Origin of the sequence: Micromonospora sp. LHW51205, assembly GCF_003315815.1 — a bacterium.
Taxonomy (GTDB): Bacteria; Actinomycetota; Actinomycetes; order Mycobacteriales; family Micromonosporaceae; genus Micromonospora; species Micromonospora chalcea.
The window spans coordinates 447887-502962 of sequence record NZ_QMEZ01000005.1; the positions used below are offsets into that span (position 1 = coordinate 447887).

A 55076-nucleotide genomic window follows, 5' to 3' on the forward strand; every position below is an offset into this window, starting at 1 on the left:
CGCCGGTGTGCGCGGCGTACCGGCCGGCGCCGACGTCGTATCCGGCGGCGAGGCGTTCCACCTCGGCCGCGAACCGGGACTTGCCGATGCCCGCCTCGGCGGTCATCAGCAGCACCCGGGGCTCGCCCCGGTCGATCACCTCGGCGAGCCGGCCGGCGACCCGGCCGATTTCGGTCTCCCGGCCCACGAACGGCGCCTCGTCGCCGAGACCGGACCGGGTGCCGGGCGCGTCCAGCAGGCCCAGCAGCTCGTACGCCTCGACCGGCTCCCGCTTGCCCTTGAGCCGCAGCGGGCGCAGCGCCCGCCAGGAGGCGACGTGCCGAGTGGCGGCGGAGGTGCGCGCCCCGGCGTAGACCGCGCCGACCGCGGCGGCGTCGGCGAGCCGCGCGGCGGTGTTCACCGTGTCGCCGATGACCGTGTACTCGATCGCCGCCTGGATGCCCGCGATCACGTCCCCGGTGTTGAGGCCGACGCGCAGGCCCAGCGGCGCGCCGCCGCCCCGCTCGTCGTCGAGCACCCGCCGCACCGCGCGCTGCATGGACAGCGCCGCGCGGACCGCCCGCTCGGCGTCGTCCTCGTGGGCGACCGGCGCGCCGAAGACCGCCATGATCCCGTCGCCGGTGAGCTTGTCGACGTGGCCGCCGAACGTCTTGACCGCGCCCGCGAGGGCGGCGAGCACCCGGTCGGTGACCGCGCCGACCCGTTCCGGGTCCAGGTCCTCCGACCAGGAGGTGAAGTCGGACAGGTCACCGAAGAGCACTGTCACCACGCGGCGTTCGGCGGCGGGCAGCGTGGCGGCGGCCGGCAGCGCCGCGCCGCAGTTGTGACAGAACCGCGCCCCGGGTACCGCTACCGTCCCGCACACCGGGCAGGTCACGGCTGCTCCACTCCGAGGTGTTCGAGCTGGGCGCGGACGGACCACTCGGCGGCCCACCACAGCGACCTGTCGACGTCGGCGTAGACCACGGCGACCACCTCGGGCGCGGTGGTGGCGCCCGCGGCCACGGCGGCGCGCACCTGGTCCAGCCGGGCCCGCCGGTGGGCCAGGTAGAAGTCGGCCGCCGCGCCGCAGTCGGCGAGCGCCGGGCCGTGGCCCGGGAGCACCGGGACCTCCCGGTACGTGGAGAGCAGTTCCAGGCTCGACAAATAGTCGCCGAGGTGCCCGTCGGGGTGGGCCACCACGGTGGTGCCCCGCCCGAGGATCGTGTCGCCGGTCAGCACCACCCGATCGCCGTCGTGCTCGGCGAGGAGGCAGACCGAGTCGGCGGTGTGCCCGGGGGTGGGCAGCAGCCGCAGGTCGAGCCCCAGGTCGAGGCGCGTGTCGGCGGTGAGCGGGTCACCGCCGGCGGTGTGGGCCGGGTCGGCGGCGAGCACGGGTACGCCGTCGAGCAGCTCACGCAGCCGGGGCGCGCCCTCGGTGTGGTCCGGGTGCCCGTGCGTGATCAGCACCGCGCCGATCGGCCCCTGGGCCGCGATCGCGGCGAGGTGCCCCTCGTCGGCGGGGCCCGGGTCGACCACCAGGGCCGGCGCGTCCGGCCCGGCCCGCAGCACCCACGTGTTGGTCCCGTCGAGCGTCATCGGCCCCGGATTGGGCGCGCGCAACAGCGTCACCCACCCCGGCAGCCCATCTGCAAGCGCCCCAGCGGCCCCGGTCACACGCCCACCCATGGCAGCGATCGTACGACTCCCCCGGCCACTCCCCGCGATCTTGCAGTTCCCGCCGCTGGTTTGTCCCCGTCTGGGGCTTCTGCCAGGGCGGTAACCGCAAGATCGCGGGCACGGCGGGGCGGGTCAGACGACCTCGACGATGACCTCTACCTCTACCGGGGCGTCCAGGGGGAGTTCGGCCACGCCCACCGCGCTGCGGGCGTGGCGGCCGGCCTCGCCGAACACGGCGCCGAACAGATCCGAGGCACCGTTGATCACACCGGGCTGGCCGGTGAAACCGGGCGCGCTGGCCACGAAGCCGGTCAGCTTCACGACCTTCACCACGTTCTCCAGCCCGACCAGCGCGTCGATCGCGGCCAGCGCGTTCAGCGCGCACCGCTGCGCCAGGTCCTTCGCCTGCTCGGCGGAGACGCCGTTGCCGACCTTGCCGGTGGCGAGCAGCTTGCCCTCGGCCATCGGCAGCTGGCCGGAGACGTAGACGTGCTGCCCGGACTGGACGGCCGGCACGTAGCTGGCCACCGGCGGCACCACCTCGGGCAGCGCGAGGCCGAGTTCGGCGAGCTTCGCGTGGGGTCCGTTGCTCATGCCGGTCAGCCCTTCGGGCGCTTCAGGTACGCGACGAGCTGCTCCGGGTTCGGGCCGGGCACCACCGAGACCAGTTCCCAGCCGTCCTCGCCCCAGTTGTCGAGGATCTGCTTGGTCGCGTGGACCAGCAGCGGCACCGTGGCGTATTCCCACTTCTGCATCGGAGGAGGGCTCCCTTGCCTGACTTGGACTTCGGTCAGGCACAGCCTACGGTCCGCCGTCGTCAACGGGACGCGGGACGCGGCTCCGGCGCGGAGGGCGGCTCGCCGCACGGGCCCTCGTGCTCGAAGCGCTGCGGGCACCGGCTGCGGTCGGGCAGCAGCAGATCGCAGAAGACCCGGTGCCTGTTGTTCTGGTCGTCGGCGGTGGAGACGGTGGTCTCGCCCGCGTCCAGCTCCACCAGGAAGCTCAGCGAGGTGGCCACGGTGCCGGCGAGCGCGGTGGCCGCGGCGAGGTCGGCCACCCGTACCGGCAGGTGGATGACGTAGCCGGGCTCGTCCTCGTCCCGCCCCTTCGCGCCGGGGCGGGACGGCGTCCGGACCACCTCGACCGGAAGGCGGTACGACCGCTCGTTGAACGAGGCGGGCACGTCGGCCTCGCCGGGCCGGCCGGACCGGTCGCCGGGGAACTGGGCTCGGGGGGTGTTCTCCGCGTCGCGCATGCGTCGCCTCCGGGCGTCGTACCTGCTCACTGACACCGCCATCCGCCTCGGCACCGTCCGGCGGGTCCGGCTCTCCGTGTCGGGACGAACGTAGGACCTCCGGCCAGTCCCGGCAACGGGACGCGCATGCTTCGTCACAACCAGTCACATATGTGACACAAGCCTGGTCCGGAACGCGACCGCGAACTCGCCTCCCGCCGGTGCGTACGCGGGGCTGGCAAGCGCCCCGCCGACCGCTACCCTTCCGGACTGGGCACGCGCGGACGCGCGCCCGACCACCTCGACCCGTGCCCGTCGCCTGGGGCGGCGACGGGAGCCGCAACCCGGGGGAGACAGATGACCCAACCGCCCGCCGGTGGCGACACCGGCACGCCCGGCGACCCGCACCCACAATCACCGCCCGGCGGCGGCACACCGCCGGGCGCCGTTCCCGCCGCCGGGCCACCGGCGTATCCGCCCGGCCCGCCCGGTGGCCCGCCACGCAAGCGACCGGCGCTGCTCATCGCCTCGCTGGTGCTGGCCGCCGCGGTCCTGCTCTGCGGCGGTGGGGGCACTGCCGCGTTCCTGGTCCTGCGCGACGCCGAGAACGGCCAGGGAGCGAAGGAGCCGCAGATCGCGGTGGACGGCTTCCTCAAGGCCGTCTACCAGGAGCGGGACGCCGAGAAGGCGGCCACGTTCGTCTGCTCGGCGGCCCGGGACGACGAGAAGATCGCCGCCAAGGTCGCCGAGGTGCGCAAGTACGCCGAGCAGTACCAGAACCCCCGGTTCCGCTGGAGCAACCCGACCGTCGACAACGAGACCGGCGACCGGGCCACCGTCTCCGCCCGGGTGACCATGACCACCGCCGACGAGAAGGTCGCCGAGCAGTCCCTGCGCTTCACAGTGGTGCGGAAGACGGGTTGGTGGGTCTGCGAGGTCGGCTGATCCGGCCGGCTGGTTAGGCTCGACGGGTGGCAGCGAGTGAGCAGCCGGCCGAGTCCGCCGGCAGATGGCCGGCCCGCCTGCACGTGGTGACCGGCAAGGGCGGCACAGGCAAGACGAGCGTGGCCGCCGCGCTGGCCCTCGGCCTGGCCGCCGGGGGCCGGCGCACCCTGCTGGTCGAGGTGGAGGGCCGGCAGGGCATCGCCCAGCTCTTCGGCACCGACCCGCTGCCGTACGAGGAGCGGCACCTCGCCGACGCGCCCGGCGGCGGTGAGGTGCGGGCGCTGGCGGTCGACGCCGAGGCGGCGCTCCTGGAATACCTGGACATGTTCTACAAGCTCGGCGCGGCCGGCCGGGCGCTGCGCAAGCTCGGCGCGATCGACTTCGCCACCACGATCGCGCCGGGCCTGCGCGACGTGCTGCTCACCGGCAAGGTCAAGGAGGCGACCACCCGGACCAGCGGCTCGCGCCGGACGTACGACGCGGTCGTGCTGGACGCGCCGCCGACCGGGCGCATCGGCCGCTTTTTGAACGTGACAGCGGAGACCGCCCGGCTGGCCAAGGTCGGCCCGATCAAGACCCAGAGCGAGGGCGTCTCCGCGCTGCTCCGGTCGCCGATGACAGCCGTGCACGTGGTCACGCTGCTGGAGGAGATGCCGGTCCAGGAGACGCTGGACGCGGTCGCCGAGCTGACCCAGCTCGGCTTCCCGGTCGGCCGGGTGATCGTCAACGGCGTCCGCCCGCCGGTGCCGGCCGGCCGGGCCGTGACCGCGGCCGAGCTGGAGCGCGGGCTGGCCGCCGCCGGCCTGCCGACCGACGGCCCGACCGTGGCCGGGCTCGTCGAGGAGGCCCACGACCAGCAGGTACGCCGAGAGCTGGAGGACTCGCTCCGGGGCGACCTGGTGGAGCTGGGCCTGCCCATGATCGAACTGCCGCTGCTGCCCGGAGGAGTCGACCGGGCCGGGTTGGAGGCGCTCGCCGAGACCCTCGTCCGGGCGGATTGACTCACACCTGCGACCGGCACGGAGCAGAGTGCCCCTCGGGACCGATACGCTCGATTGGTGCCTTCCGAAGACGCGGCGCCTCCGCTTGACGTCGACCAGATCCTCGCCGACGACGGTGTACGGATCGTGGTCTGCTGCGGGGCGGGCGGCGTGGGCAAGACGACCACCGCCGCGGCGCTGGCGCTGCGCGCGGCCGAGCGGCACGGCCGCCGGACCGTGGTGCTCACCATCGACCCGGCCCGCCGGCTGGCGCAGTCGCTCGGCCTGACCGAGCTGGACAACACACCCCGCCAGGTCAAGGGCATCGACGTCGAGGCCAGCGGCGGCGAGCTGCACGCCATGATGCTGGACATGAAGCGCACGTTCGACGACGTGGTGCTCCAGCACACCGACCCGGCGAAGGCCGCGGAGATCTTCGCCAACCCGTTCTACCAGGCCATGAGTTCCACCTTCGCCGGTACGCAGGAGTACATGGCGATGGAGAAGCTGGGCCAGTTGCACGCCCGGGGCGAGTGGGACCTGATCGTGGTGGACACGCCGCCGTCTCGGTCCGCGCTCGACTTCCTGGACGCTCCGGCCCGCCTGTCCCGATTCCTCGACGGCCGCATGCTGCGGCTGCTGCTGGCCCCGGCGCGCACCGGCGGACGCAGCATGTTCAACCTGGTGACGGCGAGCTTCGGGATGTTCTCCAAGGTGGTGCAGAAGGTGCTCGGCGCCCAACTGCTCACCGACCTGTCCGGCTTCGTCGCCGCCCTCGACTCGATGTTCGGCGGGTTCCGGCAGCGGGCCGAGCAGACGTACCGGATCCTGCAGGCCCGGGAGACGGCGTTCCTGCTGGTCGCGGCCCCGGAGCCGGACGCGGTCCGGGAGGCCGCCTACTTCGCGGGTCGCCTGCGGGAAGAGCAGATGCCGCTGGCCGGGCTGGTGCTCAACCGGGTACACCGGCCGGCGGCGGACCTGTCCGCGGCGGAGAGCCTGGCCGCCGCGGAGCGGCTGGCCGCGGCGGGCGGGCACGAGGGCACCGTCGAGGTGCTGCGCGCGCATGCCGCGCTGGCCCAGCAGGCGGTACGCGAGGATCAGGTGGCGGCCCGGTTCACCGAGGCGTTCCCGGCGGTGCCGGCGGTGTCGGTGGCCGCGCAGCCCGCCGACGTGCACGACGTCGACGGGCTGCGGACGATCGGCGAGGCGATCAGCCGGAGCTGACCTGGCGGTCAGGTGGCAGTGGTCACCAGCACCTTGTCCTTGCCGGCCTTCTCCTTGGCGTTCTTCTTCATGGCCGCCTCGAACATCTTGCGCCAGCTGGTCACCTGCGGGTGACGGCGCAGCAACGCCCGGCGCTCGCGCTCGGTCATGCCACCCCACACACCGAACTCGATCCGGTTGTCGAGCGCGTCGGCCAGGCACTCGTACCGAACTGGGCAGCTCCGGCAGATCCTCTTCGCCACGTTCTGTTCGGCGCCCTGTACGAACAACGCGTCCGGGTCTCCGTTCTGACATGCCGCCAGTGACGGCCAGTCAGTGATCATGCCCATCTGTACACGTCCCCCCTTGCAGTACCTACCGACTTCGTGCGAGCAGCCCTCGAACTCCCCCCGGTCGTCCGCGCCGGCCTCCCCAGGGCGGCACGAACGACGCACGGCTGCCTTCGCCGCCACCATCATGCTGTGTAGTCGCCCGATTACGCAACGTTGTCGGCGAAATCCATCATTCCGGACACTCCCGGCTTCCCGGGCTTTCGCCCGGCGTCTACCCCGCCCGGGTACGTGAAAACGCTGCGCCCCTCCCGGGTTTCAGAGAGACTTCCGCCGGATCTCACGCAACCCAGGACCAGGGCTCGTGCGTTTAGCACAACGAGGCCGGCGCATGCAGGAAATGGGGAAAGTTCCCCGCGCGCCCGCCGATCCCTGCTCGCGTACCCTGTCGAGGTGACCTGGATGCGGAAACGTGACCACAACGTGCTGACCAACGCCGCATCGCTGCTGATCTGCGGCCTGTTGGCCGGAGTGGTGGTCGCTGCGGCGGCCTTCCCCGCGGTGGCGATGACCGGACTGGCCGCGAAGGCCGGCTCGGAGACATTCGGCGCGCTGCCCAAGGAGCTCACAGTCGCCCGGTCGCCGCAGATGACCAAGCTGCTCGCGTCCGACGGCAAGACCGTGCTGGCCACGATGTACGACGAGAACCGCAAGGACGTCAAGCTCAAGGACATCTCGCCGCACATGCAGAAGTCCATCATCGCGGCCGAGGACCACGACTTCTACAAGCACAACGGCGTGGACCTCAACGGTGTGGCACGGGCGTTCGTCAACAACCAGGCCGCCGGCTCCTCCCGGCAGGGCGCGTCGACGCTGACCATGCAGTACGTCCGGCTGGCCATCTCCTACTCGGCCACCCACCCGGCCGACGTGGTCGCCGCCACCGAGGACACCAGCGCCCGCAAGCTGCGCGAGATGAGCCTGGCGCTGCAGATCGACAAGGAGCTCTCCAAGGACGAGATCCTGGAGCGCTACCTGAACATCGCCGCGTTCGGCAACGGCGCGTACGGCATCTGGGCGGCCAGCCAGGTCTACTTCAACAAGCCGCCGAGCAAGCTGGACATCCAGGAGTCGGCCATGCTCGCCGGCATGGTGAAGGCGCCCACCGCGTTCGACCCGACCACCCCCGCGGGCTACCCCGAGGCGGTCGGCCGGCGCGACTACGTCATCGACAACATGGTGCAGATCGGGGCGATCACCCAGCAGGAGGCGGACGCCGCCAAGAAGATCAAGCTCGTCGTCAAGGGCAAGCGCACCCCGAACGGCTGCACCCAGACCACCACCCGCTCCTGGGGCTTCTTCTGCGACTACCTCTACCGCTGGTGGCTGCAGCAGGAGACGTTCGGCGCCACCTCGTACGACCGTGAGCGGCGGCTCAAGAGCGGCGGCTACACCATCATCTCCACGCTCGACGTGCAGGCGCAGAAGGCCGCTGACAAGGCCGTCCGCAAGAACCTGGGCGAGAGCAGCAAGGCGGCCCGGATGGTGGCCGCCGTCGAGCCCGGCACCGGCCGGGTACGCGCCGTCGCCGTCAACCGCAACTTCAAGCTCGACGACCCGGACGACCCGCAGAACAAGATCTCCAGCGACCCGGCGAAGGCCAAGAAGAAGATCCGGGGCAACTACCCCAACACGGTGAACCCGCTGATCACCGGTGGCCCCGGCATCGCCGGCTACCAGGCGGGCTCGACCTTCAAGATCTTCACGCTGGTCGCCGCGCTGGAGAAGGGCTACCCGCTCAGCTACCCGATCAACGCGCAGCCGGTGTTCAAGTCGAACTACCCGGTCGAGTTCAACTCGCCGGCCGCCTGCCCGGGCACCAACAAGTACTGCCCGAAGAACGCCAACGCCTCGATGGCCGGCATGCACAACATGTGGAGCGGCTTCGGGTTCTCGGTCAACACGTTCTTCATCGACCTGCAGCAGCGGGTCGGCGCGGAGAACGTGGTGAAGGCGGCGCAGAAGCTCGGCATCTCGTTCCGCTCGTCGAGCGACGCGCAACTTGCCGCCAACCCGCACCAGTGGGGCGCGTTCAGCCTCGGCGTCTCGCAGACCACCCCGCTGGAGCTGGCGAACGCGTACGCGACGCTCGGCGCCGACGGCAAGTACTGCGAGCCGATCCCGGTGCAGGAGATCCGCGGCCCGGAGGGCGAGAAGCTCGACGTCGCGAACCCGCGCTGCGAGCAGCGGGTCAGCACCGAGGTGGCCCGGGCCGCCGTGGACGCCGCCCGCTGCCCGGTGGGTGACCGCTCCTCGACCACGAAGTGCGGCACCCCCACCGCCGGCAACGTCCGCAACATCGTCGACGCGCCGGTGGCCGGCAAGTCCGGCACCACCGACTCGGAGAAGACCTCCTCGCTGGTCGCCATGACCAAGCAGTACGCGGTGGCCGGCATCATGGCCGACCCGGACTGGCCGCAGACCAACCAGAAGATGGGCCACGACGTGCCCACCGGCATCAACCCGGCGGTCTACGAGACGCTGCGGGACGCCATGAAGGGCAAGGACCGGAAGAACTTCACCCCGCCCAGCGGCAAGATCGTCCTGGGTGACCAGCGGTCCATCCCGGATGTAAAGTGCGCGTCCATCGAGAGCGCGAAGTCCCGGCTCAAGGGCGCCGGCTTCGAGCCGGTGGTCTCCAGCAACAAGGTGGCGTCGGACTGCCCGGCGGGCACCGCGGCCGGCACCAGCCCGAACGGGCGCACCATCAAGGGCGGCGTCGTCATGATCGAGGTCAGCTCCGGCAAGGGCGACTCGGACCAGGGCGGCACCGCGACGCCGGACCGACCAGGTGGCCCGGGCGGACCGGGTAACGGCCGACCAGGACGACCGGGGAACTGATCCCAGACGAAGCGACGGCCACCTCCGTGAAGGGGGTGGCCGTCGCTTCTTCTTGTGTCTACGGGACGGTCAGAGGCCCAGCTGGCGGCGTACCTCGGCGGCCACCCGGCCCCCCTCGGCGCGGCCGGCCACCGCGGCCTGGGCGGCCTTCATGGCCGGGCCCATCTGCGCCTTGCCGGTGAAGCCGCCCGCGGCGAGCGCCCCCGAGACCAGCTCGGCCAGTTCCTCGTCGGAGAGCTGCTTGGGCAGGTAGCGCTCCAGCACCTCACCCTCGGCGGTCTCCTTGCCGGCCTGCTCGGCGCGCCCGGCGTCGGCGAACGCCACTGCCGCCTCGCGGCGCTTCTTCGCCTCCTTGGCCAGCACCGCGAGCACCTCGTCGTCGCTGAGCTCGCGCTTTTCCCGGCCGGCCACCTCGGCGTTGCCCACGGCCGCGAGGGCCATGCGAAGCGTGGAGGTGGTCAGCTCGTCACGCGCCTTCAGGGCGGCGCGCATGTCGGCGGTGAGACGGTCCTTCAGCGTGCTCATGGACGGTGAAACTACCCTGAACGCCATGCGAAAGCGCACACTATTCCGTCTCGCGGCCGGAACCGTCGCCGCCGGGGCGGCCACCCTCGCGTACGCGTCGCTCATCGAGCGCAACATGTTCACCCTGCGCCGGTACGACGTGCCGGTGCTCCCGACCGACGCCGAACCGCTGCGGGTGCTGCACCTCTCGGACCTGCACATGATGCCCGCCCAGCGGCGCAAGCAGGACTGGGTGGCCTCGCTGGCCGCGCTCGACCCGGACCTGGTCGTGGTCACCGGCGACAACATGGCCCACCCGGAGTCGGTGCCGGGCGTGCTGCGCGCGCTGCAACCGCTGCTCGACCTGCCCGGCGCGTTCGTCTTCGGCTCCAACGACTACACCGGCCCGGTCCTGAAGAACCCCTTCACCTACTTCCTGCCGGACCGGGAGTACACCGAGGGCACGCCCCTGCCGTACGAGGAACTACGCGACATCCTCACCGGCGCCGGCTGGGTCGACATGAACAACGCGCGCACCTCGCTCAAGGCCGGCGGGCGGGAGATCGAGCTGGTCGGCGTGGACGACCCGCACATCGAGCGCGACGACTACGACGCCGTGGCCGGGCCGGTCAGCGGCGACGCGGCGCTGTCGATCGCGCTGTCCCACTCCCCCGAGCCCGCGGTGCTGGACCGGATGGCGGCCGACGGCTTCGGCCTGCTGCTCGCCGGGCACACCCACGGCGGCCAGGTGTGCGTGCCCGGGTACGGCGCGCTGGTGACCAACTGCGGGCTGCCCCGCTCGATGGCGCGCGGGTTGCACCGCTGGCCCGGCTCGGACTCGTGGCTGCACGTCTCCGCCGGCCTCGGCACCCACCCCACCGCCCCCATCCGCTTCGCCTGCCCCCCCGAGGCCAGCATCCTCACGCTGATCTCCCGCTGACCCCGCCGCCCGGCGTCCCCGCTTCCCGGCAGATCTTGGTACGCGCCCGCCCCTCCGAGGGCCGGTTCGTACCAAGATCTGCCGCCCGCGCGGGGCGGGGGGTACCGAGTTTGACCGTGCGGGCGGGTGGGCTACTATTTGTCGGCACGCCTCGGGGTGTGGCGCAGCTTGGTAGCGCGCTTCGTTCGGGACGAAGAGGTCGTCGGTTCGAATCCGGCCACCCCGACCAGAGGTAAGAGGGCACATCCGATCCATCGGATGTGCCCTCTGCGTTTCCCCAACCGTGATCACCCTCGCAGTAGGATCCCGGCATGCCACGGCCGGTCGTCTTCGACCTCTTCCACACCCTGGTCCACGGCGCCGACGACGAGCGGGACCGGGTGGTCGGCGAGATGGCGCTCCTGGTCGGGGTGGCTCCGGCGGCGCTCGTCGCCGCGTACCACGCGACGTGGCGGGACCGGCTCGTCCGGTGGAGCGCGGAGGAGACCGTCCGCATCCTCGCCGAACGCCTCGGCGGCTCGCCGACGGACGAGCAGGTAAGCCACGCCGCCGCGCATCGGCGTGCGCTGGCCCGCCGCGTGTTGGGCCGCGTCCCGGTCGGCACCCTGGACGTGCTCGACGCGCTGCGCGAGCGCGGCCACCGGCTGGCCCTGATCAGCAATGCCACTTCCGAGACCGCCGAGGCGTGGGCGGCCGGCCCACTCGCCCGGCGCTTCGACGTCGCGGTCTTCTCCAGCGCGGTCGGGCTGGCCAAGCCGGACCCGGCGATCTACCGCACCGCCGCGCAGCGCCTGGGCGTCGCGCCGGCGGAATGCGTCTACGTGGGCGACGGCGCGGACGGCGAACTGGCCGGCGCGGCGGCGGTCGGCATGACGGTGCTGCGGACCACCGAGCACCAGGACACCGATCCCGGCTGGATCGGACCGGTGATCGCGAACCTCCGTGACCTGCCCACCCATGTGGAGCAACCGGCCTCGACCGAATAGATCGACAGGACTGCCCGAAGCCACCCCGCCACGCGGCGTCGACCCTGCCGCCTGGCAAAGTTATGCGCATGCCGCCGATGATCCGATCCCGCCTGACCGATTGGACCACCGTCGCGCCCCTGGTCGCCGTGCTCGTGCTCGTGATGACCTGGGGACGGGAGCTGCCCGGCCCGCTCATCTTCGTGGTGGCGGCCCTGCTCGCGGCGGCTGTGCTGGCGGCCGTACACCACGCCGAGGTGGTGGCGCACAAGGTCGGTGAGCCGTACGGCTCGCTCGTGCTGGCGGTGGCGGTCACCGTGATCGAAGTCGGTCTGATCGTCACGCTGATGATCAGCGGTGGGGACAAGACGCAGGCGCTGGCGCGGGACACCGTCTTCGCCGCCGTCATGATCACCTGCAACGGCATCCTCGGCCTGTCGCTGCTGCTCGGCGCGCTGCGCCGGCAGGTGGCGGTGTTCAATCCGGAGGGCACCGGAGGGGCGCTGGCGACGGTTGCGACGCTCGCCACGCTCAGCATGGTGGTGCCGACGTTCACCACGAGCCGGCCGGGCCCGGAGTTCTCCCCCGCCCAGCTCGCCTTCGCGGCGGTCGCCTCGCTGGCCCTCTATCTGCTGTTCGTGATGGTGCAGACCGGCCGGCACCGCGACTACTTCCTCCCGGTCACCCAGGAGGGCAGCATCCTCGCCGAGGACAAGACCGGCGACGGCCACGCCGAGCCGCCGTCCACACGTACCGCCCTGGCCAGCCTGGCCCTGCTGGTGGTGGCGCTCGTCGCGGTGGTCGGCGACGCGAAGACGATCTCCCCGGCGATCGAGACCGCGGTCAGCGCGGCGAACCTGCCGCAGGCGTTCGTCGGCGTGGTCATCGCGCTGCTGGTGCTGCTGCCGGAGACGCTCGCCGCCGCCCGGGCGGCCCGGCGGGACCGCGTGCAGATCAGCCTCAACCTCGCGCTCGGCTCGGCCATGGCCAGCATCGGCCTGACCATCCCGGCCATCGCGATCGCCTCGATCTGGCTGGACGGGCCGCTGATGCTGGGCCTGGGCGGCACCCAGATGACGCTGCTGGCGCTGACCGCTGTGACAGCGGTGCTCACCGTGGTGCCGGGTCGGGCCACAGTGCTCCAGGGTGGCGTGCACCTGGTGCTGCTCGCCGCGTTCGTCTTCCTGGCCGCGAGCCCGTAGGCCGACGCGCCAGCCGCGGGCCCGTAAACCGACGCGCCAGCCGCCGGCCGGTGAGCCGCCGGCCAACGGGTCCGTCAGTCGTGCGTCTCCGTGCGCGCCACCTCGGCGAACGCGGCGGTCAGGTACTCGGCGAACGGTCGTCCGGTGACCGCCAGCAGGTCGGCCACGAGCAGCGGGGCGTGCCGGGCGACCGCCGCCGGGCCGGGCGGGTTCTCGTCGTCACCGGGGTCGTAGACGCCGAGCGCCCCGGCCAGCAGCACCAGCAGCACGTGCGGGTCGACGTCGGGCCACCAGGCCGCCGCCGACCGGACGCACTGTTCCAGCACCTGGCGTACGTCGTCGCCGTCCAGCCCGTCCGGATGCCCCTCCTCCAGCAGCAGCCGGACCACACCGCCGAGCACAAGCCCGGACCGGTCGGCGGTGGCCAGCCGCTCGACGGCCGGGGCGTACGTCTCGGCGTCGCGGGCCTGCGCGGCGCCCACCGCGTCGGTGGCCGTCTCGGCGATCTCGCGGGCCGGTGCGGGCAGGTGCCGCCAGGTCGTCGTCACCGGGTCAGCATGGCAGAGCACGTGTGTTCGCTCACCTTCCGGCCCAGCGACCGCGTGTGTAAGGGGTAAACGGGTCGCGAGAGTCGTACCCGAAGCACAGAATCCCTGCCATGCTGCGCCGCGCCCTGCCCGCCCGTCCCGAAGCCCGCCGGATCCTGCTCGGCACCCTGTTCTCCGCGGTCGGGCGCGGCCTCACCCTGCCGTTCCTGTTCATCTACCTCACCGACGTACGCGGCCTGACCGACACCCGGGCCGGGCTGGTGATCGGCTGGTTCGGCGCTGTCACGCTGGCGCTCTCGCCGCTGGCCGGCACGTTCATCGACCGCTTCGGCGCGCGCCGGGTCGTGTTGCCCTGCCTGGTGATCGAGGCGATCGGCGTCGGCTCACTGGCGCTCGTCGACTCGACCGCCTCGGCGTTCGGCGTGATGACGCTCATCGCCGTCGGCAGCTCGGCGATCTGGGCCGGGCAGAACACGATCCTCGCCTCGCTCACCGACGACGGCGAGCGGCAGCGCGTCTTCGGGCTCAACTTCGCGCTGCTCAACCTCGGTATCGGCACGGGCGGCCTGATCTCCGGCGCGGTGGTCGACGTGGCCCGTCCGGTCACGTTCGAGGTGATCTACCTGCTGGACGCGGTGAGCTACCTGACGCCGGCACTGATCCTGCTGACGCTGCCGCACGTGGGGCGCCGGCCGGTCGCGGCCACGGGGGCGACGGCCGCTGATCGGAGGACCGGCGGCTACCTCACGGTGCTGCGGGACCGGCCGTTCCGCCGCCTCGTCATCTTCGGCCTGGTGCTCACCACCTGCGGGTACGCGCAGATCGAGGTGGGCTTCGCGGCGTACTCGGTGCGGGTGGTCGAGGTGACGCCGCGCGTGGTGGCGTGGGCGCTCGCCGCGAACACCGTCATGATCGTGCTCTCCCAGCTGCTGGTGATCCGGCGGCTGGAGGGGCGCAGCCGTACCCGTGCCCTGGCCACCGTCGGCGCGGTGTTCGCCGGCGCGTGGCTGGTGCTCGGCGCGGCCGGCGTGGTGGGCAGCGGCAACGCGCTGCTCGCGGCGCTCGGCGTGGTGGCCTGCTCGGCGATCTTCGGGTTCGGCGAGACGATGCTGTCTCCGGTCATGCCCGCGCTCACGAACGCGCTCGCCACCGACGAGCTGCGTGGCCGGTACAACGCGATGAGCTCGATGATCTTCGGGATCAGCGGTGTGGTCGGCCCGGTCACCGCCGGGCCGCTGATCGGCGCGGCGAACGGCCGGGTCTGGGTGGCGGTCGTGGTGGGCGGCTGCCTGGCCGCCTCGCTGCTCGCGCTGTCGCTGCGTCCGCTGCTCACCGCCGCGCAGGACGGCCGCCTGACGGCCGCCGAGGCGCCGGAGCCCGAGCCCGCGCGGGCGACCTGACCCGGGACACGTCCCCGGCGGCCTGACACGCGAACGGGCCCCGCAGCATTCGCTCCGGGGCCCGTCTGCGGTGGGGTCGGCGGTCAGCCGGCGGCGACCTCGGTGGTGGTGCGGATCCGGTCCAGCGCCGGCGGGGAGACCGGCGACTTCTCGGTCAGGTACGCGGTGAAGGCGTCCAGGTCGATCTGGCCGGTCACCGCGTTGGTGCCGCCGGTCAGGACGCTGAAGCCGTCGCCGCCACCGGCGAGGAAGTTGTTCACGGTGACCCGGTAGGTGGCGGTGTCCGTCACCGGGGTGCCGTTGATGGTGAGGCTGCCCCGGACCACCCGGGTGCCGGCGCACGGCGTGCCGGCCGGCGCGGTGGTGCCGTCGACGTCCACGACGTAGTTGACGGTCGAGGACGCGTAGAGCACGCGCGCCACTGTGAACTGCTGCTCCAGCATGCAGTAGAGCTGCGCGCCGGTCAGGTCGAGCGTCACCAGGTTGTTGGCGAACGGCTGCACGGTGAACGCCTCGGCGTAGGTGACCGGGCCGGCGTCGAGGTCAGCGCGTACGCCACCGGGGTTCATGAACGCGGCGACCGCGTTCTGCTCGGTGTCGGTCGCGGCGAGCTGCGCGTCGGCGATCAGGTTGCCCAGTGGCGACTCACCGGTCTGGTACGTCGGCTTGCCGTTGGCGTCGACCCCGGTCTGGTACAGGTTCTCCTGGGTCTTGGTGATCGCCGCGGTGGTCTCGCCGACGACCCGGTCGGCCACCGGGCCGAGCGCGGTCTTGTACCGGTTGATCAGGTCGGTCGAGGGCTTGTCCGGCGCCACGTCCCGGGTGACCACCACGTTGTTCGCGGACGCGCTCACCACGTCGCGGGTACGCGGGTCGATCTTCAGGTCGATCTGGGTGACCAGGCGGCCGAACGAGCTGGCGCTGGTGACCAGCTTGCCGTTGATGTTGCAGTTGTACGCGGCGTGGGTGTGCCCGCTGACGATCACGTCGATGGACGGGTCCATCCGGTTGGCGATGTCGACGATCGGGCCGCTGAACCCGGTGCAGTCGTTGATGCCGCCGCCGTTCTGCACGCCGCCCTCGTGCAGCAGCACGACGATGCTCTTGACGCCGAGCAGGCGCAGGATCTTGGCGTACTTGTTGGCGGTGTCGGCCTCGTCGCTGAACCGCAGGCCGGCGACGCCCTGCTGGCTGACGATGTTCGGGGTGCCCTCCAGGGTCATCCCGATGAAGCCGATCGGCACACCCTTGACGATCTTGATGCCGAACGGCTGCATCAGGGGCAGGCCGGTGGAGGTCTTGAACGCGTTCGCCGAGAGGTACTTGAACTTGGCGCCGCCGAACGGGGTGCCGTCGGCGCAGCCGTCCACCGGGTGGCAGCCGCCGCGCTGCATGCGCAGCAGCTCGGCCGCGCCCTCGTCGAACTCGTGGTTGCCGACGCTCGCGAACTCCAGCCCGGCGAGGTTCATCTCCTCGATGGTCGGCTCGTCGTGGAACGCGGCGGACAGCAGCGGCGAGGCGCCGATCAGGTCACCGGCGGCGACAGTGACGGTGCCCTTGCCCTGCTTCTTGGCCTCGGCGCGCATCGACTTCAGGTGGCTGGCCAGGTATTCCGCGCCACCGGCCGGCTGGCCGTCGATGGTGCCGCTGGACCCGCTCGGCGGCTCCAGGTTGCCGTGGAAGTCGTTGATCGCGAGCAGCTGGACGTCGACCGGCTTCGGGCGCGCCTCGGCCTGGTCGGGGGTGACGGCGACAGCGGTGAACGCGGTCGCGGCGAGTGCGGCCAGGCCGACTACGGCCCGGCGTCGCATCCCGGTGACGGACATGGAACTCCTCGTGAGATACCGATGCTGGTGTCCGGACGATGGTTCGCCCGGTGGCCCTGGTCCGTGCCATGACAGGGGTCGATCGTGGAAGGCGGCAATCGGGGAACGCCACCCCCGCTCGGGGGTAGCTTCTCATCCACCGGGCCTCAGGTCGACCGGGGTGGCATTCGGAATCGTCGACGTGGTGGGAGACCCGTACCGGTCCGCCGGACGAGTCGGACATGACGGTCTGGTGAATTTCCGCGCGGCGCTCGCTGTCGATGCCCGCGTCGTGAAGGGCGCCGGCTCCCAGGGACAGGGAGCCGGCGCCGACGCTCATGTCACGCGCAATTCCTTGCGCTGGCAACCGTCCTCGCCGGAATCAGCGCCTGGCGGACACCCATCGCGAGCCGAACGGTCGTTCACGTCTGACGGATCGACATCCGCAACGGACTGTCCGAATTCGACCGAAGCCCCGGAGAGCCGGTTCGAAAGCCGGCTGTGGGTGGCGGCGACGAGCCCGCGCAACGCCCGCCGGTTCCACCGCCCGGCGACTCCCGGACGGCCCGCCAGGTAGCCGACGATCCGCGCGGTGTCCCAGCCGTGCGCCTCCCGCAGACCGCGCGCCAGCATCCCGAGATAGAGCGGAGCGGGCCGGGTCCACGGCACCTCCACCGCGCGGTGCGGCGCGGTGAACGTGAGCATCGGCAGCCCTTCGCGGACGCCGACCCGCAGCAGCGTCTCGTAGCGGCCCGGCCCGAGCCTCGCCCGCCCGGTCTCGACCGCCGCGCGGATACCGGCCAGGTCGGCGCCCGGCGGCCGGTACATCTCCTGCGCCGCGATGTCGGCGAACTGCTCGACGGTCACCAGGTAGCCGCGCGCCGCCGCCCGGCCGGGCAGCTGCGGGTCGTAGAACGCCATGCCGCCGGTCCAGGCCCGCGACTCGCCCGCGAAATAGACCCCGCCGGGGATCAGCGCCGGGACGGTCCGGCGCGGTGGCCGGCAGTCCCGGCAGCCGGGGTACGTGCGCAGCCCGCCGGGTGGGCGTCCACCACGCAGGTACCAGTCGAGCCGGGCGGCGTGCAGGTTCGAGCCGTACGCGACGTACCAGAGCATCGGCGTCGCCGTCAGAACCAGCAGGTGCGCCCGGCGGCGTGGCTGACCTGGACGGTGTGTGTCACGCAGCCGCCGTCGGCGACCAGGTGCAGCAGGAAGGCCGTCGGCTCGGCGACGAACCCCGGCTCCTCCTCGTCGGACATGCTCAGGCTCACCTGGATCCACGTGCTCGGCGCGACGGTCAGCACCGTACCGGCGAACGCGCTTGTCACCTGGCGGTGCAGGTGCCCCGCGGCGACGCGTACGACATGGGGGTGCCGGCCGACCACGGCGGCGAGCGCGTCGGCGTCCGCGAGGCCCATCGCGTCCATGCCCGGTACGCCGACCGCGACCGGCGGATGGTGCAGGCACACGACGGCGGGCGCGTCGGTACGCCCGCCGAGCACCCCGTCGAGCCAGGCGAGCTGCTCGTCGCCGAGCCGGCCGCCGGTGCTGCCCGGGGTGAGCGAGTCGAGCACCACGAGCGTCGCGTCCGGCAGGTCGACGTGGTAGTGCGCCGAGAAGCCGCCGGCCAGGTAGGGGGTGCCGCCGAACGTGTCGAGCAGCGACTCGCGGTCGTCGTGGTTGCCGGTGGCCAGGTGCACCGGCAGCGGGAACGCGCCGACGATCTCGCGCAGGGCGAGGTATTCGTCCGGCCGCCCGTTGGCGGTCAGGTCGCCGGTGATCACCACGCAGTCGGGCCGGGGACGCAGCGCGAGCACCGTGCCGAGCGCCCGGTGCAACCCGGACGCCGGGTCGGCCGCGAGCGGGCCGGTGGTCACGTGCGGGTCGCTGAGCTGGGCGATGAGCATCGGCCGCCTCCTCGGAGTGCCCGGGCCCTCACGCTATCGCCGCGCGCCCTCCCCGCGCAGGCCCGATCCCGCCCACAGGCTGCGTCCACAGCCTGTGGATAGCACATGTGTACGAAGGTCGGTGACGGTCGCGCTGAGTACGCTTGATCGCGACCTACCCCCTCCGAGCAGGAACGACGTGGATCACGAGCGAGTACTCCGCGACGTCACGGTGCGCCTCCCCACGGCGTCCACCGTCCCGGAGGCGTGCCAGTGGACGGTCGCCGCGCTCGCCCGGCACACCCCGGCGACCGCCGCCGTCCTGCTCCGGGTCCACGACCGTCTGCGCTGCGTCGCCGCCACCGGCGCGTGGCAGGTCTTCTCGCACGTCCCGGCGACCGCCGACGCGCCCGCCCGCCACCGACCCGAACCCTCGGTGGTGCGTCGGGTGTACGCCTCCGGGGTGACCGCCGTCGTGCCCGACGTGAGCGCCGACCCCGACTACCTGCCGGTCCGGCCGGACGTCACCGCCGAACTCTGCGTTCCGGTACGTGACCCGGACGGCCGGCCCATCGGCGTGCTCGACCTGCAGTGGTGCGAGCCCGTCCCGCTCGCGGCGTGGCGGGAGACCGCCGAACTGGTGGCCGACCGCCTCGGCGGGCGGATCGCCGCGCTCGGCGGGTCACCGGCCGAGAGCCGCAGCGAGAAGCTGCTCCGGCACGCCGCCGCGTTCACCGCCGCCCCGACCGACTGGGACCTGATGACCGCCGCGCTCGCCGCGGCCCGGGACGTGTCGGCGCTCTCCGCCGCCGTGCTGGTCCTCACCGGGCGGAGCGGCCCACGCCTCGGCGCGCCCACCGACACCCCCGGCGAGTTGGAGACACGCATCCGCGCCGAGCTGGCCGAGGCCGGCCCGGCCGCGCTGGACCGCATGATCGACCGGGCCCACCGGTACGGCTCGGCGTACACGCTGGGCGAGGCGGGGCACCCGCCCACCGAGGAGTACCTGCCGCTGACCCGGGCGGGCGCGCGCACACTGGTGGCGGTGCCGGTCGGCACGCCGGCTGCCGGCGGCGTGCTGCTGGTCGCCGACGAGCAGCGCCTGCGCCCCGACCCGACCACTGTCAACCTGATCGAACTGCTCGCCGGGCAGGCGTGGACCTGCCTGGACCGGCTGCGTACGCTCGCCCGGCTGCGCGAGCAGGCCAGCTCCGACCCGCTCACCGGGCTACGGCACACCGGCCCGTTCGGGCAGCGGATCGCCACCGCCACGCCGGGGCGTACCGCCCTGCTGGCGATCGACGTGGACGGGTTCAAGGACGTCAACGACACGTACGGCCACCAGGCCGGCGACCGGTTGCTGGTGGGGCTGGCCCGGGCACTGGAGGGCGCGCTGCGCCAGGGCGACGAGCTGTACCGGACCGGCGGGGACGAGTTCGTGGCGGTGATCGAGGTGAGCCGCCCGGAGGAGGCGGTCCGGATCGCCGAGCGGCTCACCGAGGCGGCCCGTCGCACCGGCCGGACGATCAGCGTCGGCATCGCGCTGCCGCGGCCCGGCGAGTCCCCCGAGCGCACCCTGCACCGAGCCGATCAGGCCCTCTACGCGGTCAAGCGCCACGGCCGAGACGGAGTCCACCTCTCCGCCGCCTGACCCCACCTTCTCCCCCGCGATCCCGCGATCTTGCACTTGCGGCCCGAAGCACGGGGCATTTGCCCCTTATGCCAGGGCGTGAAGTGCAAGATCGAGGGGCTAGGCGGTGAGTTCCCTGGCGAGGAGTTCGGCGATCTGGGCCGTGTTCAGGGCGGCGCCCTTGCGGAGGTTGTCGCCGGTCACGAAAAGGTCGAGGGCTCTCGGGTCGTCGACCGCGCGGCGGATGCGGCCCACCCAGGACGGGTCGGTGCCGACCGCGTCGATCGGCATCGGGAACTCCCCGGACGCCGGGTCGTCGACCAGGATCACGCCCGGCGCGTTGCGCAGCACCTCGCGGGCTTCCTCGGCGTCCACCTCGGTGGCGAAGACCGCGTGCACGGCGACCGAGTGACCGGTCACCACCGGCACCCGTACGCAGGTGGCGGAGACCTTGAGGTCGGGCAGCCCGAGGATCTTGCGGGACTCGTTGCGGAGCTTCAACTCCTCCGACGACCAGCCGTCGTCTGCGAGCGAGCCCGCCCACGGTACGACGTTGAGCGCCAGCGGCGCCGGGAACGGACCCAGCTCGTCGCCGACGGCCTGGCGCACGTCGCCGGCGCGGGAGCCGAGCGCCCGGTCCCCGGCGATCTTGCCGAGCTGCAGGTGCAGCGCGTCCACGCCGGCCTGCCCGGCCCCGGACACCGCCTGGTACGACGCGAGCACCAGCTCGCGCAGGCCGTACGCGCGGTGCAGCGGGGCGATCGCCACGATCATGGCCAGCGTGGTGCAGTTGGCGTTGGCGATGATGCCCCGGGGTCGGTTGCGTACCTGGTCGGGGTTGATCTCGGGGACGACGAGCGGCACGTCGCGGTCCATCCGGAACGCGCCGGAGTTGTCGACGACCACCGCGCCGCGCGAGACAGCGACCGGGGCCCACTGCGCCGAGACGTCGTCCGGCACGTCGAACATGGCCACGTCGACGCCGTCGAGAGCGTCCGCGGTGAGGGCCTGGACGGTCAACTCCTCGCCCCGGCACTGCACGCGCCGGCCGGCCGACCGCTCGGAGGCGAGCAGCCGGATCTCGCCCCACACGTTGCGCCGGGAGGAGAGGATCTGGCACATCACCGTACCGACGGCACCTGTCGCCCCGACCACGGCGAGGGTGGGCAGCGACGCCACGGCGCGTTACCGCCCGGTGCCGGCGTAGACGACGGCTTCGGTGTCACCACCCAGCTCGAAGGCGTCGTGGATGGCGCGGACCGCCTTGTCCAGGTCGGTGTCGCGGCAGACCACGGAGACCCGGATCTCCGAGGTGGAGATCATCTCGATGTTGACGCCGGCCGCGCCGAGGGCGGCGAAGAAGCCGGCGGCCACGCCCGGGTGCGAGCGCATGCCGGCGCCGATCAGGCTGACCTTGCCGACGTGGTCGTCGTAGAGCAGGCCCTTGAACTTGACCGTCTCCTGGATCTTGCTGAGCGCGGTCATCGCGGTCGGGCCGTCCGCCTTGGGCAGCGTGAACGAGATGTCGGTGCGGCCGGTGCCCTCGGTGGACACGTTCTGCACGATCATGTCGATGTTGATCTCCGCGCCGGCGACCGTGTCGAAGATGCGCGCGGCGGCGCCCGGCTCGTCGGGCACGCCGACGATCGTGATCTTCGCTTCGCTGCGGTCGTGGGCGACCCCGGTGATCAGTGCCTGTTCCACAGGAAGGTCCTCCATCGATCCGGTGACCATCGTGCCGGTGTTGGTCGAGTATGACGAACGGACGTGGATCGGCAAGCCCGCGCGCCGCGCGTACTCGACGCTGCGCAGATGCAGCACCTTCGCGCCGCAGGCGGCCAGCTCCAGCATCTCCTCGTAGGTGATCCGGGTGATGTGCCGGGCGTTCGGCACGATCCGCGGGTCGGCGGTGAAGATGCCGTCCACGTCGGTGTAGATCTCGCAGACGTCCGCCTCCAGCGCGGCGGCGAGCGCCACGGCGGTGGTGTCCGAGCCGCCCCGCCCGAGCGTGGTGACGTCCTTGGTGTCCTGCGAGACGCCCTGGAAGCCGGCGACGATGACCACCGCGCCCTCGTCCAGCGCGCCCTTGAGCCGCCCCGGGGTCACGTCGATGATCCGGGCCCGGCCGTGCACCGAGGTGGTGATCACGCCCGCCTGGGAACCGGTGAACGAGCGGGCCTCGTACCCCAGGTTGTGGATGGCCATGGCGAGCAGCGCCATGGAGATCCGCTCCCCGGCGGTGAGCAGCATGTCCAGCTCGCGGCCGGGCGGCAGCGGGCTGACCTGGTTGGCGAGGTCGAGCAGCTCGTCGGTGGTGTCGCCCATGGCGGACACCACCACGACCACGTCGTCGCCGGCCTTGCGCGCGGCCACGATGCGCTCGGCCACCCGCTTGATCCGCTCGGCGTTGGCGACGGAGGACCCGCCGTACTTCTGCACCACGAGTGCCACGACGGTGCACTCCCTCCCAGCGACGACCCTGAGCGTGCCGACGCCGCCGGGTTTCTCGGTCCGGCGGCGCGTGTCAGACCGCCTCAGCCTATCGGGCGGCCCGCGACGCCGGGTCGGGTGATCCCACCATCCGGCCCCGGCGTGGGGCGGCTCACCAGCCCGGGAGTACGCGACACGCCAAGCGGTACAGCCGTACGGTGGGCTGTCCGCGGCCGCCCGGACGACGCAGAATGAGCCGGTGCACGCTCATCGACGCGCGGCCCGCCGGGCGACCGGCGCGCTCGCGCTCATCCTGCCGACGCTGCTGGCCGCCTGTGTGAACGACCGGCCCGAGACGGCGCCCACCGGCTCCGCCGACCCGGTGCCGGTGCAGGTGGACGCCGCCCGCGACGAGCTGGCCGGGCTGGCCGCCGCCGCGCAGGACCGGCACCACACCGCCGCGTACTCCTTCACCCCGGCCGAAGGCGCTCCCCGCACGGTGGCGGTGACCAGCGCCAACGACGGCAGCTGGCGGGTCGACGTGCCCGGCTGGGGGCGGGACGGGACGGTGGACGTCTCGCTCGCCGCCACCTCCGACGGGCTGTTCCAGTGCGCGCTGCCCTCGGCCGGCTGGACGCAGGCGGCCAGCTGTGTCCGGCTCGGCGACGCCGACGACGCGGTACCCCGCCGGCTCGACCCCCGCGTGCAGCACCCGTTCACCGACTGGCTGGAGGTGCTGACCGACAGGCGCGCGCCGCTCGCTGTCTCCCCCGCCGCGCCGCTGCCCGGCGTCACCGGCCGGTGCTACTCGGTCGACACGACCTCCGCCTCGCTGAACGCGCCGCTGGACGTGGGCATCTACTGCTTCCGGGAGGACGGCACACCGGCGGCGGTCCGGGCCGGCTTCGGCACGCTGACGCTGACCGGCGAGCCCGGCGCCGCGCCGGGCACCGTCGAGCTGGCCGGCGCGGTGACCGACGGCGAGCCGGTGAGCCGGGACGCCCCGAGCCCGGGAGCGCCGTGACGCGTTCCGCTCAGCCGCCACGCGCGGCGCGGAGCAACGCGGCACCGACCTCGGTGTTGCGGTAGAGCACGTGCCGCCCGGCGCGGGACCGGGTGACGAGACCGGCGGCGTGCAGCGCGGAGAGGTGCTGGGACACGTTCCCGGCGGACAGCCCGGTGAGCCGGGCGAGGTCCGTGGTGGTCGTCGCCGCGTCGAGCAGGTTCAGCAGGGCGGCCCGACCGCCGCCGACCACCCGGGCGAGCGCGTCGCCGGCCGGTTCAGGTCCGCGTTCCCACAGCGTCCCGACCGCCCGAACCGGGTACGCCGCGGCCGGCAACGAGTCCTCCAGCAGGTTCCACAGCACCCGCTGGCGGCTGAACACGCTCGGGTTCAACGCCAGCCCTCGCCCCCGCAGGTCGAAGTCCCGCTCGAACGGGTCGTCGCTGACCACCCGGTCGCCGAGCCACCGCAGGCCAGGGTGGAGCCGCTCGAACAGATTCCCCGTCCCGCCCTCGGCGAGCTGGGCCGCCCGGTACGCGACGTCGGCGTCGAGCACCGCTCGCATCCGCGGCCAGTCCGGGGCGATCGCCTCGTCGTACCAGAACCGCATCGCCTCGACGAGCCGCGGCAACAGCTCGGCCGGGTCGGCGAGCAACGCCCGCCCGAACGGGCGCAGCGGCCCGCTCGGCGTGGTCGCCAGCAGGTCCCGGACCACCACGTCGGGCGGCGTCGCGGCGATCTGGTCGAGCTGGCCGTCCATCTCCACCCCCGGGCGGGCCGCCGGGGTGAGGAAGTCGGGCAGCCAGCGGCGCGGCAGGGTGAGATGCACCAGCGGAGCGACGCGCTCGGCCACCTCCGGGCGGCGCAGCGTCGCCCGGGCCCGGTCGATCCACGGCAGGTGCACCGGATAGCGGGCCGGAGCGGCAAGCGCCCACATGCTCATGACCGTCTCGTTGGCCGGCGACACACCGAACCGCACGCCCGCGACGTCGGCCAGCGTGAACCGCAACTCGGACATGCGCACCCCCCGATTCGGCTCAGCCTAAAAGGCTCGACCGGCACGTGGGGGGCACGATCTGCTCACCGGTCATGGGGGCCAGAGAGAGCATCCGCACCGCCGTCCGCGACGTCGTACCACCGGCCGGGCTGACCCGCGCCCTGGCCGTGCAGGCGATGGTCTACGCCGTCGGCACCGGACTGTTCCAGGCGGGCAGCGCCGTCTTCTTCACCCGGGCGCTCGGGCTGAGCCCGGCCCAGGTGGGTCTCGGCCTCTCCCTCGCCGCCGGGGCGTCCCTGCTCGGCACCGTGCCGCTGGGCGGGCTCACCGACCGGTACGGGCCGCAGCGGGTGTGGATCGTCTGCCTGCTGCTGGACGCGGCGCTGTTCGCCGCGTACCCGTTCGTCGGCGGCTTCGCCGGGTTCCTCGCGGTGGTGATCGCGCTGGCCGTGACGGGCGCGGCGACCGGCGTGGCCCGCCAGGTCTACTCGATCAACGTGCTGCGCCCGGAGGAACGGGTCACCGCCATGGCCTACCAGCGCTCCTCGCTGAACGTCGGCTTCGGGATCGGCGCGCTGATCAGCGGCCTGGTGCTGGCCGTCGACACGATCTGGGCGTACCGCCTGATGGTCTGGTTTATCGCCGTGGTCTTCCTGGTGACCGCCGGTTTCGTCCGCCGGCTGCCGCGACTGCCGGAGGTGACCCGCACGGCCGAGCCGATGAGCCGGCTGGCGGTGCTGCGGGACCGGCCGTTCATGACCGTCGCGCTGCTCTCCGGGCTGCTCACCGCGCACCAGACGCTCTACCTGACGGTGATGCCGCTGTGGATCCTCACCCACACCGACGCGCCGAAGACGATCATCGCCGGGCTGGTGCTGCTCAACACCGTGCTGATCGTGCTGTTCCAGGTACGCGCCAGCCGGGGCGCGGACGACGCGCCGGGCGCGGCCCGGGCGTCCCGTCGGGGCGCGGTTTTGATCGCCCTGTTCTGCCTGGTCCTGCCGATTTCCGGCGCGACCCGGGGAGCGCTCACCGTGGTCGCGCTGGTGGCCGCCGCGACGCTGCTCATCCTGGCGGAGCTGATCGAGTCGGCGGGCGCCTGGGGACTCACCGCCACGCTGCCACCCGCCGCTCAGCGCGGCGCGTATGTCGGCGCGTTCGGGCTCGGCTCCCAGTTGCAGTTCCTGATCGCTCCGGCCGGGCTGACCGCGCTCGGCGTGAGCACCGGCGGCTGGGGCTGGTACCCGGCCGCGGCGATCTTCATCCTCGTCGGACTGGCGATCGTGCCCGCGGTGACCCGGGCGGAACGGACACCTCGGCTACCGGACGTGGCGAAGCCCTCCGGCTCCGTGACTCTGGTCCCATAGTCCGGACCAGCCTTCCCACCGCACGTCCCACCACGTAGGGTGACCTTGTCATGTGGCGCGCGTACCTTCTCCTTGGCTGCCGCGACGAGGCCTGACCGGCCGGCACCTCGTCGCGGAGTCGCTACGCGCCGTCCAGCACATCCGATCTTCTTCTCGGCACCGCCGCGCACCGTCGCCCGGCATTCCGCCGACACCTTTCCGATCTGCTGACGCCACATGTTCCAGGGAGCACTCCGAGATGGCTCAACCTGTCACCGCCACCGATCCGTTCGCCAGCCAGCGCCCCAGCCGGATGCCGGTCCACCGCTACGTCCCGTACGACCGTGAGTTCGGCGTCGACCTGCCGGACCGCTCCTGGCCCACCCGCCGCGTCGAGGCCGCGCCCCGCTGGTGCGCAGTCGACCTCCGCGACGGCAACCAGGCGCTGATCGACCCGATGTCGCCCGAGCGCAAGCGGCGGATGTTCCAGCTCCTGGTGCAGATGGGCTACAAGGAGATCGAGGTCGGCTTCCCGTCGGCCAGCCAGACCGACTACGACTTCGTACGGCAGCTGATCGAGCAGGACCTGATCCCGGAGGACGTCACCATCCAGGTGCTGACCCAGTGCCGGGAGCACCTGATCGAGCGGACCTTCGAGTCGCTGCGCGGCGCCCGCCGGGCCATCGTGCACTTCTACAACTCCACCTCGACGCTGCAGCGCCGGGTGGTCTTCGGCCTGGACCGCGACGGCATCACCGACATCGCCACCCAGGGCGCGCGGCTGTGCCAGAAGTACGCGGAGATCCACACCCCGGACACCGACATCCACTACGAGTACTCGCCGGAGTCGTACACGGGCACCGAGCTGGAGTACGCGCTGGAGGTCTGCTCGGCGGTGATCGACGTGATCGACCCGACGCCGGACCGGAAGCTGATCATCAACCTGCCGGCCACGGTCGAGATGGCGATGCCGAACGTCTACGCCGACTCGATTGAGTGGATGCACCGGCGTCTGCCCCGGCGGGACAGCCTGGTGCTGAGCCTGCACCCGCACAACGACCGGGGCACCGGCGTGGCCGCCGCCGAGCTGGGCCTGCTGGCCGGCGCGGACCGGATCGAGGGCTGCCTGTTCGGCAACGGTGAGCGCACCGGCAACGTCGACCTGGTGACGCTGGGCCTGAACATGTTCTCCCAGGGCATCGACCCGATGATCGACTTCTCGAACATCGACGAGATCAAGCGCGCCGTCGAGTACTGCAACCAGCTGCCGGTGCACGAGCGCCACCCGTACGCGGGCGACCTGGTCTACACCGCGTTCTCCGGCTCCCACCAGGACGCGATCAACAAGGGCTTCGCCGCGCTGAACGCCGACGCGGCGGCGGCCGGGGTGCCGGTGGACGACTTCACCTGGGCGGTGCCCTACCTGCCGATCGACCCGAAGGACCTGGGCCGCACCTACGAGGCGGTCATCCGGGTCAACTCGCAGTCCGGCAAGGGCGGCGTCGCGTACATCATGAAGACCGAGCACCAGCTCGACCTGCCGCGCCGCCTCCAGATCGAGTTCTCCGGCGTGGTGCAGCAGGTCACCGACCACGACGGCGGCGAGGTCGAGCCGGGCGCGATGTGGGAGATCTTCGCCCGCAACTACCTGGTCGACCACCAGGTCGACCCGGCCGTGAAGCTGGCCGAGTACACCATCGGCACCGTCGACGGCAAGGTCGAGATCGACGCCCGCGTCGGCTTCGGCGGGGAGACCCGCGCGCTGACCTCCGTCGGTAACGGCCCGATCGACGCGTACGTCAACGCGCTGCAGTCCCTGGGCGTGGCGGTACGGGTGCTCGACTACCACGAGCACGCGCTGTCCTCCGGTGGGGACGCGCAGGCCGCCGCGTACGTGGAGTGCGAGGTGGACGGCCGTACGGTGTGGGGCGTCGGGGTGGACGCGAACATCGTGACCGCCTCGATCAAGGCGGTCACGAGCGCGGTGAACCGCACCCGCGCCTGAGGTGTAAGGAAGGGCCCCTTCTTAACGCATTCTGCATAGGAGGGGGCCCTTCTTAACGCTTCCGCCCGGGGCGGTGGATCAGCACGGCGGCTAGCACCGCGCCGGCGAGCAGCAGCCCCGCGCACCACGCCAACGCCCCCCGGTACGCGCCTGCCAGCGCGCCCTTCTGCTCGTACCCGGTGCCGGACAGCCCGACCAGCAGCGGCAGCGCGGCCACCGCGAGCAGACCGCCGGCCCGGGACGCGGCGTTGTTGAAGCCGCTCGCCACCCCGGCGAACCGGTCCGAGACCGCGCCGAGCACCGACGTGGTCAGCGGCGCGACCACGAGCGTGAGCCCGGCGCCGAACAGCGCCACGCCCGGCAGCACGTCCACCCAGTACGACGCACCAGGCCCGACCCGGCGCAGCAGCAGCAGACCCACGGCGGCGATCACCGGGCCGACGGTGAGCGGCAGCCGGGGACCGATGCGGGCCGACAGCGCGCCCGCGCGCGGCGAGCCGACCAGCAGCAGCACCGTCATCGGCACTGTGGCCAGGCCGGTGAGCAGCGCCGACCAGCCGACCACGTTCTGCAGGTAGACGGCGAGGAAGAAGGTGAACCCGCCGAGCGCGGCGTACACCACGACGGTGAAGACGTTCAGCACGGAGAACAGCCGGCTGGAGAACAGCCCGGTGGGCAGCATCGCGGTGTCGCCACGCCGCCGCTCGACCAGCACGAACACCACCACGGCGACCACCCCGAGCACCGCCGCGACCAGCACCGCCGGGGAGGCGCCGCGCGCCGGGGCGTCGATCAGCGCGTACGTGACTCCGCCGAGCGCGAGCGCGCCGAGCAGCGCACCGGCCACGTCGAACCGCCGCCCCTTTCCGGTACGAGACGCCGCCTCGTCGCGGCTCTCCGGCACCCAGCGCAGCGCGGCGAACACCACGCCCACGGCCAACGGCAGGTTGACGAAGAAGATCCACCGCCAGGAGAGCGTGTCGATGAGCCAGCCGCCGAGCAGCGGGCCGAGCGCTGTGGACACGCCGGACAGTCCGGACCAGGTGCCGATGGCCCGGCCTCTGTCGTCCGGGTGGAAGCTGGCCTGGAGCACCGACAGCGACCCGGGGGTGAGCAGCGCCCCGCCTGCGCCCTGGAGGAACCGGGCGGCGATGAGCCAGCCGGTGTCCTGGGCGAGCCCGCAGAGCACCGACGCCACCGCGAACCAGACCACGCCGAGCAGGAAGATGCGCCGCCGCCCGAACCGGTCCCCGAGCGCGCCGCCGAGCAGCACGAACGCGGCAAGCATGAGCAGGTAGCCGTTCACGGTCCACTGCAGACCGGCGACGGTGGCGTCCAGCTCCGCGCCGAGGCGCGGCAGCGCGACGTTGACGACAGTGCTGTCGAGGAACACCATGCCGGAGGCGAGGATCGCGGCGAGCAGCGTGCCGCGTCCGGCGGCGGAGCCGGTACGCAGCGCGGGAGCGGGTGCGGGTGCGGTCACGTCTCACCACTCTGCCCGCCGCCCATCCTCGACGCCACGAATCGCAGAAACCGCCGCCGGGTACTGTGCGGACTCGCCCGGAGCACGCAAGCTGGAGAGGTGTCGTCTGTGCGTACGAGATCAGGAGCCCGAGCCGGGCTGGCGGCCGCGCTGAGCGCGGTGCTCGCCCTCGGCGTGGCCGGCTGCGAGGTGTCGGTCACCGAGCCGGAGGCGCCGCCGAGCGCCGCCGGGAACGTCAACAAGCAGCTCGGTGAGCTGACAGTGGCCACCGCCGGGTCGATGAAGGGCTACAGCCGTTCCCGCTTCCCGCACTGGCGGGGCACCGGCAAGAACTGCGACGTACGCGACAGCGTGCTGCAGCGCGACGGCGAGGACATCAAGCTGTCCGGCTGCAACGTGGTGGGTGGCCGGTGGGAGAGCGTCTACGACGGGGTGGTGCTGACCGATCCGTCGGGCGTGGACATCGACCACACGGTGCCGCTGGCCGCCGCGTGGCGGTCGGGCGCGGACGAGTGGGACGACTCGAAGCGCGGCGACTTCGCCAACGACCTGACCCGGCCGCAGCTCATCGCGGTTTCGGCGCGGTCCAACCGGGCAAAGGGTGACCAGGATCCGTCCCAGTGGAAGCCGCCGAACCGGTCGTCCTGGTGTCAGTACGCGGCGGACTGGGTGACGGTCAAGCACTACTGGCGGCTGACTGTGACAAGTGCCGAGAAGGCCGCTCTCACCGACATGCTGGAGGGCTGCACATGGGCGAGCAAACCGTGACCGGGCCGGACGCCACACCGGCCCCGGCGGGCACGCCGGAGACAGACGCCGCACCCGCCGGTCCGGCCTCGGCCGGGATGACGGCGGACGGCCGGCAGCCGGAGTCGGCGGACGTCGCCGGGGCGGGCATGACCGCCGACGCGGTGCCGGGGGCGCCGGCCGGGGGCGCGCCGGCCGGACCGGCGGACCGGACCACCGACATCGTCCCCGGTCCGGGCGGGGTCATGACCGACGAGGTGGGCGTGGTGACCGGCGAGCTGACGCTGCGCACCGAGCACGCCGACGGCCGGGTGACGCTGCGGGTGCAGTACAAGGACGCCGACGAGTGGTACGCGGTCACCGGCGGTTCCGCGCCGCTGGCCGACCCGGCGGCGCTGGACGCCGTGCACACGATCGCGGTGGGGCTGCTCAACCGCCCCGAGGGCTGACCGACAGACAAAAGGCGCGTCCCCACCCGGCCCGGTGGGGACACGCCTTTGTCGGATCAGACGTACGAGCCGGGCTCGCTGGGCGCGGAGACCACGCCCGGCTCCTCACCCTCGCCCTCCGGCCGGGTGATCTTCGCGGTCACCTCGTGCGGGTGCAGCTCACCGGCGGCGATCTGCTCGGCCCAGTGGCAGGCCACCCGGCTGGCGCCGATCTGGCGCAGCTCCGGCCGCTCGTCGGCGCAGCGGGTCGGCTGCGCCCACGGGCAGCGGGTGTGGAACCGGCAACCCGACGGCGGGTTGGCCGGCGACGGCAGGTCCCCGGCGAGCAGGATGCGCTCGCGCCGGTCCTCCACGTCCGGGTCCGGCACCGGCACCGCCGACATCAGCGCCCGGGTGTACGGGTGCAGCGGCTCGGTGTAGAGCCGGTCGCTCGGCGCCTCCTCGACCAGCGCGCCCAGGTACATCACGCCGACGATGTCGGAGATGTGCCGCACCACCGCCAGGTCGTGCGCGATGACCAGGTAGGTCAGGCCGAGGCTGTCCTGGAGTTCGTCCAGCAGGTTCACCACCTGCGCCTGGATCGACACGTCGAGCGCGGAGACCGGCTCGTCGGCGACGATCAGCTCCGGGCCGAGGACGAGCGCGCGGGCGATGCCGATGCGCTGACGCTGGCCGCCGGAGAACTCGTGCGGGTAGCGGGACAGCGCCCACTTGGGCAGTCCCACCGCGTCCAGCGTCTCACCGATGATCCGCCGCCGGTCGTTGCGGTCGGTGCCGATGCCGTGGGTCTGGAGGCCCTCGGTGAGGATCGACTCGACGTTCTGCCGGGGGTCCAGGCTGGACATCGGGTCCTGGAAGATCATCTGCATCCGGCGGCGCATCGTCCGCAGCTTGCCGGCCGGCAGCGTGGTCAGCTCGACGCCGTCGAACTGCACCTCGCCGGCGGTCGGCGGGGTGAGCTGCAGCAGCGCCCGGCCGAGCGTGGACTTGCCGCAGCCCGACTCGCCCACCAGCCCGTACGTCTTGCCGCGCGGGATGCTCAGGTCGACCCCGTCGACGGCTTTGACGTGCCCGACGGTCCGGTCGAAGAGCACGCCCCGCCGGATCGGGAAGTGCACCTTCAGGTCGCGGACCTCGACGAGGATGTCGTTGTCGCTCATGGGGTCTCCTCCTCGCGCGGTGCCGGTCCGAAACCGGGCGCCGCGGGCGGGTCGGCCGGCTCGGCCTGGGCCGGCACCGTACCCGGCTCGGCGGTCGTCGGCGCGGTGGCCCGGACCTCCGCCTCCGGGGTCAGGCCGGGGATCGGCACCGGGTTGACGCAGCGGTAGCTGCGCGCGTCGTGGGTGAGCACCAGTTCCGGCGGCTCGCCCACGCACTCGTCGACACGGCGGGCGCAGCGCGGGGCGAACGCGCAGCCGTCCGGCCAGGGCAGCACGTCGCGCACCGAGCCGGGGATGGGGTTGAGCCGTTCGCCACGGCCGGCGTCCAGGCGGGGCACCGAAGCGAGCAACCCCTCGGTGTACGGGTGCCGGGGCTGGCGGAAGAGCGGACGGCGGGTGGCCGTCTCCACCACCCGGCCGGCGTAGAGCACGTTGATGGTGTCGCACATGCCGGCCACCACGCCGAGGTCGTGGGTGATCATCACCAGCGCGGTGCCGGAGTCGCGGACCAGGTCCTTCAGCAACTCCAGGATCTGCGCCTGGATGGTGACGTCGAGCGCGGTGGTCGGCTCGTCGGCGATCAACAGCCGGGGCTGGCAGGCGACCGCCATGGCGATCAGCGCCCGCTGCCGCATGCCGCCGGAGAGCTGGTGCGGGTACTCCTTGAGCCGGCGGCGCGGGTCCGGGATGCCCACCCGGTCGAGCAGCTCGGCGGCCTCCTTGGCGGCCGCCTCGCCCTTCATCCCCCGGTGGCGGGTCAGCACCTCGGTCACCTGCAGCCCGATCGGGATGACCGGGTTCAGCGAGGAGAGCGGGTCCTGGAAGATCATCGCCACGTCCCGGCCGCGGATGTCGCGGCGGGACCGGTCGTCGAGCTGGAGCAGGTCGGTGCCGTCGAAGACCGCCTTGCCGCCGACCCGCAGGCCCGGCTGCTTGGGCAGCAGCCCCATGATCGCCAGCGACGTGACGCTCTTGCCGCAGCCGGACTCGCCGACCAGGCCGACCACCTCGCCGGCGTCGACCGAGAAGGACACCCCGTCCACCGCGCGCACGGTGCGCTGCCCACGCCGGGCGAACGTGACGGAGAGGTCGTCCACTTCGAGCAGTGCCATGAGAGACCTACTTCCGCAGCTTCGGGTCGAGGGCCTCGCGCATCGCCTCGCCGAGCAGGGTGAAACCGAGCGCGGTGATGATGATGCCGAGCGCCGGGTAGATCGCCAGGCCCGGCCGGATGCCCAGGTACGGCTGCGCGTCGGCGAGCATGACGCCCCACTCCGGGATGGCCGAGTCGGGGTTGCCGAGGCCGAGGAAGGAGAGCGCGGCGGCCTCGATGATCGCGGTCGCCAGCGTCAGCGTGGCCTGGACGATGACCGGGGCGATCGAGTTCGGCACCACGTGGGTGAGGGCGATCTTCGACCGCTTCACGCCGAGCGCCGTCGCCGCCAGCACGTAGTCGCTGTTGGACTGCGCGATCATCGAGCCGCGCAGCAGCCGGGCGAAGATCGGCACGGACACCACACCGACGGCGATCATCACGGTGGTGAGGCTGGCGCCGAGCAGCGCCGCGATGCTCACCGCGAGCAGCAGGCTCGGCATGGCCAGCAGCATGTCGATGAAGCGCATCAGGGTGCTGTCGATCCAGCGGCCCCAGCGTCCGCCCAGCCCGGCCGCCGCGCCGGCGACGCCGCCGATCAGCGCGCCGACCGCGAGACCGATCAGGGTGGAGACCACGCCGACGAGCAGCGTCTGCCGGGCCCCGACGACCAGCCGGCTGAACTCGTCCCGGCCCTGGTGGTCGAAGCCCAGCCAGTGGTCGGCGGAGGCACCCGGGATGACGCCCTGGCCGGATTTGACCAGCCCTTCCCGGATGCCGATCGAGTCCGTCGGGCTGTACGGGACGAAGAACGGCCCGATCACCGCGACCAGGACGAAGACGGCCAGGATGACGACGCCGATGATGGCCGCCGGGTTGCGCCGCAGGCGGCGGAACGCCTCCTTCCAGAGGCTCACCCCCTGCTCGTCCTCGCGGGCGGACAGTTCGGCGAGCCGGTCGATCTTCTCGCGCTTCTTGCCTCCGGTGATGGTCATCGCACCCTCACCCTCGGGTCGATCACGCTGTAGGAGAGGTCGACCAGGAGATTCACCAGCACGTACACCACCGCAATGATCATGATGAAGCCCATCAGCACCGGATAGTCGCGCTGGCTGATCGACTCGGCGACGAACGCGCCGATGCCGCTGAAGGCGAACACGGTCTCGGTGAGCACCGCGCCGGAGAGCAGGAGACCGGTCTGCAGACCGATCGAGGTGGCCACCGGCAGCATCGCGTTACGCAGCACGTGCCGGCGACGGACGGTCCGCTCGGTCAGGCCCTTGGCCTCGGCGGTCCGGACGAAGTCCTCGTTGAGCACCTCCAGGACGCTGGCCCGGGTGATCCGGACGATGATCGCGAGCGGGATGCTCGCCAGCGCGATGCCCGGCAGCACGAGGTGCCAGAGCGCGTCGGCGGCGGCGTCCCACTCGCGGGTCATGATCCCGTCGAGGACGAAGAAGTTGGTGACCCGGGTCGCCCCGATGGTCGGGTCCTGCCGGCCACTGGAGGGGAACCAGCCCAGGTTCTCGGCGAAGATCGCCTTGAGCACGTACGCCAGGAAGAAGACCGGGATGCAGATGCCGATGAGCGATCCGCCGACCGAGGCGTGGTCGAGGAACCGGCCGCGGCGGCGGGCGGCGAGGTAGCCGAGCGGGATCCCGATGCCGACCGCGAGGATCATGGCCATGACGGTCAGCTCGACGGTGCCGGGGAACCGCTCCAGGAACTCCGTGGTGACGGCCCGCTTCGTGCCGGTCGACGTGCCCAGGTCGAGCCGGATCATCCGCCGCAGGAAACGGGCGTACTGAACCAGGATCGGCTCGTCGAGACCGAGGTTGCGCCGGATCGCGGCGCGCGACTCGGGCGTGCCCCGTTCACCGAGGATCGCGGTCTCGGGACCGCCGGGAAGTCGGCGGAGCCAGATGAACAGCAAAACGGAGAGCCCGAACAGCGTGGGTATCAGCTGTAGCAGGCGTCTGACGATGAACCGGAACACGGGCGCCTCGGAGGGTGTGCGGAGGGGTGCGGGCGGGCGCTGTGGTCACAGCGCCCGCCCGCGTACGGTGCGTTCAGATCACTTGAACTCTGCGCTCGAGTACCGCTCGTCGGTGAGCGGGCTCGCCTTGACCCCGGTCACGTCCTTGCCGAACACGATCGCCGGCGGGGAGTGCGAGATCGGCACACCCGGCAGGAAGTCCATGATCGTCTTGTTCAGCGCCTTGTACTTCTCCGTCCGGGCCGCCACGTCGGCGGTGGTGTCGGCGTCCTTGAACTGCGCGAAGAGCGCGGGGTTGTTGAAGCCCCACTCGTCCTTCTGGCGGTCGAAGAAGGTGCCGATGAAGTTGTACGCGTCGCCGTAGTCACCGGTCCAGCCGAGGAAGTGCAGGTCGTGCTTGTTGCCGGAGGTGGTGGCGTTCAGGTAGTCCGGGCTCCACTTGAGCGGGATGGCCTGGACGTTGATGCCGACCGCCTTGAGGTCCGCCGAGAGCAGCTCGAAGATGTCCTTCGGGTTCGGCATGTACGGCCGGGTGACCTCGGTCGGGTAGTGGAACCGCAGCGTCAGGTTCGACGCGCCCGCCTCGGCCAGCAGAGCCTTGGCCTTGGCCGGGTCGTAGTCGTACTTGGTGACGTCGCCGTTCCAGCCCTCGACCGTGTCCGGGAAGAAGTTCATCGCGACCTTGGCGCCCGGGGGGAGCTTCGAGTCGACCAGGGCCTGCCGGTTCAGCGCGTGCGCGATGGCCTGCCGGACCTTCAGGTCGGCCAGCTTCGGGTTCCCCTTCTGGTTGATCGCCAGGTAGAGGATGTTGAAGGCGGGCCGGGTGAGGACGTTGAAGCCCTCCTTCTTCAGCGGCTCCACGTCCGCCGGGCCGACCAGGTCGTAGCCCTGGATGTCACCCGAGCGGAGCGCCTGCTTGCGGGCGTTCTCGTCCGAGATCGTCTTGAAGATGATGGTCTTCAGCTTGGCCTTTTCGCCGTGGTAGTCGTCGTTGCGCTCGATGGTGAGCGTCTTGTTCGCGATGTCCCACGCCTTGAACTTGAACGGACCGGTGCCGGTCGGGTGCTCCATCGCGTACGCCGGGTACTTGATGTCCTCGGCGGTGCCGGTCACGTTGCTGGCGTCGTACTGCTCCATCGCCTTGGGGCTCTGGATCGAGAACGACGGCAGCATCAGCGCGGCCGGGATCTTGCTGGAGACCCGGGTGAACGTGAGGTCCACAGTGGTGGCGTCCTTGGCGGTGCAGGACTTGAAGAGGCTCGGCCCCAGCTCCGGGTCCTCGTTCTTGGCGAACCCGCCCATGACGTCCTGCCAGTACGCGGTCACGTCCGGGCTCTGCATGAGGCCCTTGGCGTTGTACCAGCGGTCGAAGTTGGCGCAGACGGCCTCGGCGTTGAAGTCGGTGCCGTCGTGGAACTTCACGCCCGAGCGGAGCTTGAAGGTCCAGGTGGTGCCCGCCGCGTCCGGCGTCCAGGACTCCGCGAGGCCCGGCGTCACCTTGGTGCCGCCCTCCTCCGGACGGACCAGCGTCTCGAAGACCTGGCGCGCCACGCGCAGCGACTCACCGTCGCTGGCGAAGCTGGGGTCGAGCACCTTCGGGTCTCCGGCGACGCCGAAGACGAGGGTGTCCTTCTTGCTATTTCCTCCGGAGCCGCTCTCACGGTCGCTCTCGGCGCAGCCTGCAACCGCGAGGGCCGCGACCGCGACGGCCGCGATTGCGACCTTCGGCCTGGATGCACGCATGGTGCTTCACCTCGTCCTTGGGGGTACGGACAACGTGGTGACAGGGTCACCGATGTGCGCAGACCTTAGCCCTCGGGTGGACGGCGCGGAAACGGGCGGGGGGCGGGTTGGTATCGAATCGTGTCTGTTCTGGATCGAGGCATTCGATTCGAAGGAGAACACTGCCTAGCGCCGAATTTTCGTCGGTTTGAAGGCCGAATTTATTACGTCGATCCGGTCCCGGACGCACGTTCGTGTCAGATCGGCGCGCGCCGGGTTCCAGCGCGCGAACGCGTCCGGCGGGCACCCCGCAGGGCACCCGCCGGAAGCGACGCGGCACAATTCAGACGGCTCGGCGCCCCTCGAACGCGCGGCCCAGCGTGATCTCGTCGGCGTACTCCAGATCGCCGCCGACCGGCAGCCCACTCGCCAGCCGGGTCACCGCGATCCCCATCGGCTTGACCATCAGCGCCAGATAGGTGGCGGTCGCCTCGCCTTCGGTGTTCGGGTCGGTGGCCAGGATCAGCTCACGTACCGAACCACTGCCGAGGCGCGTCATCAGCTCACGTATCCGCAGGTTGTCCGGACCGATGCCCTCCAGCGGATTGATCGCGCCACCGAGCACGTGGTAGCGCCCGCGGAACTCCCCGGTCCGCTCGATCGCCACCACGTCCTTGGGCTCCTCGACCACGCAGAGCACCTCGTCGGTACGCCGGGGATCGCGGCAGATCCGGCACTGCTCCGACTCGGCCACGTTGTAGCAGGTCGTGCAGAACCGGACCAGGTCCTTGACCTTGCGCAGCGCGCCGGCCAGCCGGTTCACGTCGGCCGGATCCGCCGACAGCACATGGAACGCGATCCGCTGGGCGCTCTTCGGGCCCACGCCCGGCAGCCGGCCCAGCTCGTCGATCAGATCCTGGATGGCACCCTCGTACATCTGCCGGCTCAGAACCCGGGCAGGCCGAGGCCGCCCATGCCGCCCGCGACCGGGCCCATCTTCTTCTCGGTCAGCTCGCGGGCCGCCTCGGCGGCGTTGTGCACGGCCGCGACCACCAGGTCCTCGAGCGTCTCGACGTCCTCCGGGTCGACCGCCTTCGGGTCGATCTTGATCGCCTTCAGCTCACCGGTGCCGGCGACGGTCGCGGTGACCAGGCCACCGCCGGCGGTGCCGGTCAGCTCCGCCTCGGCCAGCTCGGCCTGGGCCTTGGCGATCTGCTGCTGCATCTTCTGCGCCTGCTTCAGCATCTGCTGCATGTTCGGCTGTCCACCTGGGCGCACGGACCGCTCCTTCTTCCACTCGTCTGCTCGGCCGCGCCCAGCCTAGTCGGGCCACGGCGCAGCTCCTTCGCGGTCGGCGCGCGCTCAGCGCGCGTCCACCTCGTCGATCTTCTCGGCCCCGAACGTCTCACGCAGCAGCTGAACCGCCTGCTCCTCGCTCGACTGCCGGGCCGTCCGCTCGTCGATCACGTCGTCGAGCGGCTCGTCGCCCGGGTCGAACCCCTCGTAGGCCGGCGCCGCGGCGGGCGCCCGCCCACCCCGGACCGGGCCGTCGAAGTCCGGGTCGTAGGGCGGCTCGCCCGCCCATTCGGCGTCGGCCGTCTTCCGCGCCGGCTGCGCCGCGCGCGACCCCTTGCCGGGACCACCGCCCGCAGCAGCCGCCGCCGCTGCGGCACGCGCCGCCGCGATCGCGCTGTTCTTCGGCCCGCCGCCCCCCGGCCTCGCGCCACCGGCCGGCGCCGTCGGGGGTGCGGCAGGCTTGGGTACGGCGACAGGGGCGGTAGCGGTCGCCGTGCCCCCGCCCGGACGTGCCGCCGCCGGCCAGTCCTCCGCGTCGCCGGCGCTCGCGGCCGAGGCGGCAGCGGTCGCCGCGCCACCGGGCCGCACCGGCTCCGGCCAGTCGTCCTCGTCGGCCTGCCCGGCCGCGCCCTGACTGCCGAGGGTTCGGTTGCCTGTGGCACCGGTCGAGCCGGACACCGGCTGTCCCGGGGCGTCGCCGAGACCGGCGGATGCCGGACGACCGGCAGCACCGGAGTCAGGACGGCCCGGTCCGGCGTCCGTCGAGGCAGGACGGCTCGCGTCGGGTGTGGTCGAGTGGGAGAAGTCGCCCGAGCTGCCGGAATCGGAGCGCGCCTGAGCGTTGGCCGCCACTCCGGGGGCCGGGCGACCGGGTGAGGTGTCGGACGCCGGAGCCGCCGCAGCGGACGCCGGGCGGCCCGGGACGCTGTCGGACGGTGCGCGGTCGGGCGTGCTGTCGGTCTGCGCTCGTACCGCGCCGGACGGGCGGGACGGGCCGCCGAGCGATGCGGCGCCGCGCTCGCCCGCCACCTCGCAGCGGATCTGCCAGCGACCGCCGAACTCCTCGTAGAGCGCGTCGGTCAGCACGGCCGCATGGTCGGCCATCATCTTCGCCAGCACCGTCGACTTCACGGTCAGCACGAGCGTGTCGCCGTCCAGGTCGCGCACCACCGCGTCCCGCATCAGCGCGGCGATCCGCTTGTTGCTCCGGTTCACCTTGCCTACTACCTCGGGCCAGACCCGGCGCACCGCCACCGCGTCGAGCGCCCCCGGATTCGCCGCGCCGGGGCGGGGCGGCTCGGGCGTGGCCGGGTCGGGCATCACCGCAGACGGCGGCACCGGACGTCGGGCGGCGGCCTGACCGGAAGTCGTCGGGCCGGCAGTTGACCGCTCGGAGGCCGACGCGGAGAACCCGGCGTCCGTGCCGAGGTGAGTTCCGGCAGCCGCTGTCGCCTCGGTCGTCGACGAGCCGGAATCGGCAGCGGCCGGGCCGGCGTCGGCAGCCGCACCGGCCGGGGCGGGACGGGAGCCGGTAGCCCCGACGGCAGAGCCCGGGCGGGAACCGGGCGCGGCGCTGCGGGAACCGGCAGCGGCGGCTGCGGCGGCACGTGCGGCGGCGGCACCGGTCGGGGCACCGGGAGCCGCCGGCGTGCCGGCGGTGTCCGGGTGGACCGCGGCGGCAGCCGCGCCCGGGGCGGGAGCCGCCGGGCGTACCTCAGGGGTCTGGGTGGGATGCGCGGACGGCGACGGCTCGACGCCGCCCAGCGTCAGCCGGCGTTCCATCCGCTCCAGGCGCTGGAGCAGGCCGCCGGACGAGTCGTCCGCGCCGGGCAGCAGCATCCGGGCGCAGATCAGCTCCAGCAGCAGCCGGGGCGCTGTCGTGCCGCGCATCTCGACCAGGCCGTTGTGCACGATGTCCGCGCAGCGGGACAGCGTGGCCGGGCCGAGGCGCTGCGCCTGGGCGGCCATCCGCTCGATCTGGTCGGCCGGGCCGTCGATGAGGCCCTTGGCGGCGGCATCCGGCACCTGCTGGAGCACGATCAGGTCGCGGAGGCGTTCCAGCAGGTCGGAGGCGAAGCGGCGCGGGTCGTGGCCGGCCTCGGCGACCCGGTCGACAGTGGCGTACGCGGCGGCGCCGTCACCGGCGGCGAGCGCGTCGCACATCTCGTCGATCAGCGCCGAGTCGGTGACGCCGAGCAACGCGGCGGCCCGGGCGTAGCCGACACCCTCCGGGCCGGCGCCGGCGATGAGCTGGTCGAGTACGGAGAGGCTGTCCCGGGCGCTGCCGCCACCGGCGCGGACCACCAGCGGGAAGACAGCCGGATCGACAGTGACGCCCTCGGCCTCGCAGAGCTGCTCAAGGTAGGGACGGAGCACCTTCGGCGGGATCAGCCGGAACGGGTAGTGGTGGGTCCGCGACTTGATCGTGCCGAGGACCTTCTCCGGTTCGGTGGTGGCGAAGATGAACTTGACGTACTCCGGGGGCTCCTCGACCAGCTTCAGCAGCGCGTTGAAGCCGGCCGACGAGACCATGTGCGCCTCGTCGATGACGTAGATCTTGAAGCGGCTGCGGGCCGGCGCGAAGAACGCCTTCTCCCGCAGCTCACGGGCGTCGTCGACACCACCGTGGCTGGCCGCGTCGATCTCGATCACGTCGATCGAGCCGGCGCCGTCGGTCGCGAGCGAACGGCAGGACTCGCACTGCCCGCACGGCTCGGGCGTGGGGCCCTGCTCACAGTTGAGCGAGCGGGCCAGGATCCGGGCGCTGGAGGTCTTGCCGCAGCCCCGGGGGCCGGAGAAGAGGTACGCGTGGTTCAACCGGCCGCTGCGCAGCGCCTGCGACAACGGCTCGGTGACGTGATCCTGGCCGATGATCTCGGCGAACGTCCGCGGCCGGTACTTGCGGTAAAGGGCCAGTGCCACCCGTCCCGCCTCCTCTCGACCGAGCCATTCTGCGCCGGTCGGCCCCGGGTGACCACCCACCACCCCGTGACCCGACCCGCAGCGACGTTACCCGGCCCGGGAGACAGAAAGGCCTCCCGTGCACCCGGCAGAGCTCGCTTATCCTTGCTGCCTTCCGGCCCTGGGGAGGTTCACGAGGTACCGCCGCACGGGAGGTGACGCCAAGCCTACCCGAAGGGTTGTGGATCTTCCGGGAGGGTGGGGTGGCCCGCCGTCGGGAGACCTGTATCCTGGCTCGCGGAGGATTCGCCTAGAGGCCTAGGGCGCACGCTTGGAAAGCGTGTTGGGTTTACACCCTCACGAGTTCGAATCTCGTATCCTCCGCTCGCTTGAGCAGGAAAAACGACAGGGCCGGCCCCCGCGGGACCGGCCCTGAGTCGTCTCTACGCTCACCCTCGTCTCACTTGCCATGGTCCGGCCCGCCTGGTTGCTCGCGGCCGGCTGCTCGGCCAGACCGCTGGCGGCTGTCATGAATCGCAGAGATCAGCTCTCCCCGTCACTCGCGCGCAGACACAGGCTGGTCTTGTCGTACTCCTGACGCTACGTAGTGCCGGATCTGTGCATGTGCTAGCACTGTTATGCCAAGAGTCCGATTTTTATTCCCAGCACCACAATCGTTATAACGCAGGAGTATTACGTGGTCTACAGTGGGGAAGCGAGCGGATGGGAAGTCAGCCTCACTGAGGAGGTCGAGGAGTGGTTCCTTCGCCTCAGTAAGGATGACCCGGATTCCGCAGGCCAGGTGGCCGCCGCCATTGACCTGCTCGCCGAGGAAGGCCCGGCCCTCGGGCGGCCCCTCGTTGACCATGTGAAGGGCTCCGACTACAAGAACATGAAGGAGCTCCGGCCGGGCTCGGCGGGGGATACGGAGATCAGGATCCTGTTCGCCTTCGACCCCCAGCGGGAGGCCATCCTCCTGGTCGCGGGTGACAAGGCCGGCAACTGGAAAGGCTGGTACGAGACCAGCATCCTCGAAGCGGACCAGAAGTTCACCGAGCACCTGCGAGAGCTGAAGGGACAACGCTGATGGCACGTAGCTGGCGGGACGTTCGCTCCCGCGCCGACCTGAACGAGACCACCGTCGAGCAGCACAAGGAGCGGATGCGCGGCGAGGTCCGCGCCGCGCGCCTGCGCGAGATGCGCGAGCGCCGGGGCCTGACCCAGCAGCAGGTCGCTGACCGCATGAAGGTGTCGCAGCCTCGCGTCGCGGCGATCGAGAACGGCGAGTTGCCGAAGGCCGAGGTCGGCACTGTTGTGCGTTACATCAGGGCCCTCGGCGGCAACGTGGAGATCGTCGCTGACTTCGAGGGCGAGCGGGTCAACCTCAGCTGAGTGGGCAAGAGACAGACACGAAGGGGCACCGCTTGCGGCGCCCCTTCGGCGTTCCATGGCACTCCTCACCCGGTGCCCAACTGGTCCCGCCGCCGCTTCAAGTACGCCGTCTCCGCGCTGTTCCCCGCCAACTCGATCGCCCGGTCGTACGCCTCCCGCGCCTCCCCACCCCGCCCGATCCGCCGCAGCAGCTCGGCCCGCGTCGCGTGGTACGCGTGATACCCGTCCAGCGGCAACCCCTCCACCTCGGCGAGCGCCACCTGCGGCCCGTCCAGTTCGGCGACCGCCACCGCCCGGTTGAGTCGCACGATCGGCGACGGGTCGACGCGTACCAAGTGGTCGTAGAGCGCGGCGACCTGCGACCAGTCGGTGTCCCGCGCGTCGCGGGCGTCGGTGTGGACGGCGTTTATCGCGGCGAGGATCTGGTAGCGGCCCGGCGGCCGTCCGGCGGCGATGCACGCGCGGACCAGGGCGTGGCCCTCGGCGATGAGGTCGCGGTCCCAGGCGCTGCGGTCCTGCTCGGCGAGGACGACGAGTTCGCCGGTCGCGGAGACCCGGGCGGGCCGGCGGGCCTCGGTCAGCAGCATCAGCGCCAAGAGGCCGGTGACCTCGTGGTCGTCGGGCAGCAGCGTACGGACCAGCCGGGTGAGCCGGATCGCCTCGCCGGTCAGGTCGGCGCGGACCGCCTCCTTGCCGGGGTCGGAGGCGAGGTAGCCCTCGTTGAAGACCAGATAGAGAACGGCGAGCACGCCGGTGACGCGGGCCGGCAGGTCCTCGCGGGACGGCACCCGGTACGGGATCCCGGCCGCCTTGATCTTCGTCTTGGCCCTGGTGATCCGCCGGCTCATGGCGGCTTCCTGAACCAGGTACGCCCGGGCGATCTCCGGCACTGTGAGTCCGCCGACCAGGCGCAGCGTCAGCGCCACCCGCGCTTCCATGGCCAGCGCCGGATGGCAGCAGGTGAAGATCAGGCGGAGCCGGTCGTCGTCGATGACACCGAGCGGTTCCGGCACGTCGGTCAGCATCAGCGCCTCCCGGTGCTTGTCCTCCCGCCGGCTCTCGCGCCGGATCCGGTCGACGGCCCTGCGGTACGCGACTGTGGTGAGCCACGCGCCGGGGTTCGGCGGCACGCCGTCGGCCGTCCAGCGTTCGACGGCGGCGGCGAACGCCTCGGCGGTCATCTCCTCGGCCACGTCGAGATCGCCGATGCGCCGGGCGAGCGTGGCGACCACCCGGGCCCACTCCTCGCGGTGGACCCGGGTCAGCACCTCGCCGACGTCTGTCACGCGCCCAGGAACGGCCGTAGCTCGACCCGCCTGTTGCACCGCTGCGACGCCAGCGCGGCGAGCGGGAGCGCCACGTCGAAGTCCGGGGCCTCGATGATCCAGAACCCGCCGACGTACTCCTTCGTCTCCAGGTAGGGCCCGTCGGTGAGCAGCGGGCTCCCGTCCCGCGCGTCCACCACCGTGGCGGTCTCGGGCGCCGCGAGGCCACCGGCGAAGACCCAGTGGCCGTCGGCGCGCAACCGCTCGTTGAACTCACCGATCGCGGCCATCTCCGCCTCGGTGGCCGAGCCGGTGGTGTCGTCGAGTACGGAGATCAGGTACTGCGCCATCGGTTCCTCTTTCCGTCTTCCCCGGCCCACTGTCACCTCGGCTACGAACACCGCCGCCCCGAACCGACAGCCGTGCAGAGCGAGTATCGGGCTCGATGCTGCGCAAACGCTGCTTCGCCCGTACGTTGGGCATCGGTCGCGTCACGCCGGGACACCCGACCACCGTCGTACACATGTTCCATCCACAGCCTGTGGACGCCGAGAGGACCGGATGAGTTACCAGCTCAGCGCCGTGGTCGCCGACGTCGAGCTGCTTCGCGAGCAGACCGCCGACCTGGACCACGCGGTGCTCGCCGCGCTCCGCCAGGACTTCGCGCTGCTGCCGGTGACCCCGCAACTGGTGCAGGAGCTGACCGGCGGGCTGCCGGACTTCGCCACCGAAGAGCCGCGCGCCGAGCGCCCGTTCCGGCTGGTGCTCTCGCCGCCGCTGGCGGAGGTGCTGGCCCGCTGGTCGACCAGCGGCCCGGTCGCGTACCTGGAGGCGGAGTTCGCGGGCGGGCTGGGCCACCAGTCGGCGGTGGTGTGGCTCGGCGGCGAGGTGAGCTGGGGCCCACGGTACGACGCCGCGCTGGAACGGCCGCGTACCGAGTGGCCGATCAACACGGCGCTGGCCAGGCTGGGCGCGGAGCCGGGCGCGTGGATCGACCCGTTCGCGGAATTGGGCCTGCACCTGGAGCGCGACACCGACGGCTGGCTGACGCACGGCCGGCGCGGGCTGTCCGCCGACTACTGGGACGAGCTGGCCGAAGAGTGGGAACTTCGCCAATCCGGCCAGCACCAGCAACCTCATCGCCCCGGTCCCGTTGGTGACTGGGGGATTGCATGAAATTACGACAATTCGGCTTTATTGCCGTACTGCTTGCTGCCGCATCAGTGGCGGGCAGCGGCGTTCATCCACAGTGGCCGGCCCGGCCCGTCGGCGCCGCCCAGGTGGTCAGCCTGGAGGGCCTGCGCGACGCGGAGTTCGGCGCCACCGAGGCGGACCTGACCCGCCGCGGCGTGCTGCGCGCCGACGAGGAGGCCTGCGGGCCCGCACTCGTCGGACACGGGGCGGTCAGCCCGATCTTCGTCGACGACCGGCTCGTCCTGCTCTGGCTGGACGACCCGATGAGCACACCGGAGGGCATCAGCGCCGGCACGCCGATCGGCGAGGTCCGCGCCGCGTACCCCGGCGCCACCGACCTGCCGGCGCCGCCCGGCAGTCACCGCTTCGCCGGGCTGCTCGCCCGCGACGGCGACCGCGCGTACCTGTTCCTGCACGACGGCGTCACCGTCCGGGAGATCATCGCCGGGTACGCGGACTGGGCCCGCCGCCTCTTCGACGAGGGCTACGGCCCCTGCTGACATTCGGCTCGACCACCTGGCTGTAACCGGTGGCCCCCTGGCGGTGTGTATATGTGTGACGGCCAGGGAGAGGGACGATGCGGATGGGCACGAGCGACGACTTCGACGCCTTCTACGCGGCGACCTCGGCCCGGGTCCTGCACCAGGTCTACGCGGTCTGCGGCGATCTCGGCGAGGCACAGGACGTCGTGCAGGAGGCGTACGCCCGCGCCTGGGCGCGCTGGTCGTCGCTGTCCGGCTACGACTCGCCCGAAGCCTGGGTACGAACGGTCGCGTGGCGGCTGGCCGCCAACCGGTGGCGCAGCGTCCGACGCTGGCTCGCCGCACGGGCGAGACTCGGCCCGTCCACAGAAGCGCCCGAGCCGTCACCGGACCGGGTCGCGGTCCTGGCGGCGCTCCGGCAGCTACCGGAGTCGCAGCGGCGGGTGGTGGTCCTGCACTACCTCTCCGACCTGCCGATCAGCGAGATCGCCGAGACCACCGGGATGCCCGCCGGCACCGTCAAGGTCTACCTGTCCCGTGCGCGGACGGCGCTCGCCCCGCTGCTCGATGCCGACGACGAGCGGAAGGACTCCGATGTCAGCACGCATCCGTGAGGCCATCGCGGCGCTGGAGGACGACACCGCCGCCCTGAACCTGGCGCCGCCCGAGCGGGTCCGCGCGCGCGGCGAGCGCCTACGTCGACGACGGACGGCAGGCGGCGTGGCGCTCGTCGCGGTCCTGACAGTCGCGGGAATGTCCGCCGCCGTGTCCGCGACGAGCGGCGGCGGTACGGACGCCCCGGCCCCCGCGGGCGGAGGAACCACGGCGACGTCGGACTGCGGCGATCACGTGCTCGGGCTCATGGACCGCATACCGGAAGCCGCGATCACCTGCTTCCTCGACGCGGCCGAGGCGCACCGCCCCGCCCGCCTCGCCGTGACCTCGCCGACGACGGAAGGCGACCCGATCCCGACCCTCTACGTCGTCGGCGAGGACGGCACGGTCGAGGTGACCACCGACTTCCGCCAGGACAGATTCGGCGGCGGGCAGGGTCTCGTGCTGGAGAGGTGCACCGGTCCCGAGGCCACCAACGGGCGGATCATGTTCCGGCAGTGCTCGTCGCCGGTACCGCGCTGACCACCCCCCGGGCGGCTAGAACGCCCGGCCGAGCTGACAGCGGTCAGTACTTCCGCGTCGGCTCCGCCGGCCCGGCACCCGACACGCTCGCGGGCAGTGCCGGTTGCAGGGCCTCCAGCGCCCGGCTGACGCCCAGGCCGGCGAGGATCGCCAGCGCGAAGACGACAGTCGGCAGCCACCGGGGGCCGTCCGCGACGAGGATGATCATCTGCACCAGGCACAGCAGGGTGACCCCCAGCACGGTGCCCGCGAAGCCGCCCCGCCCGCCGGCCACGCTCACGCCGCCGAGCAGGACGGCGCCGGCCACCAACGTCAGCTGGCCGATGTCGGCCGATGGGATTGCGGCACCGATCCGGCCGGCCAGCAGGACTCCGGCCGCGCCCGCGATCAGGCTGGAACCGCCCAGGCCGATGACCGCGCCCAGCAGCCGTGCACCGAACGGCGACAGCGGCTCCCCGGCGACGACCCGATTGCCGCTCAGCGCCCGCCGCACCGCCGGGATCGACCACACCACCGCGCCGCCGATCGACAGCAGGAGAAACAGCACCAGCCACCCGGCCCCGGCACCGTCGGACCGGATCCAACCTTCGCTCGCGAGCCGCCGCGGACCGCCGCTGCCGGTGGTCGCGAGCAGAATGCCCTGCGTCAGGGCAAGCCCGCCCAGCGACACCGCCCACCCGGGCGCCTGCAGCAGCCCGGCGATCAGGCCCATCCCGAGACCGAAGAACGCCGCGGCGGCGATCGCGGCGACCGCCGCGACGAGGACCGGGGCGCCGGCGTCGAGCACCTCCGCGTACGTCAGGCCGGCGAGTGCCCCGACTGCGACGACCGCGAGGTTGGGCGTGGCGGTGCGCAGCGACAGCGCGAAGGCGGTCGCCAACAGGCCGGCGGAGGCGATGTTGAACACCAGCGGCGACAGCCGCGACCCGTCCTGGGAGTACCACACCACCGCGGCGACGACGGTCAGCGCCAGCAGCACCGCCTCCCAGATCAGGTGCGGCCGGAAGGAGCCACCGGAACGGGGCATGACCGGTCCGGCGGGTGCCAACGGTTGTTCAGGCGTGAAAACCACAGCGATTCCTCCCTTGTGCGGACGCTGACACTAACCGGCAGGACGCCGCAGATACACGAGCCCGGATACCTAGGGCGGGCCGGGGTCGAGCATTGAGCTCCGCGCGGACGCTCGCGGCAGCAGCCAGGCGCTCCACCAACCCGCCGGCCCCCACAGCACACGACAGGCATGACAACTGTCGAGAAGACGACAGGGCTTCACCTTGTTGGGTTACATGCGTCGCCATACCGTAACGCCATGTGGTCGGGGATGTCGCGGCTTGGGGAAAGACTTAGCGGGTCGGCGAGTGAGAAGAAGTGGAAGGAAGTAATCGACAACAGCTCCAAAGGCTGGCACCCCGATTACGTCCGCAGCCAAATCCTCGACGCAGAAGAAAAGCTCCACCTCCAAGAATTATGGCGCAAGGTCGGCATGGCTTGGATCTTCGCCGGAAACCTCTTACTCGCCGGCGGCGCAGTAGTCGCCACTTTCTTCAACGTCGGACACTTAGGTCGCTTCTCAAACCACCTGTATGTAGCACTCGCCGCATCGCTGCTCGCCTCACCGGTACTGGCTTACTGGCAGTACAAGCGGATGCGCACGACTCGCATCCTTATCAAGAAGCTCCACGTGGTGCGGCGACGCACGCAAGCGGACGCAGACACGAACACCAGCAGCAAAGAAGACCCCGCACTGCTGGCTCAAAAGCGCTATAGGGACGACGTTCCCGACCTAATATCGCAGTTTCGCGAGGATGCTGGGAGAACACGGAGAATCCATAACCGATTCCAGAGCATCATCATTATCGGATCGGTGGTCACCTCCGCCATTGCCACCGCGTCAGTAGCCTTCAGTCAAGCTAGATGGCTGACCGTCGCTGCGAGTGCAGCTGTGGGCCTATCGGCAGGATTTACCGGATATTTCAAATACCACGAGCGGAGCTTCAATTCACAGCAGACAGCGGACGCGATTGAACGAGAGTACGAGGCGGTCGAGCTCCGCGTTGGCAAGTACCTCGGACTTGACGAGCAAAAAGCTTATGCCCTCTTCGCTGACACTGTTGAGAGGTTGCGCGACGAGCAGAACAAGCGGCAGCAGCAGCTCGATCAGCCCGCTGAGGTCAAGCGCGAAGAGTGACGGAACCTTCTCTGAGGGCAGCGCAAGCACCAGGGACCCCAGCGACTGAGACCAGGAAGCGGAACGCCCGGTCGATCCTCGCGGATCGACCGGGCGTTCTCGCTGTTCACGAGCGGTGGCGGCGGGATTTGAACCCGCGGAGGGCGTAAACCCTCACACGCTTTCGAGGCGTGCTCCTTAGGCCACTCGGACACGCCACCGCCGACGAGGGTACAGGACCGCCGGCTTGGACGCCGAACCGGTATCCCTCGGCCCGGCCTGGCAGGATCTTTGCCATGAGTACGCACATCGGCGCTGAGCCGGGAGAGATCGCCGAGCGGGTCCTGATGCCGGGTGACCCGCTGCGGGCCAAGTGGATCGCGGAGACCTACCTGGAGGGGGCCCGCTGCTACACGACGGTGCGCGGCATGCTGGGCTTCACCGGCAAGTGGAACGGCGTTGACGTGTCCGTCCAGGGCTCCGGCATGGGCATGCCGTCCGCCTCGATCTACGCCCACGAGCTGGTAAACGAGTACGGCGTGAAGTCGCTGATCCGGGTCGGCTCCTGCGGCGCGCTGACCGAGGATCTGCAGCTGCGGGACGTGGTGGCGGCGATCGGCTCGTCCACCGACTCGAACATGAACCGGATGCGCTTCGACGGGCTGATCGACTACGCCCCGGTGGCCGACTTCGGGTTGCTGCGTACCTCGGTCGAGGTGGCCGAGCGGCGCGGCATCAGCATGCGGGTGGGGCCGATCCTGGCGGCGGACGCCTTCTACACGGACCGGCCGGACCTGTACGACACGCTCGCCGACTACGGCGTGCTGGCGGTGGAGATGGAGTCGGCGGCGCTCTACACGATCGCGGCGCGCTTCAAGGCCCGCGCGCTGACGATCCTGACCGTCAGCGACCACATCAAGACCGGCGAGAAGACCACGTCGCAGGAGCGTGAGCAGACGTTCGGCCAGATGGTCGAGATCGCGCTGGACACCATCATCGCCTGACCTGATCGACCCTGGGCCGCCCCGTCACCGCAAGGTGGCGGGGCGGTCGCGCGTTACCGGGGTCACAAAAATAAATACGACCGGTCGTGCTTGTTTCCCGATACGCTGCCCGCATGACCTCCGACGGCCGCGTCGCCCGTGGCGACCGCACCCGCACCGCGGTGCTGGACACCGCCGTGGCGCTGGCCACCGAGGTCGGCCTGCACGGCCTCTCCCTGGCCCAGCTCGCCGACCGGCTGGAGGTGAGCAAGTCCGGCCTCTTCGCGCACTGGCGCTCCAAGGAGGCGCTGCAACTCGCCACCGTCGACCGGGCCGTCGCGCAGTGGCAGGAAATGATCGTCGCGCCCGCCCTGGAGGCGCCCCGGGGCGTACGCCGGCTGCGCGCGCTGCACGAGGCCCGGATCGACTTCTACGCCGCCCGGGTGCTGCCCGGCGGCTGCTTCTTCGCCAACACCGAGTTCGAGTACAACGCCCGCCCCGGCCCGGTCCGCGACCGGCTCGCCGAGGCGTTCGCCCGCTGGACCGCGCTGCTGGAACGCCTCGTCCAGGAGGCGGTGGACCTCGGCGAACTCCCCGCCGACCTGGACGTGCCACTGCTCGCGTACGAGATCGACGCGCTGGGGATCAGCGCGGTGATGCGGTCCCGGCTGCTCGACCCGGACGCCACCTACCGGCACGCCCGCCAGGGCCTGCTGACCCGGCTGCGGGCGCTCTGCCCGGATCCGACCCTGCTACCGGAAGGCCAGTCATGAGCCACACCACAGTCGAGCGGCAGGCCGCCGAGTTCGGGCACGTCGCGCACGTGCCGGTGCACTTCGACGACCTCGACGCCATGGGCCTGCTGCACAACGCCCGCTACGCGGTGCTGCTGGAACGCGCGCTCACGCCGTACTGGGCCGAGCGCGGCGTCGCCTTCCGCGGCGACGTGCACGCCGCGCCGGACGTGTTCCACGCGGTCCGCGAGTTCACCATCAGCTACCGCGCGCCGGTCACCGGCGTCGGCACTGTGGCTGTGCACTTCTGGCTGGAGCACTTCGGCACCAGCAGCGCCCGGTACGCCTTCGAGTTCCGCTCGACCGACGGCGCCACCGTGCACGCCACCGGCACCCGGTCGATCGTCCGGCTCGACCCGGCGACGTTGCGCCCGACCGCGTGGACCGAGGTCGCCCAGGGGGTCGCCGCGACGCTGCTGCGCCCGGCGCCGACGAGCGCCTGAGCCGAGCACACCTCAGCGGAAGAACGCGCGCAGCAACGCCGCGCTCTCGCGTTCCAGCACGCCGCCGTACACCTCGGGGCGGTGCGTGACGCGGCGGTCGCGCAGCACGTCCCAGAGCGACCCGACCGCGCCGGTCTTGGGTTCCCACGCGCCGAACACCACTGTCGAGACGCGGGCCAGCGCGATCGCCCCGGCGCACATGGTGCACGGCTCCAGCGTCACGACGAGCGTGCAGTCGTCCAGCCGCCAGCGGCCCAGCCGCTGCGCGGCCCGGCGCAGCGCCAGCACCTCGGCGTGCGCGGTCGGGTCGCCGGTCAGCTCCCGCTCGTTGCGCCCGATCGCCAGTTCGGCGCCGTCGGGGCCGTAGAGCACCGCGCCGACCGGCACGTCGTCGGCGTCGGGGATCGCCTCGTCCGGGCCGGTCACCGCGACCTCCAGGGCCCGGCGCATCCACAGCTCGTGCCGCTGCCGGCGGCCGACCGCGCCCGGTTCGGCGAGCGCCTCGTCCGCGCCGGGACCGACGCGCGCGGTCCGGCCGGGGGTGGGCTGCCCCGGGCGTACGGTCTCCAGCGCCGGATCGGTCGCGTCGGCGGGTTCGGCGGCGCCGGGCGTCCGGGACTCCCCGGGCTCAGACCTCACGCAGCTCCTCGACCTCGTCCACGCAGCCGAGCACCTGGCTGATCTCGGCGGTGACGTCGGCCGGCATGGAACCCTCGTGTGCGCAGAGCGCGAGTAGCTTCTGCGCCGGGATGCCCAGGTCGGCCAGCAGGTCGGCGTCACCGACCGGGTCGGCTTCCGGGTCCACAGCGGGCTGCTCGTTGTCGTCGTCGCCGCTGGAGGCGCGCGGCTCGTCGACCTCCTCCAGCCCGGTGACCGACGTCTTCAGGTCGCCGACCAGCAGCGCGCCCAGGCGGGACTCCTCCGCGTACGCCGAGTCGGAGCCGAAGACCCGCAGGTCCTCCCCCTCGTCCAGGCGCAGGACGACCAGGTACGTGTCGTCGGCCTCGACGAACAGCAGCGACAGGTCGGCGTCCGGCTCGACGTCGCGCAGCCGGTCCGCCACCTCCTCGATGTCGGTGACGCCCCGCAGGCTCACCTCGCCCGCGGTCCAGCCGCCGTCGACGCGCGCCACGGCAGCAGCGAAGTACGACACGGTCCCCCCAAATTGGCCTCGGCAGCACGCCGACAGGTCACGCGATGCACGTTAACCGGTCGGGTCGGCGGGCGACCGGTCAACGCCCCGTAAGGGCCGGCCGTTCTGAAGAGAAAGCCGGTCAGCCGACGACGCGCCGACGGGTGGCGATGAGTTGGCGCAGCCGCTCGGTACGCGCGCGCTGTGGTCGCTGGCGCTGCTGCACCGCGCGGGCACCGGCCAACTCGGCAAGGAGTTGCAGGCGACGGCGGCTCCGCTCGGGGTCGAGCCGCGGCGGTGTGGTCCAGGCCATACCGCCGAGGGTGGACCGTCACCGCGCGAACGTCAAGGTGGCCTTCGCTACGCAGCGAAACCGGCACCCATGGTCACCAGAGCGGCCAGTCGCCGGTCTGCGCCCACCGCATCGCGACCAGCGCGGCGGCGATGCTCCAACCACCGGCGGTGACGATCGCGACTCCGGTGGCGACCCCCCGGTCACCGTGGCGGACCAGCACCGCTGCCGCCGCCCAGGCCAGGGCGCCGGCCAGCAGAGTCCACCAGGCGTAACCCGCGATGTTGCGGCCGAGCAGCCCGAACAGCAGCAACCAGGCGAACGCGACGAGCGCGCCGACCGCGACCCCGGAGCCGGTGATCGGGTACGGCTCGCGGTAGCTGGGCCGGATCGGCGCGTTGGACGGGAAGAGTCCCGAGGGGGTACGCGGCGGAGGCGGGAACGCCCCCGGACCGGTCCCCTCGGGTCCGCCCTGCCACCCGTACGTCACCGCCGCCCCCTTCCCCGAACGATCCACGTCGGCGTCACGCACCGTGACCGGCGGGTGTGACGCGGTCGCGGCGTTCGTCCCTACGGTAGTGGTCTGTCAGGATGACCGGATGCGCTCGCCATCGATCGGACGCCGGACGCGGCCGGCGTACCCGGTCCTGCTGCTCGTCGCGGCGCTCGCCGCCGGGGGGTGTGGCGCCTCCACCGGGCGCGCCGACAGGTGGCAGGAACCGAGCCCGATCGCGACGGGCGCGCAGCCTGCCGACTCGGCGAGCCCGGCACCGCCGACCGCCTCCCCGCCGTCGCCGGCCCGCACGGACGTGAAGCGGGTCTTCCCCGTCCGCGCCGGCAACGTCGACTACCACCCGACGCACGGCGGCTACCCGGGCACCGACGTGTTCGCCGACTGCGGCGAGCCGGTGGTGGCGGTCACCGACGGCGTGGTGCTGGAGGTGAGCCGGGTCGACCGGTTCGACAAGCGCGGGCCGCAGGGCCCGAACAACGGCGGGCTCTCCGTCTCGCTGCTCGGTGACGACGGGGTGCGCTACTACGGCTCGCACCTGAGCGCGGTCGCGGCCGGCATCGACCCGGGCGTACGGGTCCGGGCCGGGCAGCAGCTCGGCAAGGTGGGCCGTACCGGCAACGCCAACAACGTCTGTCACCTGCACTTCGGACTCTCCCCGAAGTGCACGGGAAAGGACGACTGGTGGATCCGCCGGGGCGTGGTCTGGCCGGCGCCCTACCTGAACTCGTGGCGCAAGGACGGCAACCGCTCGCCGGTCGCCGAGGTCACCGCCTGGCAGCGCAAGCACGGCTGCCCGGCGTCGCCGGGCCGGTCCACCACTGGCGGCTGACGGTGCGGGGTCGCGCGGCGGGCGGCGGATGCGCGTAGGTTCCAGGGCATGAGTGCCCGGGATCCCATCGCCGACCTGCGCCGGATCGCGTTCCTGCTGGAACGGGCCAACGAGGCCACCTACCGGGTCCGGACGTTCCGGTCGGCCGCGAAGACGCTCGGCGCGCTGCCCGCCGCCGAGGTGGCCGAGCGGGCCCGCGCCGGCAAGCTGACCGAGCTGTCCGGCGTCGGTGACGTCACCGCCCGCTGCGTGGCCGAGTCGCTGGCCGGGGAGGAGCCGGTCTACCTGCGCCGGCTGCTGGCGACCGAGGGCACCGACCTGGACGAGGCGGCGGCGAAGCTGCGGGACGCGCTGCGCGGCGACTGCCACACCCACTCGGACTGGTCCGACGGCGGCTCGCCGATCGAGGAGATGGCGCTCGCGGCGGTCGAGCTGGGCCACGAGTACCTGGTGCTCACCGACCACTCGCCCCGGCTGAAGGTGGCCCGGGGCCTGACCGCGGAGCGGCTGCGCAAGCAGCTCGACCACGTCGCCGCCGTCAACGAGGCGCTGCCGAAGGGCTTTCGCCTGCTCACCGGCATCGAGGTGGACATCCTCGCCGACGGCTCGCTGGACCAGGACGAGGACCTGCTGGCCCGCCTGGACGTGGTGGTCGGCTCGGTGCACAGCGGGCTGAACGACGACCGGGCGAAGATGACCCGCCGGATGCTGACCGCGATCGCCAACCCGCACCTGGACATCCTCGGGCACTGCACCGGCCGGATGGTCTCCTCCCGGCCCGCAGGCGTGACCGGGCCGGGCGACAAGGGGCACCGCGCGCGTACCCGCAAGGAGAGCGAGTTCGACGCGGACGCCGTCTTCGCGGCGTGCGCCGAGCACGACGTGGCCGTCGAGATCAACTCCCGGCCGGAACGGCAGGACCCGCCGAAGCGGCTGATCCGGCTCGCGCTGGAGGCCGGGTGCCGGTTCGCCATCGACACCGACGCGCACGCCCCCGGCCAGCTCGACTGGCAGCGGTTCGGCTGCGAGCGGGCCGCGCTGTGCGGGGTGCCGGCGAACCGGGTGGTGAACACCTGGACGGCCGACCGCCTGGTGAAGTGGACGGCCGGCCGTAGCTGAGGGTCAGCCCTGGGCGGCCGGTTCGACAGTGCGGGCCGGCACCACCACGTCCGGGCGCGTGCGGCGCCGCCCGAACAGGCCCTGCGCGACCGCCACGCCGGCCAGCACCACGAGCGCACCCACCGGCTGGTGCCAGGTCATCCGCTCACCCAGCACGACCGCGCCGACGAGCACCGCGAACACCGGAACCAGGTACGTCACTGTGGACGCCGTGCTCGCCCCGGCCAGCCGGATGTTGCGCATGTTGATGACAAAGGCGAGCCCGGTGCCGAGCGCGCCGAGCGCCAGCACGCTCGCGATCACGCGCGGCGAGAGCCCGGCCGGGGACGGCGGCGTCCCGACGAACGGCGCGACCAGCGCGAGCTGCGCGGTCGCCACCAGCAGCTGCGCCGCCGACAGCGACAGCCCGGAGTACGCGCTGCCCGCGACGAACTTCTTCTGGTACGGAATGGCGAGCCCGTAGCAGGCAGCCGCGCCGAAGCACATGAGCTGGCCGACGAAGTGGGCGCCACCGACGCCCTCCCAGACGCCGAGCACCACGAGCACCCCGACGAAGCCCAGCCCCAGCCCGACCGCCCGCCGCACGGTCAGCCGCTCGGTGCGGAACACCAGC

Annotated in this window: 57 protein-coding genes, 3 tRNA genes and 1 other RNA gene (2 of these 61 running past the window's edge); 28 read left to right on the forward strand and 33 right to left on the reverse strand. The window is 72.0% G+C overall.

What is annotated here, in order from left to right; translation table 11 throughout:
- From DQE82_RS21535 to DQE82_RS21555, 5 genes are all read right to left on the reverse strand, one after another.
- Positions 1–877, reverse strand: the start of a protein-coding gene (locus tag DQE82_RS21535) for an adenylate/guanylate cyclase domain-containing protein (protein WP_064446802.1). Its footprint begins 2705 nt before the window's first position; 877 of the gene's 3582 nt are visible here — the first part of the coding sequence; the start codon lies at positions 875–877; its stop codon lies beyond the left edge, outside the window.
- Positions 874–1668, reverse strand: coding sequence for an MBL fold metallo-hydrolase (locus DQE82_RS21540; RefSeq protein ID WP_069088219.1), 795 nt, complete (start codon positions 1666–1668; stop codon positions 874–876). The genes DQE82_RS21535 and DQE82_RS21540 overlap by 4 nt, the downstream gene beginning before the upstream one ends.
- Before the next feature lie 123 nt (positions 1669–1791).
- Positions 1792–2253, reverse strand: coding sequence for a RidA family protein (locus DQE82_RS21545; protein WP_043327860.1), 462 nt, complete (start codon positions 2251–2253; stop codon positions 1792–1794).
- Positions 2254–2258: 5 nt separating this feature from the next.
- Positions 2259–2414 carry a DUF4177 domain-containing protein gene (locus DQE82_RS21550; RefSeq protein WP_013289021.1) on the reverse strand — a complete coding sequence of 52 codons (156 nt, stop codon included), beginning with the start codon at positions 2412–2414 and terminating at the stop codon, positions 2259–2261.
- A gap of 62 nt (positions 2415–2476) precedes the next feature.
- Positions 2477–2914 carry a hypothetical protein gene (locus DQE82_RS21555; RefSeq protein ID WP_043327859.1) on the reverse strand — a complete coding sequence of 146 codons (438 nt, stop codon included), beginning with the start codon at positions 2912–2914 and terminating at the stop codon, positions 2477–2479.
- Between the two features lie 336 nt (positions 2915–3250).
- Here DQE82_RS21555 and DQE82_RS21560 point away from each other — a divergent pair, with 336 nt between their 5' ends.
- The 3 genes from DQE82_RS21560 to DQE82_RS21570 are packed head-to-tail and all read left to right on the forward strand — an operon-like array spanning position 3251 to position 6042.
- On the forward strand, positions 3251–3838 hold the full coding sequence (locus DQE82_RS21560) for a hypothetical protein (RefSeq protein ID WP_069088218.1): 588 nt from the start codon (positions 3251–3253) through the stop codon (positions 3836–3838).
- A gap of 26 nt (positions 3839–3864) precedes the next feature.
- Positions 3865–4839: an ArsA-related P-loop ATPase gene (locus tag DQE82_RS21565; RefSeq protein WP_043327858.1), complete on the forward strand. Its 975-nt coding sequence runs from the start codon at positions 3865–3867 to the stop codon at positions 4837–4839.
- 54 nt (positions 4840–4893) lie between these two features.
- The gene (locus DQE82_RS21570; RefSeq protein ID WP_176722798.1) at positions 4894–6042 is read left to right on the forward strand and encodes an ArsA-related P-loop ATPase; all 1149 of its coding nucleotides are present in this window, start codon (positions 4894–4896) and stop codon (positions 6040–6042) included.
- Between the two features lie 8 nt (positions 6043–6050).
- Here DQE82_RS21570 and DQE82_RS21575 read toward each other — a convergent pair whose 3' ends face one another.
- Positions 6051–6371: a WhiB family transcriptional regulator gene (locus DQE82_RS21575; RefSeq protein WP_043327856.1), complete on the reverse strand. Its 321-nt coding sequence runs from the start codon at positions 6369–6371 to the stop codon at positions 6051–6053.
- A 402-nt stretch (positions 6372–6773) separates the two neighbouring features.
- Here DQE82_RS21575 and DQE82_RS21580 point away from each other — a divergent pair, with 402 nt between their 5' ends.
- The gene (locus tag DQE82_RS21580; RefSeq protein ID WP_113973639.1) at positions 6774–9212 is read left to right on the forward strand and encodes a transglycosylase domain-containing protein; all 2439 of its coding nucleotides are present in this window, start codon (positions 6774–6776) and stop codon (positions 9210–9212) included.
- Between the two features lie 69 nt (positions 9213–9281).
- Here the strand turns inward: DQE82_RS21580 and DQE82_RS21585 are convergent, their stop codons facing one another.
- Positions 9282–9737, reverse strand: coding sequence for a GatB/YqeY domain-containing protein (locus tag DQE82_RS21585; RefSeq protein ID WP_043327855.1), 456 nt, complete (start codon positions 9735–9737; stop codon positions 9282–9284).
- Between the two features lie 25 nt (positions 9738–9762).
- On the opposite strand from DQE82_RS21585, the gene DQE82_RS21590 reads away from it, so the two are divergent.
- From DQE82_RS21590 to DQE82_RS21605, 4 genes are all read left to right on the forward strand, one after another.
- On the forward strand, positions 9763–10656 hold the full coding sequence (locus DQE82_RS21590) for a metallophosphoesterase (RefSeq protein WP_043327854.1): 894 nt from the start codon (positions 9763–9765) through the stop codon (positions 10654–10656).
- A 152-nt stretch (positions 10657–10808) separates the two neighbouring features.
- Positions 10809–10885: transfer RNA gene (locus DQE82_RS21595), tRNA-Pro, on the forward strand.
- A gap of 82 nt (positions 10886–10967) precedes the next feature.
- Positions 10968–11642, forward strand: a complete 675-nt coding sequence (locus tag DQE82_RS21600) for an HAD family hydrolase (protein WP_113973597.1) — start codon at positions 10968–10970, stop codon at positions 11640–11642.
- A gap of 77 nt (positions 11643–11719) precedes the next feature.
- Positions 11720–12823, forward strand: coding sequence for a calcium:proton antiporter (locus tag DQE82_RS21605; protein WP_043330855.1), 1104 nt, complete (start codon positions 11720–11722; stop codon positions 12821–12823).
- A gap of 74 nt (positions 12824–12897) precedes the next feature.
- On the opposite strand, the gene DQE82_RS21610 is transcribed toward DQE82_RS21605, so the two are convergent.
- Positions 12898–13371 carry a hypothetical protein gene (locus DQE82_RS21610; protein WP_233514733.1) on the reverse strand — a complete coding sequence of 158 codons (474 nt, stop codon included), beginning with the start codon at positions 13369–13371 and terminating at the stop codon, positions 12898–12900.
- Positions 13372–13481: 110 nt separating this feature from the next.
- On the opposite strand from DQE82_RS21610, the gene DQE82_RS21615 reads away from it, so the two are divergent.
- Positions 13482–14771, forward strand: coding sequence for an MFS transporter (locus DQE82_RS21615; RefSeq protein ID WP_113973599.1), 1290 nt, complete (start codon positions 13482–13484; stop codon positions 14769–14771).
- An 83-nt stretch (positions 14772–14854) separates the two neighbouring features.
- Here the strand turns inward: DQE82_RS21615 and DQE82_RS21620 are convergent, their stop codons facing one another.
- The 3 genes from DQE82_RS21620 to DQE82_RS21630 all read right to left on the reverse strand — a co-directional run bounded on the left by DQE82_RS21620 (position 14855) and on the right by DQE82_RS21630 (position 18483).
- Positions 14855–16597, reverse strand: a complete 1743-nt coding sequence (locus DQE82_RS21620; RefSeq protein WP_064446808.1) for a bifunctional UDP-sugar hydrolase/5'-nucleotidase — start codon at positions 16595–16597, stop codon at positions 14855–14857.
- Positions 16598–16912: 315 nt separating this feature from the next.
- Positions 16913–17692 carry a histone deacetylase gene (locus tag DQE82_RS21625; RefSeq protein WP_231915504.1) on the reverse strand — a complete coding sequence of 260 codons (780 nt, stop codon included), beginning with the start codon at positions 17690–17692 and terminating at the stop codon, positions 16913–16915.
- Between the two features lie 11 nt (positions 17693–17703).
- Positions 17704–18483, reverse strand: coding sequence for a phosphodiesterase (locus DQE82_RS21630; RefSeq protein WP_043327850.1), 780 nt, complete (start codon positions 18481–18483; stop codon positions 17704–17706).
- 178 nt (positions 18484–18661) lie between these two features.
- Here DQE82_RS21630 and DQE82_RS21635 point away from each other — a divergent pair, with 178 nt between their 5' ends.
- On the forward strand, positions 18662–20113 hold the full coding sequence (locus DQE82_RS21635) for a diguanylate cyclase domain-containing protein (RefSeq protein ID WP_104114932.1): 1452 nt from the start codon (positions 18662–18664) through the stop codon (positions 20111–20113).
- 99 nt (positions 20114–20212) lie between these two features.
- Here the strand turns inward: DQE82_RS21635 and DQE82_RS21640 are convergent, their stop codons facing one another.
- Entirely contained in the window at positions 20213–21271 is a 1059-nt protein-coding gene (locus tag DQE82_RS21640; RefSeq protein WP_113973600.1) for an aspartate-semialdehyde dehydrogenase, read from the reverse strand.
- A 6-nt stretch (positions 21272–21277) separates the two neighbouring features.
- On the reverse strand, positions 21278–22543 hold the full coding sequence (locus DQE82_RS21645) for an aspartate kinase (RefSeq protein ID WP_030502103.1): 1266 nt from the start codon (positions 22541–22543) through the stop codon (positions 21278–21280).
- A gap of 238 nt (positions 22544–22781) precedes the next feature.
- Between DQE82_RS21645 and DQE82_RS21650 the strand changes: the two genes are divergently transcribed.
- Positions 22782–23546, forward strand: coding sequence for a hypothetical protein (locus tag DQE82_RS21650; protein WP_051611336.1), 765 nt, complete (start codon positions 22782–22784; stop codon positions 23544–23546).
- A gap of 10 nt (positions 23547–23556) precedes the next feature.
- Here the strand turns inward: DQE82_RS21650 and DQE82_RS21655 are convergent, their stop codons facing one another.
- Positions 23557–24543, reverse strand: coding sequence for an ArsR family transcriptional regulator (locus tag DQE82_RS21655; RefSeq protein WP_113973601.1), 987 nt, complete (start codon positions 24541–24543; stop codon positions 23557–23559).
- Positions 24544–24614: 71 nt separating this feature from the next.
- Between DQE82_RS21655 and DQE82_RS21660 the strand changes: the two genes are divergently transcribed.
- Positions 24615–25889 (forward strand): MFS transporter, encoded by a 1275-nt coding sequence (locus DQE82_RS21660; RefSeq protein ID WP_113973602.1) that lies wholly within the window; start codon positions 24615–24617, stop codon positions 25887–25889.
- Positions 25890–26127: 238 nt separating this feature from the next.
- On the forward strand, positions 26128–27873 hold the full coding sequence (gene leuA / locus DQE82_RS21665; RefSeq protein WP_113973603.1) for a 2-isopropylmalate synthase: 1746 nt from the start codon (positions 26128–26130) through the stop codon (positions 27871–27873).
- 52 nt (positions 27874–27925) lie between these two features.
- Here the strand turns inward: leuA and DQE82_RS21670 are convergent, their stop codons facing one another.
- Positions 27926–29356 (reverse strand): MFS transporter, encoded by a 1431-nt coding sequence (locus DQE82_RS21670; protein WP_104114936.1) that lies wholly within the window; start codon positions 29354–29356, stop codon positions 27926–27928.
- Positions 29357–29464: 108 nt separating this feature from the next.
- Here DQE82_RS21670 and DQE82_RS21675 point away from each other — a divergent pair, with 108 nt between their 5' ends.
- Entirely contained in the window at positions 29465–30124 is a 660-nt protein-coding gene (locus DQE82_RS21675; protein ID WP_069089554.1) for an HNH endonuclease family protein, read from the forward strand.
- On the forward strand, positions 30106–30552 hold the full coding sequence (locus DQE82_RS21680; RefSeq protein ID WP_069089553.1) for a hypothetical protein: 447 nt from the start codon (positions 30106–30108) through the stop codon (positions 30550–30552). The genes DQE82_RS21675 and DQE82_RS21680 overlap by 19 nt, the downstream gene beginning before the upstream one ends.
- Before the next feature lie 56 nt (positions 30553–30608).
- On the opposite strand, the gene DQE82_RS21685 is transcribed toward DQE82_RS21680, so the two are convergent.
- From DQE82_RS21685 to ffs, 9 genes are all read right to left on the reverse strand, one after another.
- Positions 30609–31712 carry an ABC transporter ATP-binding protein gene (locus DQE82_RS21685; RefSeq protein ID WP_113973604.1) on the reverse strand — a complete coding sequence of 368 codons (1104 nt, stop codon included), beginning with the start codon at positions 31710–31712 and terminating at the stop codon, positions 30609–30611.
- Positions 31709–32824: an ABC transporter ATP-binding protein gene (locus DQE82_RS21690; RefSeq protein WP_069089551.1), complete on the reverse strand. Its 1116-nt coding sequence runs from the start codon at positions 32822–32824 to the stop codon at positions 31709–31711. Before DQE82_RS21690 ends, DQE82_RS21685 begins: the two co-directional genes overlap by 4 nt.
- A 7-nt stretch (positions 32825–32831) precedes the next feature.
- Positions 32832–33800, reverse strand: coding sequence for an ABC transporter permease (locus tag DQE82_RS21695; protein ID WP_113973605.1), 969 nt, complete (start codon positions 33798–33800; stop codon positions 32832–32834).
- On the reverse strand, positions 33797–34801 hold the full coding sequence (locus tag DQE82_RS21700; RefSeq protein WP_069089549.1) for an ABC transporter permease: 1005 nt from the start codon (positions 34799–34801) through the stop codon (positions 33797–33799). Before DQE82_RS21700 ends, DQE82_RS21695 begins: the two co-directional genes overlap by 4 nt.
- 78 nt (positions 34802–34879) lie before the next feature.
- Complete coding sequence (locus tag DQE82_RS21705) at positions 34880–36544, reverse strand: ABC transporter substrate-binding protein (protein WP_104114940.1); 1665 nt, start codon at positions 36542–36544, stop codon at positions 34880–34882.
- A gap of 322 nt (positions 36545–36866) precedes the next feature.
- Positions 36867–37460 (reverse strand): recombination mediator RecR, encoded by a 594-nt coding sequence (gene recR, locus DQE82_RS21710; RefSeq protein ID WP_069088852.1) that lies wholly within the window; start codon positions 37458–37460, stop codon positions 36867–36869.
- An 8-nt stretch (positions 37461–37468) separates the two neighbouring features.
- Positions 37469–37777 carry a YbaB/EbfC family nucleoid-associated protein gene (locus DQE82_RS21715; RefSeq protein ID WP_030502117.1) on the reverse strand — a complete coding sequence of 103 codons (309 nt, stop codon included), beginning with the start codon at positions 37775–37777 and terminating at the stop codon, positions 37469–37471.
- Positions 37778–37885: 108 nt separating this feature from the next.
- On the reverse strand, positions 37886–40741 hold the full coding sequence (locus tag DQE82_RS21720) for a DNA polymerase III subunit gamma and tau (RefSeq protein ID WP_113973606.1): 2856 nt from the start codon (positions 40739–40741) through the stop codon (positions 37886–37888).
- A gap of 107 nt (positions 40742–40848) precedes the next feature.
- Positions 40849–40938, reverse strand: an RNA gene (gene ffs / locus DQE82_RS21725) — signal recognition particle sRNA small type.
- A gap of 81 nt (positions 40939–41019) precedes the next feature.
- On the opposite strand from ffs, the gene DQE82_RS21730 reads away from it, so the two are divergent.
- The 3 genes from DQE82_RS21730 (at position 41020) to DQE82_RS21740 (ending at position 42112) form a co-directional block, all read left to right on the forward strand.
- Positions 41020–41104 (forward strand) — tRNA-Ser (locus tag DQE82_RS21730).
- Between the two features lie 313 nt (positions 41105–41417).
- Positions 41418–41807: a type II toxin-antitoxin system RelE/ParE family toxin gene (locus tag DQE82_RS21735; protein WP_030502119.1), complete on the forward strand. Its 390-nt coding sequence runs from the start codon at positions 41418–41420 to the stop codon at positions 41805–41807.
- Positions 41807–42112: a helix-turn-helix domain-containing protein gene (locus DQE82_RS21740; protein WP_113973607.1), complete on the forward strand. Its 306-nt coding sequence runs from the start codon at positions 41807–41809 to the stop codon at positions 42110–42112. The genes DQE82_RS21735 and DQE82_RS21740 overlap by 1 nt, the downstream gene beginning before the upstream one ends.
- Before the next feature lie 65 nt (positions 42113–42177).
- Here DQE82_RS21740 and DQE82_RS21745 read toward each other — a convergent pair whose 3' ends face one another.
- On the reverse strand, positions 42178–43398 hold the full coding sequence (locus DQE82_RS21745; protein WP_113973608.1) for an RNA polymerase sigma factor: 1221 nt from the start codon (positions 43396–43398) through the stop codon (positions 42178–42180).
- Positions 43395–43727 (reverse strand): YciI family protein, encoded by a 333-nt coding sequence (locus DQE82_RS21750; RefSeq protein ID WP_043327833.1) that lies wholly within the window; start codon positions 43725–43727, stop codon positions 43395–43397. The genes DQE82_RS21745 and DQE82_RS21750 overlap by 4 nt, the downstream gene beginning before the upstream one ends.
- Positions 43728–43938: 211 nt before the next feature.
- Here DQE82_RS21750 and DQE82_RS21755 point away from each other — a divergent pair, with 211 nt between their 5' ends.
- The 4 genes from DQE82_RS21755 to DQE82_RS21770 all read left to right on the forward strand — a co-directional run bounded on the left by DQE82_RS21755 (position 43939) and on the right by DQE82_RS21770 (position 46190).
- Positions 43939–44553 carry a hypothetical protein gene (locus tag DQE82_RS21755; RefSeq protein ID WP_113973609.1) on the forward strand — a complete coding sequence of 205 codons (615 nt, stop codon included), beginning with the start codon at positions 43939–43941 and terminating at the stop codon, positions 44551–44553.
- Positions 44550–45071 carry a hypothetical protein gene (locus tag DQE82_RS21760; RefSeq protein WP_043327830.1) on the forward strand — a complete coding sequence of 174 codons (522 nt, stop codon included), beginning with the start codon at positions 44550–44552 and terminating at the stop codon, positions 45069–45071. The genes DQE82_RS21755 and DQE82_RS21760 overlap by 4 nt, the downstream gene beginning before the upstream one ends.
- 77 nt (positions 45072–45148) lie before the next feature.
- A complete protein-coding gene (locus DQE82_RS21765) occupies positions 45149–45667 on the forward strand; it encodes an RNA polymerase sigma factor (RefSeq protein ID WP_370446803.1) in 519 nt (172 codons plus the stop codon).
- Positions 45648–46190: a DUF4362 domain-containing protein gene (locus tag DQE82_RS21770; protein ID WP_113973610.1), complete on the forward strand. Its 543-nt coding sequence runs from the start codon at positions 45648–45650 to the stop codon at positions 46188–46190. The genes DQE82_RS21765 and DQE82_RS21770 overlap by 20 nt, the downstream gene beginning before the upstream one ends.
- Before the next feature lie 43 nt (positions 46191–46233).
- Here the strand turns inward: DQE82_RS21770 and DQE82_RS21775 are convergent, their stop codons facing one another.
- Positions 46234–47217 carry a hypothetical protein gene (locus tag DQE82_RS21775; RefSeq protein ID WP_113973611.1) on the reverse strand — a complete coding sequence of 328 codons (984 nt, stop codon included), beginning with the start codon at positions 47215–47217 and terminating at the stop codon, positions 46234–46236.
- A 282-nt stretch (positions 47218–47499) separates the two neighbouring features.
- Here DQE82_RS21775 and DQE82_RS31180 point away from each other — a divergent pair, with 282 nt between their 5' ends.
- Positions 47500–48378, forward strand: a complete 879-nt coding sequence (locus tag DQE82_RS31180; protein ID WP_233514734.1) for a DUF4231 domain-containing protein — start codon at positions 47500–47502, stop codon at positions 48376–48378.
- A gap of 113 nt (positions 48379–48491) precedes the next feature.
- Here the strand turns inward: DQE82_RS31180 and DQE82_RS21785 are convergent.
- Positions 48492–48578, reverse strand: a tRNA-Ser gene (locus DQE82_RS21785).
- A gap of 75 nt (positions 48579–48653) precedes the next feature.
- On the opposite strand from DQE82_RS21785, the gene deoD reads away from it, so the two are divergent.
- The 3 genes from deoD to DQE82_RS21800 all read left to right on the forward strand — a co-directional run bounded on the left by deoD (position 48654) and on the right by DQE82_RS21800 (position 50577).
- Complete coding sequence (gene deoD / locus DQE82_RS21790; RefSeq protein WP_043327826.1) at positions 48654–49361, forward strand: purine-nucleoside phosphorylase; 708 nt, start codon at positions 48654–48656, stop codon at positions 49359–49361.
- A 113-nt stretch (positions 49362–49474) separates the two neighbouring features.
- Positions 49475–50113, forward strand: a complete 639-nt coding sequence (locus tag DQE82_RS21795; protein WP_030502134.1) for a TetR/AcrR family transcriptional regulator — start codon at positions 49475–49477, stop codon at positions 50111–50113.
- Entirely contained in the window at positions 50110–50577 is a 468-nt protein-coding gene (locus DQE82_RS21800; RefSeq protein WP_043327825.1) for a thioesterase family protein, read from the forward strand. The genes DQE82_RS21795 and DQE82_RS21800 overlap by 4 nt, the downstream gene beginning before the upstream one ends.
- A gap of 12 nt (positions 50578–50589) precedes the next feature.
- Here the strand turns inward: DQE82_RS21800 and DQE82_RS21805 are convergent, their stop codons facing one another.
- The 4 genes from DQE82_RS21805 to DQE82_RS21815 form a co-directional block, all read right to left on the reverse strand.
- Positions 50590–51033, reverse strand: coding sequence for a nucleoside deaminase (locus DQE82_RS21805; protein ID WP_338104090.1), 444 nt, complete (start codon positions 51031–51033; stop codon positions 50590–50592).
- A gap of 172 nt (positions 51034–51205) precedes the next feature.
- The gene (locus tag DQE82_RS21810; protein WP_064446833.1) at positions 51206–51730 is read right to left on the reverse strand and encodes a tRNA adenosine deaminase-associated protein; all 525 of its coding nucleotides are present in this window, start codon (positions 51728–51730) and stop codon (positions 51206–51208) included.
- A 121-nt stretch (positions 51731–51851) separates the two neighbouring features.
- On the reverse strand, positions 51852–52022 hold the full coding sequence (locus tag DQE82_RS30860; RefSeq protein ID WP_166457820.1) for a hypothetical protein: 171 nt from the start codon (positions 52020–52022) through the stop codon (positions 51852–51854).
- 73 nt (positions 52023–52095) lie between these two features.
- The gene (locus DQE82_RS21815) at positions 52096–52491 is read right to left on the reverse strand and encodes a hypothetical protein (RefSeq protein WP_176722829.1); all 396 of its coding nucleotides are present in this window, start codon (positions 52489–52491) and stop codon (positions 52096–52098) included.
- 109 nt (positions 52492–52600) lie between these two features.
- On the opposite strand from DQE82_RS21815, the gene DQE82_RS21820 reads away from it, so the two are divergent.
- Together DQE82_RS21820 and DQE82_RS21825 are read left to right on the forward strand one after the other, a co-directional pair.
- The gene (locus DQE82_RS21820; RefSeq protein WP_113973612.1) at positions 52601–53344 is read left to right on the forward strand and encodes a M23 family metallopeptidase; all 744 of its coding nucleotides are present in this window, start codon (positions 52601–52603) and stop codon (positions 53342–53344) included.
- 48 nt (positions 53345–53392) lie between these two features.
- Positions 53393–54463: a PHP domain-containing protein gene (locus DQE82_RS21825; protein ID WP_113973613.1), complete on the forward strand. Its 1071-nt coding sequence runs from the start codon at positions 53393–53395 to the stop codon at positions 54461–54463.
- A 3-nt stretch (positions 54464–54466) separates the two neighbouring features.
- Here the strand turns inward: DQE82_RS21825 and DQE82_RS21830 are convergent, their stop codons facing one another.
- A protein-coding gene (locus DQE82_RS21830) for a DMT family transporter (RefSeq protein ID WP_043327820.1) crosses the window boundary here: on the reverse strand, positions 54467–55076 show its 3' portion. 362 nt of this gene lie beyond the right edge of the window; 610 of the gene's 972 nt are visible here — the last part of the coding sequence; its start codon lies beyond the right edge, outside the window — the gene reads right to left on this strand; it ends in the stop codon at positions 54467–54469.

Coding starts and splice junctions, on each gene's coding strand:
- DQE82_RS21540 (WP_069088219.1), bottom strand. CDS start 1,668: ATGGGTGGGCGTGTGACCGGGGCCGCTGGGGCGCTTGCAGATGGGCTG.
- DQE82_RS21545 (WP_043327860.1), bottom strand. CDS start 2,253: ATGAGCAACGGACCCCACGCGAAGCTCGCCGAACTCGGCCTCGCGCTG.
- DQE82_RS21550 (WP_013289021.1), bottom strand. CDS start 2,414: ATGCAGAAGTGGGAATACGCCACGGTGCCGCTGCTGGTCCACGCGACC.
- DQE82_RS21555 (WP_043327859.1), bottom strand. CDS start 2,914: ATGCGCGACGCGGAGAACACCCCCCGAGCCCAGTTCCCCGGCGACCGG.
- DQE82_RS21560 (WP_069088218.1), top strand. CDS start 3,251: ATGACCCAACCGCCCGCCGGTGGCGACACCGGCACGCCCGGCGACCCG.
- DQE82_RS21575 (WP_043327856.1), bottom strand. CDS start 6,371: ATGGGCATGATCACTGACTGGCCGTCACTGGCGGCATGTCAGAACGGA.
- DQE82_RS21580 (WP_113973639.1), top strand. CDS start 6,774: ATGCGGAAACGTGACCACAACGTGCTGACCAACGCCGCATCGCTGCTG.
- DQE82_RS21585 (WP_043327855.1), bottom strand. CDS start 9,737: ATGAGCACGCTGAAGGACCGTCTCACCGCCGACATGCGCGCCGCCCTG.
- DQE82_RS21590 (WP_043327854.1), top strand. CDS start 9,763: ATGCGAAAGCGCACACTATTCCGTCTCGCGGCCGGAACCGTCGCCGCC.
- DQE82_RS21600 (WP_113973597.1), top strand. CDS start 10,968: ATGCCACGGCCGGTCGTCTTCGACCTCTTCCACACCCTGGTCCACGGC.
- DQE82_RS21605 (WP_043330855.1), top strand. CDS start 11,720: ATGATCCGATCCCGCCTGACCGATTGGACCACCGTCGCGCCCCTGGTC.
- DQE82_RS21615 (WP_113973599.1), top strand. CDS start 13,482: ATGCTGCGCCGCGCCCTGCCCGCCCGTCCCGAAGCCCGCCGGATCCTG.
- DQE82_RS21620 (WP_064446808.1), bottom strand. CDS start 16,597: ATGTCCGTCACCGGGATGCGACGCCGGGCCGTAGTCGGCCTGGCCGCA.
- DQE82_RS21625 (WP_231915504.1), bottom strand. CDS start 17,692: ATGCTCTGGTACGTCGCGTACGGCTCGAACCTGCACGCCGCCCGGCTC.
- DQE82_RS21630 (WP_043327850.1), bottom strand. CDS start 18,483: ATGCTCATCGCCCAGCTCAGCGACCCGCACGTGACCACCGGCCCGCTC.
- DQE82_RS21655 (WP_113973601.1), bottom strand. CDS start 24,543: ATGTCCGAGTTGCGGTTCACGCTGGCCGACGTCGCGGGCGTGCGGTTC.
- DQE82_RS21660 (WP_113973602.1), top strand. CDS start 24,615: ATGGGGGCCAGAGAGAGCATCCGCACCGCCGTCCGCGACGTCGTACCA.
- leuA (WP_113973603.1), top strand. CDS start 26,128: ATGGCTCAACCTGTCACCGCCACCGATCCGTTCGCCAGCCAGCGCCCC.
- DQE82_RS21680 (WP_069089553.1), top strand. CDS start 30,106: ATGGGCGAGCAAACCGTGACCGGGCCGGACGCCACACCGGCCCCGGCG.
- DQE82_RS21685 (WP_113973604.1), bottom strand. CDS start 31,712: ATGAGCGACAACGACATCCTCGTCGAGGTCCGCGACCTGAAGGTGCAC.
- DQE82_RS21690 (WP_069089551.1), bottom strand. CDS start 32,824: ATGGCACTGCTCGAAGTGGACGACCTCTCCGTCACGTTCGCCCGGCGT.
- DQE82_RS21695 (WP_113973605.1), bottom strand. CDS start 33,800: ATGACCATCACCGGAGGCAAGAAGCGCGAGAAGATCGACCGGCTCGCC.
- DQE82_RS21705 (WP_104114940.1), bottom strand. CDS start 36,544: ATGCGTGCATCCAGGCCGAAGGTCGCAATCGCGGCCGTCGCGGTCGCG.
- recR (WP_069088852.1), bottom strand. CDS start 37,460: ATGTACGAGGGTGCCATCCAGGATCTGATCGACGAGCTGGGCCGGCTG.
- DQE82_RS21715 (WP_030502117.1), bottom strand. CDS start 37,777: ATGCAGCAGATGCTGAAGCAGGCGCAGAAGATGCAGCAGCAGATCGCC.
- DQE82_RS21740 (WP_113973607.1), top strand. CDS start 41,807: ATGGCACGTAGCTGGCGGGACGTTCGCTCCCGCGCCGACCTGAACGAG.
- DQE82_RS21750 (WP_043327833.1), bottom strand. CDS start 43,727: ATGGCGCAGTACCTGATCTCCGTACTCGACGACACCACCGGCTCGGCC.
- DQE82_RS21755 (WP_113973609.1), top strand. CDS start 43,939: ATGAGTTACCAGCTCAGCGCCGTGGTCGCCGACGTCGAGCTGCTTCGC.
- DQE82_RS21760 (WP_043327830.1), top strand. CDS start 44,550: ATGAAATTACGACAATTCGGCTTTATTGCCGTACTGCTTGCTGCCGCA.
- DQE82_RS21765 (WP_370446803.1), top strand. CDS start 45,149: ATGCGGATGGGCACGAGCGACGACTTCGACGCCTTCTACGCGGCGACC.
- DQE82_RS21770 (WP_113973610.1), top strand. CDS start 45,648: ATGTCAGCACGCATCCGTGAGGCCATCGCGGCGCTGGAGGACGACACC.
- DQE82_RS21775 (WP_113973611.1), bottom strand. CDS start 47,217: ATGCCCCGTTCCGGTGGCTCCTTCCGGCCGCACCTGATCTGGGAGGCG.
- DQE82_RS31180 (WP_233514734.1), top strand. CDS start 47,500: ATGTGGTCGGGGATGTCGCGGCTTGGGGAAAGACTTAGCGGGTCGGCG.
- deoD (WP_043327826.1), top strand. CDS start 48,654: ATGAGTACGCACATCGGCGCTGAGCCGGGAGAGATCGCCGAGCGGGTC.
- DQE82_RS21795 (WP_030502134.1), top strand. CDS start 49,475: ATGACCTCCGACGGCCGCGTCGCCCGTGGCGACCGCACCCGCACCGCG.
- DQE82_RS21800 (WP_043327825.1), top strand. CDS start 50,110: ATGAGCCACACCACAGTCGAGCGGCAGGCCGCCGAGTTCGGGCACGTC.
- DQE82_RS30860 (WP_166457820.1), bottom strand. CDS start 52,022: ATGGCCTGGACCACACCGCCGCGGCTCGACCCCGAGCGGAGCCGCCGT.
- DQE82_RS21820 (WP_113973612.1), top strand. CDS start 52,601: ATGCGCTCGCCATCGATCGGACGCCGGACGCGGCCGGCGTACCCGGTC.
- DQE82_RS21825 (WP_113973613.1), top strand. CDS start 53,393: ATGAGTGCCCGGGATCCCATCGCCGACCTGCGCCGGATCGCGTTCCTG.